This is a genomic window from Kaistia defluvii, from assembly GCF_026343955.1.
GTDB classification, from domain to species: Bacteria; Pseudomonadota; Alphaproteobacteria; order Rhizobiales; family Kaistiaceae; genus Kaistia; species Kaistia defluvii.
The window spans coordinates 1-49,192 of record NZ_JAPKNI010000013.1; the positions used below are offsets into that span (position 1 = coordinate 1).

The following is a 49,192-nucleotide window of genomic DNA, read 5'->3' on the forward strand; positions in this document are numbered from 1 at the left end:
ATTTTGTTCCGCAGTTGAAGATATGCGTCTGCCGGCCGGCAATTTTTACGCCGGCAACTGAAGTCGGGCGGGCAGGGCAGGCCCGCGTGCAGCCTCTTGGCGTGCGAAAGCCGAGGCCGCCATCCCCCGTCTCCGGGCTTTCGCTCCGACGCCGCTTTGCAGCATCGGATATTGCATTGCGGGACTGGAGAATTTTCCCTGCCGTCGATAGTGTATCCTCTCGTTCGAAAGCATCGGCATCGTCGCGTTTGTTTCGTTGTGGCCCTGGTTTGAAATTAGTTCGAATGTAGTTTCGTTTCAGCGAAGAGATGTTACATGGAAGAGCTGTTCTCCGGTCAGTCCTATCGGGTGTGGGCGGAACTGAAGGACGATGGTCCGGCGGTCGTCTGCTTTGATCCCTGGTACAACCGGCAGGATCCGGATCGTGCGGCGTTCGGCCTGCGCCATTTCTCGAACAACAACATCAATGTCGTGGCCGTGAAATCCCATGGCAACCACTGGTACCAGCATTCCGAGATGGATCCGGTCGTCGACCGGATCAACCAGCGCCTGGGCAGCCGGCGGCGGGTCGGTTACGGCTCGAGCATGGGCGGCTATGGCGCGCTCAATTTTTCCGAGCGCCTGTCGCTGGAGCGCGTGCTGCTGTTCGCGCCGCAGTTTTCGGCCGATATCCGCACCGTGCCGTGGGAGCGGCGCTGGCAGAGCGAGCAGGACATGCTGGCCTGCCGCTATGATGCGGTGGCGCGGATCGCTCCGGTCGGCGGCTACATCTTCTTCGATCCCTACAATCGCAACGACTTGCGGCACGCCGATCTGATCCGGCAGCGCCATCCTCTGACGGCCATCCAGATGCCGTTCTCGGGCCATCATGCGCTCGACTGGTTCAGCCAGAACGGGACCATCAGCGCGCTGATCCGGTCGCTGGTTTTCGACGGGACGCGCGAGCGCGAGGCGATTCGCGCCCGGCGGCAGGATCGGGCCAAGGTCGCGACCTACTGGCTCAATCTGTCGGCGCATCTGCGGGCCAAGGGCCGGATGGGGCCGGCGCTGCAGGCGGCCCGGCAGGGCGCGGCCTGCGAGAAGGGCGATCTGATCTTCGCGCGCCACACCTATGCCATGTGCCTCTATGCCCATGGCGAGGCCGAGGCGGCCGGCGCCATCTGGCAGGCGGCGCTCGCCAATCCCGAGGAAGCGAACCGGCAGCGCTGGCTGCTGCGCCAGTCGATTGCCGACCATGGCTGGGAGGAACTGCGTAGTGCCTTCCTGGAGCCCGTGACGCCGGCCTAGGCTGGCCACGCGTCGCCGCGACGGGCCGCGGAGTTGCACGGCCGGGGCAGGGCGGGTCTCGCCGTTCTACGCGGTTTCGCGACACGATTTTGCACAACTGCGTTCGGCGTTGTGCAATTCCCCTATCCAGCACGCCGCCAAGATGGCAGAAAGCCGCCGCTGCGGGCGTGGCGAAACTGGTAGACGCAAGGGACTTAAAATCCCTCGACCTCGGTCATGCGGGTTCGACCCCCGCCGCCCGCACCACCGCACCAGCGCCGAAGACTCTAGATGTCGATGCCCTCTTCGGGGGGCTCGGCGCGGATCTCCGCGACGGCGCGCATCAGGATTTCGACGACGCGGTACTGCTCGATCGATGTCGCGCTGATCTTCGAGGCGATCGCCGCCTTCAGCGCCCGCCTCGCGTCGTTCATCTCCGGAATGACGCCGGGAATGTCGCGATCGGGCCGGTCGTCGCGCAAGGCGGCCTCGCCGCGCCCGAACCATTCCCGTGCCTGGGCGATGCGGCGGCCGATCCGGTCGAGATGGTCGAGGATCACGTCGACCGCGAGGCGGTTCTCAGCCAGATAGGCGGTGCCCATCGCGGAAATCGAATAGACCTTCTTGTTGCCCTGGCTGCTCGCCGTCGCGTGCCCGGCATCCTCGAGATAGTTGAGGGTCGGATAGATGACGCCCGGGCTCGGGCTGTAGCTGCCGCTGGTCAATTCCTCGATGGCCTTGATGATATCGTAGCCATGGCGAGGCAGGTTCGCGAGCAGGGAGAGCACCACCAGACGAAGGTCGCCATCCGCGACCATGCGGCCGACACGGAATCCGTCGCCCCCCCGTCCGCCCAGGGGCGCGCGCCCGGATACCGGGCTTTCGGGGCTGTCGCCGCGCCGGGCCATCGACAACAGAGCGCGGCCATGATCGCCGCGTGGGTTTCCCGGGGGACTGTCAGGCACGATCGCTCCGATATATCGTAAGATACAAATTGGCTAAATCCATCGCGGGGTCGCGTCAAGATATATCTTACGACATGTCGCAGTGCGGGCGACTGGCGGCGCGGCGCTCACGCTGAACTCGCTTCTGTGTCGCGCGTCATTGTATGGTGATGGGCCGTTCGGAAGATGCGCGGCCCTCCTGACCCCGTAGCAGAGCGAACCAGCGCCTATGGACATGCCGACTGCCATTCCCAGCCCCGCCACCCAGGCGATTCCGCTCGACGAGAAGCGCTGGCGAAAGACACTGTTCGGCATGCTGCTCGATTCGCGCGCCCGCTTCGGCGGCAAGCGCGAGGTGATCGAAGACAACCAGCGCAAGCCCATGACCTTCGATCGCGTCGTCATCGGCGCCCAGGTCCTGGGTCGGGTCTTCGCCGCACGCACCCGGCGCGGCGAGCGGGTCGGCCTGCTTCTCCCCAACGTGGCCACCGTGGCGCCGGCCTTTTTTGGCCTCGTGGCGTTCGGCCGGGTGCCGGCCATGCTCAATTTCTCCGCCGGGCCGAAGAACCTGCTCGTCGCCTGCAAGGCGGCCGACATCAAGCATGTGATCACATCGCGCCGCTTCATCGCCGAGGGCAAGCTGGAGGAACTGGTCGCGGCGCTGCAGGCGCATGTCGAGATCCTGTGGCTGGAAGACATCGGCAAGACCGTCAGCAAATTCGACAAGCTGCGCGGCGTGGTCTCGTCCTGGCTGGCTCGGCCGCTGCACGCGCTTTCCCGAGTCGGGCCGGACGACATCGCCGTCCTGCTCTTTACCTCCGGCTCGGAAGGCGCGCCCAAGGGCGTGGCCCTGACGCATGCCAATGTGCTCGCCAATGTCGAGCAGTTCCTGCGGACGCTGGAGCTGAAATCGGACGATTCGCTGTTCAATCCGCTGCCGGTGTTCCATTCCTTCGGCATGACGGTCGGCCTGATCGCGCCCTTCGCGATCGGCATGCGCGTGTTCTTCTATCCGACGCCGCTGCACTACAAGCAGATCCCGGCGCTGGTGCGCGACAGCGGCTCGACCATCCTGATCGGCACCGATACCTTCGCGGCCGGCTGGGCGCGCATGGCCGAGCCCGAGGATTTCGCCAAGCTGCGGCTTGTGGTGCTGGGCGCGGAGAAGATCAAGCCGGCGACCCGCGCGCTCTGGCGCGACCGCTTCGGCATCGAACTGTTCGAGGGCTATGGCGCGACCGAGGCGGCTCCCGTCGTCTCGGCCAATACGCCGCTCTATCACCGCGACGGCACGGTTGGCCGGCTGCTGCCGGGCATGTCCTACCGGATCGAGCCGGTGCCGGGCCTCGAGGAAGGCGGTCGCTTCTGGATCAAGGGGCCCAACGTCATGCTCGGCTACATGCGCGAGGGCGCGCCGGGCGTGCTGGAACAGACGCCGGATGGCTGGCACGACACCGGCGATATCGTCACGCTCGACGCGGACGGCTACATCACCATTCGCGGCCGCGCCAAGCGCTTCGCCAAGATCGGCGGCGAGATGATCTCGCTGGCGGCGGTCGAAGCCTATGCGGCGCAGGTCTGGCCGGACAATATCCACGCCGCCGTCTCGGTGCCGGACGAACGCAAGGGTGAGCAGATCGTGCTGGTGACCGATCGGGTCGCGGCGGACCGCAATGCGTTGATCGCTTCCGCCAAGGTGCATGGCGTGCCGGAAATCATGGTGCCGAAGCGGATCGTCACGATCGAAGCCTTGCCGATGCTGGCGACGGGCAAGACGGACTATCCGGCGATCGCGGCGTTGGCGCGGGGTTAGGATTTTCGTGCGCGATGTCGGACGCCCATTGCGCAGGGTGGCGAGGACGGCTTTCGTGGCTTCCGAGACTGCGTCCTGCCCCAGTGGATCGGGCCGATCCGCCATGTGGCGACCCAAGCGGGGATGATGAACAGCACCGAGCGCATCCGGGTCATGGCCGACGGGATCCTATCGCGCCTGGGCCCGATAGTCTGGGTCGCGCTCGTCGTTTTCTGCGCCGCCATGCTCGGCATTGTTACCCGGCCGCTCGGCTTCGTCGCCGCGTTCTGGCCGGCCAATGCGATCCTGCTCGGCCTCTTTGTCATCCGTCCCGCCTTGGCGGACCTGTATGGCTGGATCGCGGCGGTGGCGGCGTTCCTCTTTGCGGGCTATCTGAGCGGCGATCCGATCGTCACCAGCCTGTGGCTGACGGGCGCCAACATACTGGGCGTCGCCTGTGGCGTTGCCCTGTCTCGCGGTCTCCATGCGGAGGACCGGGCGCTCCGGCATCCCTTGTCCGTGCTCCGCATGCTGCTGATCTGCGTCGCCGCCGCCGGGACCTCGGCCGTGGTGGGGTGCCTGATCGCGCCTGTTCTATCGAACTTTCCGCTCCGGGCGGGAATTGCGTTCTGGTTCACCACCGAACTCAGCAATTACGTCGTCATCCTGCCGGTGCTGCTCACCTTGCCGGCCGTGTGGTCTCTCGGGACGGTTGCGGACTCCCTCGTCAATTTCGAGCCCGATGCCAAGACGACGATGCCCGTCGCGGCGCTCTGCCTGTCGGTGGTGGGGTCGGTGGCCATTGGCGGGCCCGGCGCGATCGCGTTTCCGGTGCCGGCGCTGCTCTGGTGTTCACTGACCTACGGATTGTGCGCGACGTCCCTGCTCGTGATGATCACGAGCCTTGCCATGCTGGGGGCGGAATCGGCCGATCTCTACGCCCTGCCTCCCTCCGATGATCTGCTCGACAGCAAGACCTCCTTCCGTCTCGGCCTGACATTGCTGGCGATGGGGCCCCTGACCGTCGCGACCATCTCGGTCATGCAGAGGAAGCTGCTGGCACGGCTCGATCGCGCTGTCAGCATGGACGGCCTGACCGACATCCTGGCGCGCCGCGCCTATCTCGAGCGCAGCGCGGAACTGCTTGCCAGGCCGCGCGCCAATCTCTTTTCCGGCGTCGCCGTGCTGATGATCGACATCGACCAGTTCAAGCGGGTCAATGACCAGCACGGCCACGCGGCGGGCGACGCGGTCCTGATCGCGGTGACCGATGCGATCGCCGGCGAGCTTCGGCGCCATGATCTGTTCGGCCGGGTCGGCGGCGAGGAGTTCGCCATTACCCTGCCGGACATTTCCTGCGACGACGCCCTCGCCATGGCCGAGCGGCTGCGCCACACGGTCGAGCGCCTGTCTGTCAAGGCCGCTCTCGGGCTCGAAATCCGGGTCAGCATCTCGATCGGTATCGTGCATAGGGTGCGCCACCCGGCAGGCGGCGTGATCGAGATGCTGCCGCTCGCCGACGCGGCGCTCTATCAGGCGAAAGAGACGGGGCGGAACCGGATTGTGCTGTACGCGGCGCCGAGCCGTACCGACGCGGCAGGGCCCTAGGACGACTGCCAGCCATAGATCCAGTCATAGCGCTGGAGAAGTCTTTCGCCGCCCAGCGCCGTCATGGTGAGGTCGCGCGCGACCGCCATCGGCCCGCCCAGATGATAGATCTGCCCGGCCTGGCGGGCCGTCTTCCAGACTCGCATCACCCGGGGACGCCGCAGCGCCTGATAGCGTTGCAGGGCGTCGGCGACGGGCCCATTGGACAGTTCGCGCGCCAGCACGTCCGCATCCTCGATCGCCATCGCCGCGCCTTGCGCCAGGAAGGGCAGCATGGCGTGCGCGGCATCGCCGATGAGAGCGACGCGGCCCTCGACCCAGACGCCGCTCGGTTCGACTTCCGCCAGGCACCAGCGCGTCCATTGCAGGTCGAGCTTGGTCAAACGGCTGATATACCGGGTGCTGTCCTGATCAAAACGCTGCCGAAGAACCTCGGCGGCGCCCGGGCCGCTCCAGGTATCGTCGCCCCAGTCTTCCTCGATCACGACGATGATGTTGATCAGGCGGGCGCCGCGCAGCGGATAGATGACGACATGTGCGTCGCGGCACAGCAGCACCGTGGTGCGCTCATGCGGCAGGTCGCGCGGCGCGACCCCGACGGGAATGGTCGAGCGCCAGGCCGTGCGGCCGCTTGGCCGGGACGGCAGGGCGCCATCGACAGCCTGCTTCAGTTTCGAGCGCACCCCGTCGGCCACGATCATGGCGTCGAAATCGAGTGTCTCGTCGCCCACCGACAGCGTGACGTTCTCGTGGGTCTGGCGCACCGCCGTCGCTTCCGCGCCGAGCCTCAGCTCGATCCGCGGATCCGCCTGGACGGCTTCGAGCAGGATGGATTGAAGGTCGGCGCGATGCAGCAGCCGGTAGGGCGCGCCATAGGCCCGGCGCGCGCTCTCGCCCAGCGGCAGGCTGACGATCGGCTCGCCGGTGCGGCCGGAGCGCATGTCGATCGCTTCCGGCATCACCGCGGCGCGATCCAGTCCCTCGGTGAGGTCCAGCGATTCCAGGATGCGGCCGGCATTGGGCGAGATCTGCAACCCCGCGCCGACTTCCGACAATTGCGGCGCGCGCTCGACCACGGTCGAGGCGATTCCCCGCCGTGCCAGCGAGAGGGCGGTGGTCAGGCCCGCAATGCCCGCGCCTGCAATTCCGACGCGGTTCGCCGTCATGCCCCGGGACCGCTACGCCGCGATCGGATCGATGAACAGATGGCCGGGCGGCGACGTCTCCGTGCCGTGCAGGCGGGGATTGTAGCGATAGAGGGTCGAGCAGTAGGAGCAGACCTTCTCGTTGTCGTCGCCCATGTCGATGAAGATATGCGGGTGGTCGAAAGGCGGCCTGGCGCCGACGCACATGAATTCCTTGACGCCGATCTCGATCGTCACGACACCGGAATCATTGTGGAAATGTGGAATCACATGTGCGGCCATGGCGTGGGTCCGTCGGTTCGAAGCAACAATTTCACGGACCATAGCGTTGTGATGGCGCGATGAACAGGCCGGGCTCCCGTCCGGCGCGGCGACACCTTGGCGCGGCCGCAAGCATCCTTCATAAGTGCGCCGCAGTCATTCTCGGGTTCCCCACATGCAAACCTTCCTTTCGAACGGCTACTCCATCGCTTATCTCGATGAGGGCGAGGGGCCGCCGATCCTGCTTATCCACGGTTTCGGATCGAGCGCGCGGGTCAACTGGGTCAATCCCGGCTGGGTCGATACGCTGGTCAAGGCGGGGCGCCGGGTCATCGCCTTCGACAATCGCGGCCACGGCCACAGCGACAAGCCGCATGACGTGGGCGCCTATCGGGTCGCCGCGATGGCGGAGGATGCGCGCAACCTGCTCCAGCATCTGGGCATCGCCCGCGCCGACGTGATGGGCTATTCGATGGGTGCGCGGATCGCCGCCTTCCTCGCGCTCGGCCATCCCGAGATGGTGAAGTCGATGATCCTCGGCGGCCTCGGATACGGCATCGTCACCGGCATCGGCCCCTGGGGCCCGGTCGTCGATGCGCTTGAGACGGAGGAGCCGGACGGCATCACCGATCCGATCGGGCAGATGTTCCGCAAGTTCGCCGACCAGACCAGAAGCGACCGCGTGGCTCTCGCTGCCTGCATGAAGGCGACGCGTCAGCCGATCTCGGCCGACGACCTGGCCACGCTGCGCCTGCCGGTGATGATCGCGGTCGGCGAGCGCGACGAACTGGCCGGTTCCGCCGCCGACCTCGCCGCCATCATTCCGAATGCCGAGGTGCTCGATATTCCGAAGCGCGACCACATGCTGGCCGTCGGCGACAAGGTCTACAAGGCCGGCGTGCTGGCATTCCTCGAAAAGAACGGCCTGCGGGGCGCCTGAGGCAAAGGCCTGTTCGGACAGAGGGTTGGCGGCTTCGGCGAAGACGCCGATTCAAGCGGAACGACCGGCGGCCGGACGCGTCAGAGCGGCGGAGGGCGCCGAATTGGCTGTGCCGATAATCTGATTTCCGTTGCATTTTCGCCTCCGGCCGATATGTCTCTCCCCTCGTCCGGAGCGCGCATCGCGGGCACGGACGGCGTAATTTTCAGGCGCGGATGTCTGTTTTGCGGCATCTGGCCCCCATGTTAGGGTGCCGCCTGGAAGAAGGCTGCAGATGGATGGCAGCAAGGAGACGTCAATGTCGGCCGTCAATTCCCGCCTCGTCGGCGAGGGTCTCGCCAGCTTCGATCCGCTCTGGTCCGCGATGCGGGCGCAGGCCGAGGAAATCATGCGGGCCGAACCGGCCCTCGCGAGCTTCATCTACGCGACGGTTTTGAATCATGATCGGCTGGAAGATGCGGTCGCGCATCGCATCGCCGAACGGCTGCATCACCGCGATCTCTCGGCCGAGTTCATCCGTCAGGCCTTTGCCGAGGCGTTCATTTCCGAGCCGGACATCACCAAGGCGATCCGCGTCGATATCCAGGCCGTGTTCGACCGGGATCCGGCCTGCAACCGCGCCATCGAGCCGATCCTCTATTTCAAGGGCTTTCACGCGATCGAGACCCATCGCCTGGCCAACTGGCTGTGGCGGCAGGGGCGCCGCGATTTCGCCTATTACCTGCAGAGCCGGTCCTCTTCCGTGTTCCAGGTCGACATCAATCCGGCCGTGCCGATGGGCAAGGGGATCTTCCTCGACCACGCCACCGGCCTCGTGGTCGGCGAGACCGCGGTGATCGAGGACGATGTCTCGATTCTGCAAGGCGTGACGCTGGGCGGCACCGGCAAGGAGACGGGCAACCGCCATCCCAAGGTTCGCCACGGCGTCCTGATCGGCGCGGGCGCCAAGATCCTCGGCAATATCGAGATCGGCCATTGCTCGAGGGTTGCCGCCGGATCCGTCGTGCTGCACGCTGTGCCGCCCAATACGACGGTTGCCGGCGTTCCGGCCAAGGTGGTCGGCAAGGCGCCCTGTGCGGAGCCGTCGCGAATGATGGACCAGATCCTGCCGGATCAGGCATAATCGACATAGTTTCAAGGGTTGTAGCGGCGCCGCTCGGGGCGGTGGTCGCGACGGGCCCCGGCGTTTTCCGCGTCGGGGCGACAGCCGGTCTTTTCCCCGAACCTGAGGAGATCAAATTGGATCGAAAAGAGATCCAGAAGCTCGAGAGCTTCTTTCACCGCCGCTTCAACATGAAGGGCATCACCGTTCGTCCGCGCCCCCGCAAGGACGACACCGCGGAAGTCTATTTCGGCGATGAATTCGTCGGCGTCCTGTTCCGGGACGACGAGGAGGGCGAGCTCTCCTACAACTTCACGATGGCCATCCTCGACATCGACCTCGAGGAAGCCTGAGACGCGGCGCCCGAGGCGCCTCGACGATCGATACGGAGGTTCCATGATTGGCGCTGGTTCAAGCCAGGCGCCGGTCGTGGGTACCCCGAGAAGCGGCGACCCTTGCGTCCCCGCCCGCCGGTCCGGCGCGGAGCGCAACTCGCCCCGCAGCCTTGGATCGGAACCCGCTATGCCCCTGCACGCGCTCGACGGAATCTGGCCGGACGTTCCCGCCGCGGATCGATTCTGGGTCGCCCCGGACGCGCGCGTGATCGGCAAGGTCACGCTCGGCGACGAAGTCGGTATCTGGTTCGGCGCCGTGCTGCGCGGCGACAATGAGCGCATCACCCTCGGTGCGCGCTGCAATGTCCAGGAGCATTGCATCCTCCACACCGACATCGGCTATCCGCTGACGATCGGCGAGGGCTGTACCATCGGCCACCGCGCCATCCTGCATGGCTGCGTCATCGGCGGGAACTGTCTTGTCGGCATGGGCGCCACCATCATGAATGGCGCCAGGATCGGCGCGAATTGCGTGATCGGCGCCGGCGCGCTGGTGCCGGAAGGCAAGGAAATCCCGGATGGCTCGCTGGTCGTCGGCGTGCCGGCGAGGGTGATCCGCGCGCTGGACGAGGCGGCCATCGTCAAGCTGCGGGGCGCCGCCGCGCATTATGTCGCCAACTGGCGTCGCTATGCGGCCGGCTTCGAATAGCGGCCTCGGGAATCCGGCCGAAAGACAAGCCCGCCCATCCGGCCGGCTTCGTCTTGGAGCCGATGCGGCTACTCGCACTCCTGCCCTGGCTGCAGAGGCCTGTGGACCTGCTGTCGCAGGACGAAAGGATCCGACGCATTGAAGTTGCCGGCCGGCCGATAGCGGCAGACCCATTGCGTTCCCTGCACGCCGCCGATCTCGCAGGTGGCACGGCCGCAGCCGAGAAAGCCCGAGTCCTTCCAGACGACCTGGGTGAAATGGCCGTTCACGCGCTGGCAGTTCTGCGTGAAGCCGCCGACGATGGCCGGATCGTCGAAATCATAATTGGCGATCTCGCAGTACCAGGTCTGCTCGAACGCGTCGCGGTCGGAAAGGGCAGGCAGCACGGGACTGCCATTCTCGATATAGGTCGCGTTTGCGATGTTCTCGCCGGTGTTGGGCGCGATGTTGGGGTCGTGCGAGCCGACGATGCATTGGCTGGCATAGACCTGCGCGGATTTGGCGAGTGACTCGCACCATTTGAGCTTGGGCGCACAATGCTCCGCCCGCCGCTCATTGTGTGCCTTGAGCATGTCGCTCCATTCCGACGGCACTTCGTCGCCGCCGTCCGGACAATCGACCACGACCACCTCCGGCGGCGGCTGGATCGTGATCTGCTTGAAGGTGTCGCAGATCAGGCCGAGCGCGTTCACATGACGTCCGTGACGGATACGGATTCCAACCGCCGCCTCGCCGGCCGGGCAGGACTGGACGATGTTGGGGAAGACGGGCGCGTTGTTGCCGAGGTCAAGATTGTGCCGGTCGGCGCTGGTGGTGGAAACGCAGTTGAAGATCATCAGCCGCACCTGGCGATCGCCGGGCGTCATGAGCATGCCGACGCCGTGGATGATGAAGCCGGGCAGGCAGGTGCCACTGGATTCGCCGCCGCCCGATCCGCCGCGCGGCGGCAGGACATCCTTGCTGGCCCCGGTCGCGCCCGTCATATTGTCGACCGGTGCGCAGGTCAGCGCCATCTGGTCGAGCCAGGCGCCGGAGCGGATCTTAGCCCCGATGAGGTAGGAGCCGTTCGGGCACATGTCGGTGTCGTCATGGTCGCCGACGCCGCCAAAGGGCGGAATTGTCGTGAGAGCGTTGGCGGTCTCGACAGGGGCGAGCAGGCCCAGGACCGCGATCAGGCAAAGCGCAGCGATGGCGCTGCCGTTCCATCTCGGGCGAGCGTTCGACATAAACCGCGCTTCCTCTGCTGAAAGGACACGACCGGAATTATGAGGCACAGAGAATAGCGTGGAATTGACGTAAGGGAAAGCGATCGCCGGCTAGCTGGACAAGCGGGCTTCCGCACCGATCTGGGCGGCGTGGATTTCGGCCCCGGCGTGAGACGCGCCGTGGCGCAAGCCGGGAGAGCAGGCCGCCCGTGCGGCCCGCTGGCGCGGTCAGCGCTGGATGCTGCCGACCAGGGTCGGCCGGTCGTCGTCGATGGAAACCCAGCGACCGCTGTTCTGGTCGGACTGGCGCTTGACGAACTGGTATTCGGTGTCGCCCCAGAGCTTGATCTTCGGCTCGAGATTGTCGAGCACCAGGTCGCCGCGGTCGGAGCGGACCGTCAGCACGGCATGGCCTTCGCCATTGGTCTGGCGCACCACGGTGATCAGCAGGGCGCCCGCCGGCCAGCCCTTCTCGATCAGTTCGCGGCGCTTCAGCAGAGCGAAGTCTTCGCAGTCGCCCTTACCGTCTTCCGGATAGTTCCAGTATTCCTGGCGACCATAGAGTTCTTCGTCGGTTACCGGCTCGATGGCAGTATTGACGTTGTCGTTGACGGCGATCAGCTCGTTCCAGCGCGTGACCGTCAGATGAACGGGCGCGGCATTGCGCGTGATCTCGTTGCATTCGACCGGCATCCGAGAGCAGAGCTCGTAATGGCCGACCGGCTGGCTCGTCTTGCCCGTCACCCGCATGAATGCGGCGTGTTCCTGTGCGGAAGCCCCGGCGATCAGGCCGAAGAACAACGCAAGCCCGACAATGCAACTCGATACGCGTACAAACGACATAGAACCCGTCCTCTTGTCCGAGGAAGACTATGCCATATATGCTTTTACTGGGATCTAAGCCAAGCCCGATGATTCTAATCGACTTCTCTTCAAATTCGCGACGAAGTTTAAGCTTTGGTTTAATGAACGATTAACCAATTACTCTCGCGGCATTGTCTCTGCTGAGTGGACAATGCGAAGCGCACCGGCAAGCGTTTGTGGCGGAATCGCTGGGTTCCCGAGCTCGCTGTGATGCGGCGGACACATCATGGTAAGGAAATTGTGAATAGCGCCGCGAGCCGGGCCGAAACCGGGCTCCAGACCCTCATCCGGACGACCGGCTCGGGCGAAATCTGACAGCGGGTGATCGGAGCCTCAGCGCGAGGGGCACCAAGCCTGATCGGCGCGGGTACCTTCCGCCGCCGGAAGAAGTCAGTCGCGACCGCCATCCAGCACGACGAGATGCTGCCGGCGACGTCCGGCAGGCTGGGTCGCGACGGCCGGCGAGGTCTCGCGCTGTGTGGGCCGCGGGGTGGCGGGCAGGGGGCGGGCCGGCACGGGCTGACTCTCTTCGACCGGCAGCCATCGAAGGCCGGTGATCTCCAGCCGGGGGATCGGATGCAGGCCGAGCCAGTAGGGCCGCTCCAGCGGCGCCAGCAGGCCCAGTACGCGGTCGGGGTTGCGACCGTCCTGGCTGAGCGGCAGCAGCAGCATCTCCATCGCCAGCGTGCTGCCCCGCCCGGTCCGTCCGGCGAGGTCGAGCACGAGCGTCGCGGCGTCGCGCGTCACGCCGTTCAGGGCCGCCCGGATGGCGTCGCGATCCGCGCCCTGCCACAGCGCCAGGAAGCTCTCGCCCGTCAGCTCCCGACCCACGCCCGCGCAAAGGCGGGTGCCGGCGAGGCGGAACGGGAAACTCTCCGTCCGCGACGCATCGAGGATGAAGACATCGCCCAGCAGACCCGCAATGTGCGCCGGCTCGATGGCGCTGCGCAGCGGGGCGGGCCTGCCGTCGCGCTGGCGCTGCCAATAGGTGTGGAGCTGTCGGGTCGAGGAATGCCGCATCGGGATCGAAACTCACGGGCGCCCAGGCTGTCCGATGGCATCCGGAAGCGCCGCGCCCCTGCAGTCCGCGCTCCGGAGGAAGCGATGCCGCCACCGATGACGGCGCTCATAGCAGATGGCGGACCCGCCGGGGCAAAAGCCGCCGGATAGGGTTACGCACAGGTTGAGGGTAGTTCGATATTGATCTTAAATTTGAAGCATGACAGGTTACGTTGCGTTCACGGGGCGTCTTATGCCGGGGGGCTAGACGGGGCGTGACGAAGGCCGTCCGCGCGTGCCCGTCTGAGAAGCGCGCCGGACGGCCGATCCATTTTTACGCCCCCGTTCTCACCACGCTTGCGCTGAATTCGTGGGCCGACTATGCCGGATCGATGAGCCCGAGAAGCGAACGCGCCGAGCGCGAACCGATATTCAACCTCCCTACCGTCATCATTGCCTCTCTGGCCGTGCTGGCGCTTGTGCATGTCCTGCGCGTCTATGTGCTGGACGAGGAGCAGGCGAGCTGGCTGATCGCCACCTTCGCCTTCTTCCCGATCCGCCTGACCGGGCCGGCAATCCAGGGCTTCTATTGGCCGGGCGGGGTCGCGGGCGATGTCTGGACCTTCTTCAGCTATGCCTTCCTGCATGCCGACTGGATGCATTATGGCGTCAACGCGCTGTGGCTCGCCGCCTTCGGCACCCCGCTGGCGCGCCGTTTCGGCGCCTGGCGTTTCCTGGCCTTCTCGCTGGGCGGCGCAGCGGCCGGCGCGGCGGCGCACCTGCTGCTCTATCCCTCCGGACAGGCGCCGCTGATCGGCGCTTCGGCGGCGATCTCGGCCCAGATGGCGGCATCGGCGCGGTTTGCCTTTTCGGCCGGTGGCCGGCTTGGCGGCGGCATGCCGCGCAGCGATGCCGATTTCCGGCCGGCGCTTTCCTTCATGCAGATGGTGCGCGACCGGCGCATCGTCGCTTTCCTCGGCGTGTGGTTCGTCTTCAACCTGGTCTTCGGCCTGCTGTTCACGCCGCCCGGCGTAACCAACAGCACCATTGCCTGGGAGGCCCATCTCGGCGGCTTCCTCTTCGGAGTCCTGCTGTTTCCCTGGTTCGACCCGATCGGGCGCCACCGCTCCTGATCGCGATTACCTTGCTTTCGCCCGCGCGCGGTCCCATCATCTCGGCACGGGCACGATGATCGGGGCGCAGAGCCTGGCGTCGTGCCCGGTGGATGATCGCAAGGCGATCGTGCCTCCGATCATGGTTGGGGTCCGGACCGGTCCAGGTGAGAGAGCGGCCGGCCCTGTCTGGAACAGGGAGCCGACGCCAATGACGGTTGCAGCCATTCTTTCCAAGAAGGGACGGGAGGTGGTCACCGTCCCCGTCGATCGCAGCATCGCCGATGTGGTCCAGATCCTGGCCACGCGCCGGATTGGCGCGGTCGTCGTCACCGACAGCGCGCAGCGCATCCTGGGCATCGTCTCCGAGCGGGACGTGGTCCGCGCCCTGGCGCGCGGCGCCGATGCGCTCGCGGGCTCGGTGTCGTCGATCATGACGGCGAAGGTCGTGACCTGCACCGACGGCCACACGATCAACGACGTCATGACCCGCATGACCGAGGGGCGTTTCCGCCATCTCCCGGTGGTCGAGGGCGACCGGCTTGCCGGCATCGTCTCGATCGGCGACGTGGTGAAGGCGCGGATCGAGCAGGTCGAGCGCGAAGCCGACGAGATGCGCGCCTATATCGCGATGGCCTGAGCGGCCGGCGCAGGGCGGCGGCGACGCTGCCCTCAGCCGTCGCCGTAGACGGCCTTGGGGTCGAAGAGCGGCGCGTCGCCGGTGAAGGCCAGCTTCAGGTCGGGCGAGAGCGGCTGGCCGACGGGAACCGTGCGGTAGAAGCAGCCCTTGCGGCCGGTATGGCAATTCGCGCCCGTGCCGGCGGTGCTGACCTTGATCCAGATGGCGTCCTGGTCGCAGTCGACCCGCATCTCGCGGACCGTCTGGGCGTGGCCGCTGGTGGCGCCCTTGTGCCAGAGCTCCTTGCGCGAGCGGCTCCAGTACCAGCCTTCGCCGGTCTCGATCGTCCTGGCGAGCGCCTCGGCATTCATCCAGGCGAGCATCACGACGTCGCCCGTGTCGAAGTCGGTGACGACGGCCGCCACCAGACCATCGGCGCCGAAGCGGGGCGTGAGCATGTTGCCTTCCTCGACTTCGGCATGGCTGCCGGGCTTGGCGAAACGGGGCTGGTCGGCGGCAAGGGTCGTCATGGTCTACTCCGGCGGTTTGCGACCGCCATAGCGCCGGAAAGGCGGCGAAGGAAGAAAAAAGGGGTGATGCGCCTGAAACGCTAGCGGTGCTGGACCAGCGACAGGAAGCGGGCGCGCTCGGCCGGGTCCTTGTGGAAGATGCCGGTAAAGCTCGTGGTGATGGTCGAGACGCCGGATTTGTGGGCGCCGCGCATCGACACGCAATGATGCTCGGCTTCCAGCATGACGGCGACGCCGCGCGGATCGAGGCCGCTATCGACGGCTTGGGCGATCTGGTTGGTCAGCCGTTCCTGCATCTGCAGGCGGCGGGCGAAGATGTCGACGACACGGGCCAGCTTCGACAGGCCGACCACGCCGCTCCTCGGATAATAGGCGATATGCGCCTTGCCGATGAACGGCACCATGTGGTGCTCGCAATGCGAAAAGAAGGGGATATCGCGCACCAGGACGATGTCGTCATAGCCGCCGGCCTCGTCGAACACCCGATCCAGCGTTTCGGCGGCGTCTTCGTGATATCCTTTGTAGAACTCGCCGAAGGCCTTGGCGACGCGCTTCGGCGTGTCGATCAGGCCCTCGCGCGACGGGTCGTCGCCGGCCCAGGCGATCAGCGTGCGGACGGCCGCTTCGGCTTCCTCGCGGCTCGGACGATGGTTCGCCTTTGAAACAGGCTGCGTCTCGGGCTTCGCCGGGGGGCTCTTGGCGTCCATGGGGGTACTCCGACTGGGCCGGACTCGGGCGGAGGATCCCGAATGGGCCGATGGTGCGACTGCGTGGCCGCAGTCCTACTATCTGGTCCCTCGGTTGGCGAGTTTCTATATTGGCGTGAGGAGGTCGCAATGATCGACGACATCTACAATGCGAGGATCCTGGAATTCGCCGCCAATATCTCGCGGCTCGGCCGGCTCGACCAGCCGGACGCCAGCGCCACCGCGCATTCCAGGCTCTGCGGCTCGACCGTGACCGTGCATCTCAAGATGGATGGCGACGTCGTCAGCGATTTCAGCCATGAGGTGCGCGCCTGCGCGCTGGGCCAGGCTTCGTCCTCGGTTATGGCGCGGCATGTCGTCGGCACCGACGCGCCGACCTTGCGGGCGCTGCGTGAAACCATGCGGAAGATGCTACAGGAGAATGGCGCGCCGCCGGAGGGTCGCTTCGGCGATCTCAAATTCCTGGAACCGGTGCGCGACTACAGGGCCCGCCACGCCTCGACCCTCTTGACCTTCGACGCGGTCGTCGATGCGATCGGCCAGATCGAGGCGAAGCGGCAAGCGCTTGAAATGACGAGCGGTTAGTCGAGCCGCCGGAGGGTGGCAGGGAGATGCGCCATGCGGATGCAGGATTCTTTTCGGATTGCACGGGGGGCGGCGGTTTGCTTCCTCGCCCTGGCGGCAGGCACCAGCGCGGCCTTCGCTCTTTCCAACGATGCCCAGGCCATCGTCGACCGGGTCAAGGCGACGACGCCCCAATTGCATCCGGTCTGTTCCGACCGGGGCAAGCTCACCCAGGTGGTGACGGCGGCGACGATCGCGCTGGCCGAGGCCAAGAAGATCAATGGCGACCACACGGTCGCCCGGGCTGCGGGCCAGGAGGCCGGACGCTATCTGTACTTCCACTGCCCATCGTGACGGCTGCCGGCATGAAGCGGCACCTCTCGAGTCCTCCGCCGGCCGGGCAGGGGGCGATTTTTCGCCCGCGCGCTGGCCGGGGTTGTTCGGCATCGGGCTGATCCGCGTCTACAAGCTGACGCTCTCGCCCTTCATCGGCCAGAACTGTCGCTATCTGCCAACCTGCTCCAGCTATGGCGAGGAATGCATCCGCCGCTACGGGCTCTGGGCCGGAGGCTGGATGACGCTGGCGCGCTTCCAGCGCTGCGGTCCTTTCGGCGCCTCCGGCTACGACCCGGTGCCGGAACAATTGCCGCCCGGGGGCCGCTGGTACCGGCCCTGGGCCTATGGCCGATGGACGGGCAAGCACATCGACCCAAAGACGCGGCTCGACCTCTAGCCGCCGAAATAGCTCGGCCGGTCGAGATCGGCGCATTTTGGCTGGACACGCCAGCTGGACTATCCATCAATGAGTGGGCCTCAAGTTTTACGGGTCGTCCAGATGGATCCTCTCAGCGACATCATCACGCTTCTGCGCCCTACCACCGCAATCTCCAAGCCGATTACGGGGCGCGGCCGGTGGGGCGTTCGATACGCGGCCCATGACGCTCCCGGCTTCACGATCGTTCTCGAGGGCGATTGCTGGATCACCTTCGAAGGGAGCGAGCCCCTCCGGCTGGCGAAGGGCGACTTCATACTCATTCCCACCACGCCAGCCTTCTCCCTCAGCAGCGATGTGGGCATCCAGGGTGATCTGCGTGATCCTACGGACGTGGCCGTCCGCCATGGTGATCCGGATGGTGATCCTGATTTTGTCTCCCTCGGCGGAACGTTCTGCGTCGAGCCTGTCAATTCCGCTCTGTTGCTGATGCTGCTTCCAAGACTTGTACATATTCCTGCAAGAGAGGGGCGAACGGGTCGCATCGGCACGGTCATCCACTTGATCCAGGAGGAATGCCTGCGGGATGATCCTGGCAAGGAAATGATGCTGCAACGCCTGCTTGAGGTCCTGCTGCTGGAGGCGCTGCGTCGGCACGGCGTCGCCTCCGATGCCGCAGGCTTGCTGAGCGGAATGCGGGATCCGTTCCTCTCGCGCGTCCTGCGCGCCATGCATGCGGATGTCCGGGCCAACTGGACGGTTGAGGGTCTGGCGAGGCTCGCGGGACTGTCCCGGTCAGCGTTCGCGGCCCGCTTTGCGATGATCCTCGGATGTGGCCCGATCGAATATCTGGCGCGATGGCGGATGTCGCTTGCCAAGGATGCCCTGATCCACGGCGCCAAGACGCTCGACACGATAGCCGACGAGATCGGCTACGAGTCGGCAAGCGCTTTCAGCACTGCCTTCCGAAAGCGCGTCGGCTGTGCGCCGGGCCGGTTTTCTCGAACTGCCGGAGCCCTCGCGCCGCCGGGCGATTTGGACAGTTGGTAATAAAAATCGGACTTAATATTATGTTTCGTCCGGATGGGCTGGGCTAAAAGACGACCTGCAGACGCGATGGAGGTTGTCATGAAGACCATTTTGATTACGGGCAGTTCGTCCGGCTACGGCCTGGAAACGGCACGCCATTTTCTTGCCAGAGGCTGGCACGTCATCGCCACGATGCGGAAGCCGCGCTCCGATATTCTTCCGCCTTCCAGCGCCCTGCGGATCCTGCCGCTCGATGTTACGAGCGAGCAGAGCATTCGCGTGGCGGTCGAAGCGGCGGGGCCGATCGATGTCCTCGTGAACAATGCCGGCATCGGGGTGGTGGGCGCCTTCGAGGCAACGCCGATGTCTCACATCCGCGATGTATTCGAAACCAATACGCTGGGCACGATGGCGACGGCACAGGCCGTCATTCCGCAAATGCGCGAGCGCCGATCTGGGGCGATCATCAACGTAACCTCAAGCGTCACGCTGGCCGCGATGCCGCTCGCGGCGGCCTACACCGCCAGCAAGCAGGCAATCGAGGGGTTCACCGGTTCGCTGGCGCATGAACTCGCCTATTTCGGCGTTCGTGCCAAGCTGGTCGAGCCTGGCTATGCGCCGACGACGCGCTTTGCCGCGAACAGTTCGCTCCGCATCGCCGACCTGATCCCCGAAGACTATGCCGGCTTCGCGGGTCCGATCTTCGAGGGCTTTGCCAAGCCGGCTCTGACGACGCGGGAAAGCGACGTCGCCGAGGCCGTCTGGGCGGCAGTGCATGACATGACGGGCCGGCTCCATTTTCCGGCAGGCGCCGATGCGGTCGCCCTCGCGGGCGCCGCCTAGCGTCGGTGACAAATCCGATCGGCGATCAACTGGCCTCGGCAGATTCGGAATAGGGCAGCGAGGCGGCCAGGATCCAGGCCTGGAACGCCCGCATCGCGGGCGTGGGCGCGGAGGATTTCAGCCAGGTCAGCCAGTAGCAGCCATGGGTGACAAAGGTCTGGAACGGTTGCTGGATGGCGCCTGCGGCCAACTGGCGCTGGAACATCAGCGGCGGCGCCAGCGCCACGCCGGCGCCGAGGATGGCGGCCTCCACCATCGTGCGCGACGAGTCGAAGATCGGCCCCTTCACGGTCGGCGCCGCGATGCCGGCGGCGGCGAACCAGCTTGGCCATTCGTCGGCCCGGTAGGAGCGGAGCAGCGTTTCGCCATGCAGATCCTGCGGCTGCGCCAGCCGCTCGGCGATCTCGGGGATGCAGAGGACCGACAGAGGAGCGGCGAACAACCGCTCGGCCTCTGTGCTGTGCCAGGCTCCGTCGCCAAAGCGGATGGCGAAATCGAGCCCCTCGGCGGCGATATCGACGCGGTTGTTGTTGGTGGAAAGGCGAAGGTCGATGAACGGGTGCGCGCGCTGGAACGCGGGCAGCCGCTCGATCAGCCACCCCACCGCGAAGGTGCCGACCACGCCGACATTGAGCACCTCGCGGACATGGCCGCCTTCGAACTGCTCCAGCACGCCCGCGATGCGGTCGAAGGAATCCCGCAGCGCCGGCAGAAGTGCCTGACCTTCATCGGTCAGCGCCAGTCCGCGCGGCAGGCGGCGGAACAAAGTCGAGCCGAGGCGTTCTTCCAGCGACTTGACCTGGTGACTGACGGCGGCCTGCGTCACCGCCAGTTCGATCGCCGCGCGTGTGAAGCTCAGGTGGCGGGCGGAGGCCTCGAAGGCCCTGAGCGCGTTCAGAGGCAAATGCGGGCGAACCATTTGATCCCCTAGATATTCTCATGGCTTTCCAGAGTTATCATCGTTTGTCGTGCTTTGGCGAGTGACCTACCAAGGGGCATCCCAAGCAACGGAGATGGTGCGAATGATCGACAGGCGGCAGTTTTCCAAGGGTTTTGCGCTGGCGGCGGGAGCAGCCCTTTTGGGCGGTCCCGGCTTCGCCACCGCGGCGCTGGCATCAGAGAAATTCGTGTCCACGGTGTTGGTCGACGTCGAGAGCGGCGCCGCGATCCATCGCGAAGGCTCGGCGGAACGTCGTTTCGCGCCCTGTTCGACCTTCAAATTCCCGCTGGCGGTGATGGGCTTCGATTCCGGCGTGCTGACCGATCCGCACCATCCGAGATGGGAGTACCGGCCAGAATTCCAGACCACGATGGAACAGCAGAAGAAGGCGACCGACCCGACGATCTGGCTTCGGGATTCGATCGTCTGGTATTCGCAGGAACTGACCCGCAAGCTCGGCGAGGCGCGCTTCCGCGACTACGTCGCCCGCTTCGGCTATGGCAATGAGGACGTTTCCGGCAATCCCGGCAAGAAGGATGGCTTGACCCAGTCCTGGCTGATGTCGTCGCTGGCGATCTCGCCGGACGAGCAGGTCGCCTTCGTGCGCCGCTTCCTCGATCGCAAGCTCGGCGTCTCCGACCATGCCTATGAGGCGACGCTGGCAAGCCTGGCGCAGTATCCGGCCGAAGGTGGCTGGACGCTGCATGGCAAGACGGGCAGTGGCTTCCTGCGCGACGCGAAGGGCGCGATCGATCGCAGCAAGCCGCTCGGCTGGTTCGTCGGCTGGGGAGAGAAGGACGGCCGCAGGATCGCCTTCGCGCGCTTCAATCTCGGCAATGAACGGTCCAAGACCTATGGCGGCATGATCGCCCGCGACGCGATGGTGAAGGATTTCGCCAGGCTGGCCGCGGGCTGAAGAGGGCCAGGATCGGCGGGAAGCGGAATAGCCGCTGGATTTCCGGCGGTTTCCGTCACATTTGGGCAGGGCGTCTTGAATGGCGTCCTGCCATCGTATAGCCGTCTCGCACCGGCATTGTCGGCCGGTGGCGGGGTTCCGGATCTCGCCTTCTTTCAGCCCAACCGCTTACCCGCGTTCGTCTGCGGGAGTGAGCAGGAGACAGATATGATCAATCTGACATTTCCCGATGGTTCCGTTCGCCAGTTCGAAGCCGGTGTGACCGGCAAGGCGATCGCCGAAGGCATTTCCAAGTCGCTCGCCAAGAAGTCGGTCGCCATGACCCTCGACGGCGTGCTCTCCGACCTCTCCGACCCGATCACCCGCGACGCCAGGCTTGAGATCGTGACGCGCGATGACCCGCGCGCGCTCGAGCTGATCCGCCATGACGCGGCGCATGTGATGGCCGAGGCCGTGCAGGAGCTGTTCCCCGGCACCCAGTGCACCATCGGCCCGGTTATCGAGAACGGCTTCTTCTACGATTTCGCCCGCAACGAGCCCTTCACGACCGAGGACCTGCCGAAGATCGAGCAGAAGATGCGCGAAATCATTTCGCGAAATGCTCACTTCACCAAGCAGGTCTGGTCGCGCGATTACGCCAAGAAGGTCTTTTCCGACAAGGGCGAGGCCTACAAGGTCGAACTGATCGACGCGATCCCCGAAGGGCAGGATCTCAAGATCTACAACCAGGGCGACTGGTTCGATCTCTGCCGCGGCCCGCACATGGCCTCGACGGGCCAGATCGGCTCCGCCTTCAAGCTGATGAAGGTGGCCGGCGCCTATTGGCGCGGCGACAGCAACAACCCGATGCTGACGCGCATCTATGGCACCGCCTGGCATGACCAGGTCCAGCTCGACGCCTATCTCCACATGCTGGAAGAGGCGGAGAAGCGCGACCACCGCAAGCTCGGCCGCGAGATGGATCTGTTCCATTTCCAGGAAGAGGGCCCGGGCGTCGTCTTCTGGCACGCCAAGGGCTGGACCATGTTCCAGGAGCTGATCTCCTACATGCGCCGCCGGCTGCGCCCGCTTGGTTACCAGGAGGTTAACGCGCCGCAGCTGCTCGACAAGTCACTCTGGGAAACGTCGGGCCACTGGGGCTGGTACAAGGAGAACATGTTCGCGGCGACCTCGGCAGGCGACGACACCGAGGACGAGCGCGTCTTCGCGTTGAAGCCGATGAACTGCCCCGGCCATGTGCAGATCTTCAAGCACGGCCTGAAGTCCTATCGCGACCTGCCGCTGCGCCTTGCCGAGTTCGGCGCGGTGCATCGCTACGAGCCCTCCGGCGCGCTGCATGGACTGATGCGGGTTCGCGGGTTTACGCAGGACGACGCGCATATCTTCTGCACCGAAGAGCAGATGGCCGAAGAGTGCCTGAAGATCAACGACCTGATCCTCTCGACCTATGCCGATTTCGGCTTCGACGAGATCGTCGTGAAGCTTTCGACGCGTCCGGAAAAGCGCGTCGGCTCGGATGAGAACTGGGATCATGCCGAAGAGGTCATGACCAAGGTTCTGAAGACGATCGAGGAACAGTCGGGCGGCAAGATCAAGACCGGCATCCTCGAGGGCGAGGGCGCGTTCTACGGTCCGAAGTTCGAATATACGCTTCGCGACGCGATCGGCCGGGAATGGCAGTGCGGCACGACGCAGGTCGACTTCAACCTGCCGGAACGCTTCGGCGCCTTCTATGTCGATTCCGACAGCAACAAGAAGACGCCGGTGATGATCCACCGCGCCATCTGCGGCTCGATGGAACGCTTCCTCGGCATCCTGATCGAGAATTTCGCCGGTCACTTCCCGCTCTGGTTCGCGCCGCAGCAGGTCGTCGTCACGACGATTACCTCGGATTCGGATGCCTATGCGGAGGAGGTCTGCGCCAAGCTTCGCAAGGCAGGTCTTCGCGCCGAGGTTGATCTTCGCAATGAGAAGATCAACTACAAGGTCCGCGAGCATTCGGTCGCCAAGATCCCGGTGATCCTGGTCTGCGGCAAGCGCGAGGCGGAAGAGCAGACGGTGAACGTGCGTCGCATCGGTTCGCGCGACCAGGTGTCGATGTCGCTGGACGAGGCGATCGCGTCGCTGGTGGCGGAGGCGACGGCGCCGGATCTGGTGCGGGCTCGCGCCGAGGCCTGACCGGTCTTCGCCTTGTTGTCGATATAGAAGAACGGCCGGGGTTTCCCCCGGCCGTTTTTGCTTGCCGTCCCTGATCCAGGTCTGCAAGCGCGCAGGAACCTGTTACGGGCCCCAAGAGAAGCTGAGACCGCCGGTGCCGGCCGTGCTGCCCTGCGACGAGCCGCCCGAGGTTCCGCCGCCGCCATGGCCACCGAAGAAGCCGGAGCCGCCGCCACCGCCATGATAGTCGCTGCCAGCGCTGCCCGACGAGCCGCCAATGCCGCCGGCGACGCCGAGCGAACCCCAGCTGTTGCTCGAGGATGCGGTCGTGGTGGTGGAGTAGCTGTCGGACGAGCTCGTGCTGGCACCGGTGCCGCCGCCGCCGCCGCTGACGAGACCACCCGAGCCGCTGCCGCTGCCAGTCGACGACGTCGAGGACGTGCCGCCTGCCGTCTGCGTGGCGGAGCTGGATGCCTGCCCGGCCATGGCCGAAGCGGACGCAATTACGAACAATGCGGAAGTAGCAACACCGATGAGAATATTACGGTATGAGGACATAGTGTAACTCCCTTGGTTTAATGCAACATTTCACTTCTTGTTCTGGCTTCCCGCGCACTAAGCGCAAGTCGCACTTCCTATTATAATGAATAATCAGGTTATTGAAAATAAAGTCTGTTGATATTTCCGTGATGCGCAATTCATGTGTCGATTTATATTTATGCAGAGATCTATTTTCTGAACTCGCAATAGTATTGCCATTGCTTTCTTTGATTCCAGGTCCTGGGTTTGAAATTCGCGCAATTGATGTCGGAGGACCCGCCACCGCCGCCAAACAGGCGTGCAAGAAAGCCGTTGGGATTGGGCGTCGGCCCGGGTCCTGGGTCAGGCCCCGGGCCCGGACCGGGGTCGCCTCCCGGGCCTTGCGTATAGGCCCATGCGAATGTCCCGACCTTGGCCGTTTGCGTCGCTGTCGCCGAGCCACCGTCCCAGCCATTTCCGGTCGAGTTGGAGCCGCCATAGGCGAGGCCCTGGGCGGTGCCGGTGCCGGAGGTGGAGGCGTTCGCGTTGCTGGTTGAATTGCCGTTGGCGCCGGCGCTGGCCGATCCGCTGCCACCGCCGCCATTCGAGCTGCCGCTCGAGGTGTTGGAGGCACTGGCCGAGCCGGACGGACCGGATGAGGAAGCGCTCGAATGGCTACCGCTGCTGCTGGAAGCAGAGCCGGCTGCAATCGAAACATCGCTGAAGGCGAACAACGAAAGAAGGGCAGCAGAGCTTACGAGCGATAGTCTGGTGATGGAACCGGAACGCATGATCAAAACTCCCCTAATCGTTCCCATCGAGGAACGGCAATGAATTTGGACGATCGTGTGCAGGTCAGCCGAACCGTTGCCTGGAACGGACGGATGTCAGGGCTGGGCGGTATCGCAGCGGTACTGCCACTGCCTGAGGTCGCCATTCTCCCGCCTCCACTCGACGACCATGCAGCTTGTAATGTCGCCGGATCGAGTGGTCGTGATGGTCATGCCGTGGTCGCCATTGCTCTGGGTCCAGGCCGAGGCGCTGCTCTGAGTGGTCGACCCCGCTCCCGGAGGCAGCGTCTCCGCGCCGTGCAGCCAGGACGTCGGATCGTCGGCAAGGCCTCGGTTGCTGGCGCCGGCGCTTGCGACGCCGAGGGCCAGAAGGCCGGTGGCGAGACCGATCGAGAGGCGGGAGATCGAGCGCTTATTGACGATGCTACTCATGATGGAACTCCATCCGTTTTCTTGTTCTTGGCGGTGCGCCCTAGCGGTTGCGGAAGGATTGGCAGAAGAGGGTCTTCTGCTTCTGGCTCCACACGCAGTTGGCAACGCCCTTGTCTCCGCCGAGGCTCGCGATGCGGACGCTCTTCAGGCCGCTCGTGCTCTTTCCGAAATTGGCGCTGGCGTAGGAACTGCTCTGGGCGCTCGACACGCCATTGGGGGTCTTGCCCTTGGCGGACGCGGTTGCCCGGGCCCATGCCGTCGCACTCGTCTTGTTGGCCTGGGCGAAGGCCGTGGCCGCCGCCTTGGCCGCCGAATAGACGTCCTTGGCGGTGAACGCGCTGCCCGAGGCGAAGGTGCTCGACATCGCGGTGGCGCTGACCCGGTTCGAGATGGCGATCGAATAGGTGCCAGTGTCGGTATAGGCGATCGACATCGACCCGCCGCCGCGCAGCTTCCGGTTCACGACCGTGCCGCCGTTCGCCGACGTCTTGTTGTTCTTGCCGCCAATGGCGGTGGCGCTGGTTTCCGTGCCCGCGGCGGTATAGGCCGTCGGGGTTTCACCGGCGGTCGCGACAGCGGTGACGGTTGTTCCGGCCGTCGCCGAGGTGTCGTCCGTGGGGGTCGTTGCCGTGGCGCCTGCCGAACCGGTCGCGGAGGACCAAGCCTGCATCGTGCCGCCTTCATTGGAGACGCCAGCGGTGGCGCTGGTGCCGGCCCCGGCACTCGTGGCGGAGCCGCCTTCCGACTGGGAGGTCTGGGCGCCGCTGCTGCTGGTGCTGGAGGAGGAACCGCCTCCACCGTCATCGGAAGTTCCGGTGCTGGCGGCACTTGGGGAACTGCTGTGGCCGCTGTGACCGGAACGTGGGCCCGCGAAAGCTAGCGATGGGGCGACGACCAGCAGAACCGTTGCGAGGGCAATAAACCGCGATGTCTGCCCAACAATATGGGCAAACGCGTCCATTCGCCGAAACATGATATGAACCCCTTAGCCAAAATTCAAAATACAAAAGCGATCGAGCGAAGTTCCCTGCCAGATACTCGCTCTACAGCCCGCAAAGTTACTGCATATCTATCTCGTATTGAAGGGCATGGCGGCTGCGACAATGCTCAAGTATTCATTGAAAACTGGTGCATCTCGCTGGGTCAGGTAAAGAACTGGTCTGGATGGATGGGTGAAGAATCCCGGGCCGGGTACTGGATTAGTTATGCGCCTTGACCGGATTCTCCATTCGGCGGCGGGCAGACGGCGGGACGGAAACTATCGATTGTTTCAAATTTCGTTGGTTCGCCAAATCGGCGGGCGGTCGGCTCTGAAAAGAATTATGTCTAGATTGTGGCGGCTTATTCGTCTGACGAAATGACACCCGATAGAGCGCTATGGTTGCGCTGGTGTGTAACGAAGTTGTGAGGAGGTGAGAGACCGCCGGCAAATTCGACGGTCGCTTTACTTCCAGGATCGGAACAACTGGCGTCTCAGGCGCTTGCCGGAATCCCGGTGCACAGAAAACGCGTGTTTCGCTGGCGATAAGATTGTGAACGAGATCACAGCATGGTGACGCTACGGCATGTCGGGCGAAAGTAAATCCGAAGACTTGAAGGTAAAGCGAGGCGATGAAGGTCCGGGATCGCCGGGGGATGCGCAAGCCGATGGCGGCCGCTCTGTGAAGCCGAGTCGCTCCAGACCAGCGGACCCAATCCCGAAGCGAGCCGCCGGCCTATTTTGCCAGGACTTCGATTTCGCGGTTGAGACCGGGCTCGACCTTGAAATTCCGCTCGTGGATCTGGTTGTCGTGCTTGGCGATCGCCGTATAGTCGCCGATGGCCAGGATCACGTTGGGGAAGGCGCCGGCGCTGTCGAATACGGTCTCTCCGGCAGGGGTCATCACCGTCCAGGAGGTGTTGGCGAGAGCCTCGCCGCCACTCTCCGATACCAGCTTCAGCGTGATGCGCGCAGCCTGGTGGAACATACGCACTTCGGTCAGCTTGCCGGCCTCGACAACGATATCTGCGCGGGCAATCGCGTTGGCGTCGCCATAGCGGCTGACGATGTGGTAGGTGCCGGCATTGAGGCGGACGATCTGGTCGTCGCGCAAGGCGGGCACGAGCGGGCTGCGCTCCTCGCCCCCGGCACCATCACCCGGAAAGATGTCGAACTTGACCAGATTGGGTAGGGGCGCCAGGTCCTTGCCGACCAAGGCGTCGAGCTTGAGCCCCCCCGCATTGAGGACGAGAGTCTCGTATTCGTCACCGCCGGCGACGTTGATCTGCTTCATGCCGCCGGCGCGCCCATAGGCGGCGTGCACGACATAGTTGCCAGGCTTCAGCGGCATGGTGACCGCGCCGCCCTCGACCTCGCGGATGAGCGGCAGCTTGCCGTCCTTGCCGGGCGTCTTCGAGAAGACGCGCCAGACCACACCCTTCGGAATGGTGGGGCCGCCATCGAGCAGCTTGGCTTCCAGCATCAGGCCGGGCTGTGGCCGGCTCTCGGTCGCGCGCTGGTTGGTCAGGTCGCCCTTGCCGGTCTTGAGCAGCGCGGCGGGATCGATCCTGTCGGGCAGCAAGGGCGCCAGCAGCAGCGGATCCGCGGGCGCGGCGCCATCGGGAATGTCGGCGGGCGGAATCGGCGGCGCATCCTGGGCCAAGGCGGATGTGGCGGACAGCGCAAGGGCGAACGCGGCCGCGGTGCCAGCCATCCGGGCCTGCCGCAGCATCCAGTGTGAAGCGTTCGCGCGCAAATCCAGATCCCCGTCTCGAACGATCGTGTCGGTGGATCGTTAGAGCCCGATCAGCATGGCGATTTCAAGACCGGGGGCGGCGAAAGCTGCGCCACGGCAGGGGAAACCGGGCCGTCACGCCGCGGGGGCGGGGGTTGTATTGAGGGCGGATTCATCCGATGTCTGGGGCAGCCAGACGCGCCTTGCCCGCGGCAAGCCGCCCGCCATTCCCTGTCCTTCCTGTTCGCGGTCCCCATGACAGATACCCTCTCGCTTCTGAAGACTCGTCGCTCGTTCCCGTCCATGAACCTCGTCGAGCCCGGCCCGACGCCGGAGCAACTGACCGAACTGCTGACCATTGCCAGCCGCGTCCCCGATCACGGCAAGCTGGCGCCTTGGCGCTTCATCCTGTTCCGCGGCGATGCGCGCGCCGAGGCAGGCGAGGCGACGGCGGCGGTTCTAAAAAACAATCGGCCCGACATCGACGACAAGTCGCTGGCGCATGAGAAGAACCGCTTCCTGCGTTCGCCGCTTGTGGTCGCCGTGGTCAGCCGCGCCGCGCCGCATGCCAAGATTCCCGAATGGGAACAGCTGATGTCGGCCGGCGCCGTGGCGATGAACCTGATCGTCGCCGCCAATGCGATGGGATTCGCCACCCAGTGGCTGACCGAATGGGTCACCTATGACGCCGAAGCGCGCCGCGTGATGGGGCTTGCCGAGACCGAGAAGCTGGTTGGGCTCGTCTATGTCGGCACGCCGAACACCGAGCCCTTCGAACGCCCGCGCCCGGCGCTCGCCGATATCGTCAGCGAGTGGACGCCTCCGGCAGTCTGATCCCAGGCAAGACCCTCACCCAACCCTCTCCCGCCTGCGGGCAAGGGCTTTTCCGCCGAGGTGGCGTCGATGGCGAGGCGGAGCTCGATTCGCCTGTCTCGCGCCGGCGGGAGAGGCTGGGGTGAGGGCGCAGACCAAGGCTTCGGCCTCAGTACCGGAACTGCTCCGCCAGGATGCGGTCGTCCCAGCTATGGCCGGGGTCGAACAGGATCAGGCTCTTGGCGCGGCGGTCCTGCTTGATGGCGATCTTGAGGACGGACTTGATCTCGGTGTGGTCGGCGACGGCATTTACCGGTCGCTTCTCCGGCTCCAGCACTTCGATCGAGACGGTGACGCGGTCGGGAATCAACGCGCCGCGCCAGTGGCGGGGGCGGAATGCGCTGATCGGCGTCAACGCCAGCAGCGGCGCATGGATCGGCAGGATCGGCCCGTGCGCCGACAGGTTGTAGGCGGTCGAGCCGGCCGGGGTCGAAACCAGCACGCCGTCGCCGATCAACTCCTCGAGCCGGACCTGCTGGTCGATCGAGATGCGCAATTTCGCGGTCTGGTAGGACTGGCGAAACAGCGAGACCTCGTTGATGGCGTAGGCGCGGTGCTCGTTGCCACTGGCGTCCTGCGCATCCATGCGTAGCGGATGCAGTTCCGAGGGAACGGCGGCGGCGATCCGTTCGCGGAGGTGATCCTCGCGAAACTCGTTCATCAGGAAACCGACCGAGCCGCGATTCATGCCGTAGATCGGCTTGCCGGAATTCATGAAGCGGTGCAGCGTCTGCAGCATGAAGCCGTCGCCGCCCAGCGCCACGATGATATCGGCCGCCTCCGGGTCGACCGCGTCATAGCGGGTCGACAGCCGCGCATGCGCTTCGGTCGCGTCCGGGGTCGGGCTGGCGATGAAGGCGATCGCCCCTTGCCGCGCTGGTTCGATCGCCATGATTTCCTCCCGGGTGCGACGAGGGTCGCGCCCGCACTGCCTGTTGGACGGGCCCTACCATGCAGCCCGCATCTTGCCAAACCGTTGAGGCGGCGGCTGCGTCAGACGATGCTGACTTCCAGCTCGCCGAGCCCCTCGATCGCGCCGACGACGACATCGCCGCGCTTCAGCTCGCCGACGCCGGCCGGCGTGCCGGTGAAGATCAGGTCGCCCGGCGCGAGCACGAACCAGCGCGACAGATGGGCGATGATTTCCGGCACGGACCAGATCATGTCGGCGAGGTCGCCATCCTGGCGCGGCGCGCCGCTGACCGTGGCTGTCAACCGGCCGGATTTCGGATGGCCGAGGATGGAGGCCGGCACGATGGCGCCGATCGGCGCGGAGTGCGCGAACGCCTTGGCGGTGGCCCAGGGGCGGGCTGCCTTCTTGGCTTCCGCCTGCACGTCGCGGCGGGTCAGGTCGAGGCCGATCGCATAGCCATAGACATGCGAGAGCGCGTCCTCGGCCGCGATGTTGCTGCCGCCTTCGGCGAGCGCCACCACCAGTTCCACCTCGTGATGCAGGTCGCTGGTCTCGGGCGGGTAGGGCACCGGCGTGCCCGGCGCGACGAGATCGTCAGGGTTTTTCTGGAAGAAGAAGGGCGGCTCGCGGTCGTCATGGCCCATCTCGCGTGCGTGCGCCGCATAGTTGCGGCCGACGCAATAGACCCGGTGGACCGGGAAGCGGGCGGTCGAATCGCGCACCTCGACGGACACACGCGGCGGCGGGGGGGCGACATAGCTCGGTTCGGTCATGACGATTTCCTGCGGGCGAGGGGCGCACTGTGTCCCGAGCCCGTGGCGCGGCGCAAGGGTTTCGGGGTTTTCCTTCATGCGACGCAGTTGTCAGTTGCAGCGCGGCGGCTCGGACGCTAGTGCTGCCGGCCTGCGGAGCCCGGCGCCGCTGCATCCAGATGAGGCCAGTACACCATGTCCGTTGATCCCGCGCGTTTCGTGCTCACCCTGTCGTGCGGCGACCGTCGAGGTATTGTCGCGGCCGTGGCCAACTGCATCGCGTCGCAGGGCTGCAACATCGTAGAGAGCGCCCAGTATGGCGACCCGGACAGCGGCCGCTTCTTCATGCGCGTCTCCTTCTCCGGCCTGGCCGATACCTCGGTCGAGAGCTTTTCGCGCGGCTTCGAGCCGGTGGCGACGGCCTATGACCTGGACTGGAAGCTGCATGACCTCCTGGTCAAGCCGCGTGTCATGATCCTCGTCTCCAAGATGGGGCACTGCCTGAACGATCTGCTCTATCGCAACTCGATCGGCCAGATCCCGATGGATCTCGTCTCCGTGGTGTCGAACCACGAGACCATGCGTCGCCGGGTCGAGGGCGAGGGCCTGCCCTATCACTACATTCCGATGGACGGCCGCACCAAGGCCGAGCAGGAAGGCGAGATCCTCGCCCTGATCGACGAGCAGAAGATCGATCTCGTCGTGCTCGCGCGCTACATGCAGGTTTTGTCCGACGACATGTCGGCCCGTCTCGCCGGCCGCGTCATCAACATCCATCACTCCTTCCTGCCGAGCTTCAAGGGCGCCAAGCCTTATCACCGCGCGCATGAGCGCGGCGTCAAGCTGATCGGCGCGACGGCGCATTACGTCACCGCCGAACTCGACGAAGGCCCGATCATCGAACAGGATGTCGGCCGCGTCGATCATTCCATGTCGGCGGAGGCGATGGTCGCCATCGGCCGCGATATCGAGAACACAGTGCTGGCCCGCGCGGTCAAGTTCCACATCGAGCATCGGGTCCTTCTCAATGACACACGGACAGTCGTCTTCCGCTGAGGCGAAAGCCACCGTCATAGATGGCAAGGCGGTTGCCGCCGAGATCATCGCCAAGGTCGCGGTCGAGACCGGTCGCCTGATTGCGGCCGGCGGCGTGGCGCCGGGCCTCGCCGTCGTGCTGGTCGGCGACGATGCCGCCAGCCAGGTCTATGTCGGCGCCAAGGGGCGCAAGGCGACCGAGCTGGGCTTCCATTCGGTCCAGCACACGCTGCCGCTCTCGACCAGCGAGGCCGAGGTGCTGGCGATCGTCGGTGAGCTGAATCGCGATCCGGCAATCCACGGCATCCTCGTCCAACTGCCGCTGCCCCGTCACATCGATACGACCAAGGTCATCGAGGCGATCGACCCGGCCAAGGATGTCGACGGCTTCCACCCGATCAATGTCGGCCGGCTCGCGATTGGCGAACGCGACCGCGCGCTGGTCTCCTGCACGCCGGCGGGGTGCCTGCTTCTGATCCAGCGCGTGCTGGGCGATCTCGCCGGCAAGAACGCGCTGGTGATCGGCCGCTCCAACATCGTAGGCAAGCCGATGGCGCAATTGCTGCTGCAGGAAAGCTGCACGGTGACGGTCGCGCATTCGCGCAGTCGGGACCTGCCCGGCCTCGCGCGCCAGGCGGATATCATCGTCGCCGCCGTCGGTCGGCCGGAGATGGTGCGCGGCGACTGGATCAAGCCGGGCGCCGTGATCATCGATGTCGGCATGAACCGCATCCCGGCGCCAGAGCGCGGCCAAGGCAAGACGCGCCTCGTCGGCGACGTCGCCTATGCCGAAGCGGCAGCTGTCGCTTCCGCGATCACGCCGGTGCCGGGCGGCGTCGGCCCGATGACCATCGCGATGCTGATGGCCAACACGCTGACGGCGGCCTGCCGCGCAGCCGGCAAGCCCGAGCCGACGTTTTAGGACTCTTCACCTCTCTCTGAGGGAGAGGTGAAGGGGTACATGCCCCGACCTACCGACCCTGCCGCGCGCGGCGGCGTTCGCGGTGCATGATGTAGAGGCCGCTGGCGATCACGATCGTCGCGCCGAATACCATGATCGGATCGACATGGGTGCCGAACAGCAGCGCGCCATAGAGGATCGCCCACAGGATCATCGAATACTGCATCGGCGCGATCACCGAGGCCGGCGCCAGGGACAGCGATTTCGCCACGAAGAACTGCGCGCTGCCCATCAGCAGGCCGGTGCAGGCGAACAGAGCCATGTCCGGCAGGGTCGGCATGCGGAAGGTGGCGATCATGCCGGGCAGGCCCACCGTGATCAGGCCCGTGACCACCGCCAGCACCATGACGGCATGCTGCTCCTCGCGTGCGATCCGGCGCATCACCAGCACGGTGAAGGAGCCGAGGAACGCGCCCGCCAGCGCGGCCGCATGGCCGGCATTCAGCGTCTCGAAGCCCGGGCGCACCATGATCAGGATGCCGAGGAAGCCGACCAGGACCGCACCCCAGCGATGCAGTCCGACCTTTTCGCCAAGGATCGGGATCGACAGCAGCGTGACGAAGAGCGGCGTGCAGAAGGCGATCGAGTAGCTCTCGGCCAGGGGCAGCCGGGAGAAACTGTAGAATCCGAATACCGTGGCGCTGCCGGCAAGCAGCGCGCGCAGTAGCACCAGCCGCGGATGGCGGACGCGGAGCGCGCGAAACCGGGTCGTGCGCAGGATCATCACCGTCAGCGGGATCAGCGCAAAAAGCGCCTGGGTGACGATGATCTGGAAGACGGAGTAGCGCGCGGTAAGCAGTTTCACCAGCGCGTCGCTGGTGGCGAACATGATGTTGCCCGACAGCGCCATCAGGATGCCGGCGACAACGCGCTCGGCCTGATCATTGGTTGTCTGCAGGACGACGGTCATCGACGCCCGCTCCTGCGAAGCGGGGTAGTCCAGCGTGCGTCGGCGGCGACGCAGCGCTTCTCGGCAAGGATCGACACGACGGCCTCGGGTGCTGTGCGGTGACAGACCGGCTGGCAAGACTCACCAGCCATGGTTGCACCCCGATGCAAGACCTGCCCGGTGACGGAATCAAGGCGTATTCGCGCCGATTCAGGGCCGGTATGATGATGTTATGATGTTGTCGGTCGCCTGTGGCGGAAAAGCCCCGCCGAGGGGGCCGCGCCGCATTGGCGGGGGCCTCGCGAGGGGTCAGTATGGCCGCGCACGAATCGAAGGGGCACCCATGCATTCGAACAAGCGAATTCTCGTCACCGGCGGCGCTGGCTTCCTCGGCTCGCATCTTTGCGAACGGCTTCTGGCGCGCGGCGACGAGGTGCTCTGCGCCGACAATTTCTTCACCGGCTCGCGCCGCAATGTCGAGCATCTGATCGGCCACAAGCGCTTCGAGCTGATGCGCCACGACGTGACCTTTCCCCTCTATGTCGAAGTCGACGAGATCTACAATCTCGCCTGTCCGGCCTCGCCGGTGCACTACCAGCACGATCCCGTCGCCACCACCAAGGTCAGCGTCCATGGCGCGATCAACATGCTGGGCCTTGCGAAGCGGGTGAAGGCGAAGATCCTGCAGGCCTCGACCTCCGAGGTCTATGGCGATCCCTCCGTGCATCCGCAGACCGAGGACTATTGGGGCAATGTCAATCCGATCGGCATCCGCTCCTGCTATGACGAGGGCAAGCGCTGCGCCGAGACGCTGTTCTTCGACTATTGGCGCCAGCACCAGCTGCGCATCAAGGTGATGCGGATCTTCAATACCTATGGACCGCGCATGCATCCGAATGACGGGCGCGTGGTATCGAACTTCATCGTCCAGGCGCTGCGCGGCGACGACATCACCATTTATGGCGAGGGCGGGCAGACGCGCTCCTTCTGCTATGTCGACGATCTGATCGACGGCATGATCCGCCTGATGGATACGCCGGACGATGTGACGGGGCCGATCAACATCGGCAACCCCAACGAGTTCACCATCCGCCAACTGGCCGAGCGCGTCATTGCGCTGACCGGTTCGACGTCGAAGCTCGTCTTCAAGCCGCTTCCCTCCGACGACCCGCGCCAGCGCAAGCCGGATATCGGTCTGGCGCAGCGCACGCTGGGCTGGCAGCCGACGATCGAGCTGGATGAGGGCCTGCGCCACACGATCGGCTATTTCGATCAGCTGATGAAGGACGACGCGGCATGAGCGCCGCCTTCGAGGTCGCCGAGCGCATCGAGGCCGACAGCGTCTGGATTGCCGAGCTGGCGCTTTGCCAGGTGCGGCTGATGGACGATCGCCGCTTTCCCTGGCTGCTGCTCCTGCCGCGCAAGCCGGGGCTGGAGGAATGGACCGAGCTCGACGACGCCGAACTGGCCACGCTCTCGGTCGAGATCAAGCAGGCCGGCGCGGCGCTTGGCGCCGTTTCCACCTTCGACAAGCTGAATGTCGGGGCGCTCGGCAATATCGTCCGGCAAATGCATGTGCATGTCATCGGCCGCTCGGTGGGCGACGCTGCCTGGCCCGGCCCGGTCTGGGGGCAGGGGACGCGCGAGCCCTATGGCGCGGCGGAGCGCGACGCACTCGCGTTAGGGTTGCAAGCGCGCTTCGCCGGTTCGCGTTAACCGTGATTTCCGGCCTCGTGGTGTGGCGGCCTTCGGCCGCAAGCCCAGCGTGCGCCTGCGCTTTTCTCTGTTGATCCCATACCGCAGTGCAAGATTAACGCCCCTTAACGATCCCTTGGTAACGCGTTGTTAACCATGCTCGACCGAGGTTGAGCATGGAGGCCCAAGGCTGTTCGCAGTCGGGCTGATCGGCTGTCGCAGTCGGCTGGGTTCCGTTCAGGCCGGACATTGCAATTGCTGGCGCACAGGGGACGATCGATGCGGCGAATTCTGATCAACCGGGTCAACCAGCGGCGCTCCGCGGCGTCCGGGTTCGCTCGGGGATATGCCGCACCATGACCCCGGCCGTCGCTCGCTCCCCCTTCCAGTGGATCGGCTGCGCCCTGGCGCTGGTGAGCCTCGCGGCTTGCGGCAGCCTTGGCGGCCGTCCCATCGAATCGGGCTCGATCGCCACCAGCGTGCCGATCGAGAAGGCCTATATCGACATGCCGCCCGGCGGCCCCGGCGTGGTTGGTGTGATCGAGCGCCGCTTCGCCAATTCGACCACCCAGGAAATCATCCTCTCCAACCGCTCGCACACGCCCGGCCAGAACATGGTGACGGCGACGCTGTTCGGGCCGGTGAAGTCGGTCACGGGGCCGGAGAACGTCCAGGCCAATCCGGCCATCAGCCTCAGTGCGATCGGGGCCGAGATGCGCCAGGTGCTTCCCGGCGTGCCGATGCGCGTGTCGCCCTATTTCGCCCAGAGCCGCTACGGTTCCTTCGGCTATGCCATGGGCGGTTCGGCGCAGGGCGATACCTGCATCTACGCCTGGCAGCGCATCCGCACCCCCGACCTCGATTCGAACTTCACGATCGGGCAGGGCACGATCACGCTGCGCCTGCGCCTCTGCGAGCCGAACACCACCGAGGCCAACCTCCTCGCCGTGATGACGGGCATGACGATCAGTTCCTACTTCATGGCCGCGAACTGGAATCCCTATGGCGGCGCGCCGCCGATCCCCGCCGATCTCGGCAAGCTCGGAACGACCGTGCTGCCGACCGCGCAGGTGACGCCGCAACTGGCGCCGCAGCCGGCTCCGGTGGCCGTACAGGCCGCCCCGGTCCGTCGCGTCGTGCGGAAGGCGCCTCCCGTCGAGGCTGCCCCCGTGGCGGCCGACGTGCCGGCGCCCGATACCGCCGGTCGATTCGAAGACTACGCCGCCGTCCCGCCCCCCCAACTCTGAGCGCATGACATGACGTGCCGCGCCAAGGCGCTTTTCGGTGACAGAGCAGGCCCCCGGGCCCGCGAGACGGCAAGGGCGGTCCGGTCGGCAACGGCAGGCCGCCTTTTGCAATCCCCGTCGCAGCCTATGCATCGGGTCGAGTTTTCCGGGTCCAGGCCCGAGCATGAAGCAAGGAACGCTTGATGGGACGCATCGGCATCGCGCTGCTCTGGGCCGTCGCGGCGGTCGTGATGGCCTTCCTCATCACGCTTCCGATCAGCCTGCAGGCTCACCTGATCGCCGGCACCGCGGTGCTGGGCGCCATGGTCGTGCTGAAGACTTTCACCAGCGGCGGCGTCTGGCGCCAGATCGCGCTCGCGCTCGGCACCTCGATCGTGCTCCGCTACGCCTATTGGCGCACGACCAGCACGCTGCCGCCGATCAACGAGCTCCAGAACTTCATCCCCGGCTTCCTGGTCTACATCTGTGAAATGTACAGCATTTTCATGCTGTTCCTGAGCTTGTTCGTCGTGATGCTTCCGCATCCGTCGCGCAACCTGAAGATCTCGTCCTCGGACCCGGATCTGCCGACGGTCGACGTGTTCGTACCGACCTATAACGAGGAGCCCGAGCTGCTGGCGACGACGCTCGCCGCCGCCAAGGCGATGGACTATCCGGCCGACAAGCTCACGGTCTGGCTGCTCGATGATGGCGGCACGGTGCAGAAGCGCAACGCCGAGAACATGCAGGCGGCCCAGGAGGCCGAGGAGCGCTACATCACGCTGCAGAAGCTGGCCGAGGACATGGGCTGCCGCTACCTGACGCGCGAGCGCAACGTCCACGCCAAGGCCGGCAACATGAACAACGGCCTGCAGGTCGCCACCGGCGAGCTCGTCGTGGTGTTCGACGCCGACCATGCGCCGGCGCGCGACTTCCTGCTCTATACGGTCGGCTATTTCAAGGAAGACCCCAAGCTCTTCCTCGTCCAGTCGCCGCACTTCTTCCTCAACCCCGATCCGGTCGAGCGCAATCTGCGCACCTTCGAGACGATGCCTTCCGAGAACGAGATGTTCTACGGCATCATCCAGCGCGGCCTCGACAAGTGGGACGCCTCTTTCTTCTGCGGTTCGGCCGCTGTGCTGCGCCGCGCGGCGCTTGACCAGACCGGCGGCTTTTCCGGCGTCTCGATCACCGAGGACGCCGAGACGGCCCTGGAGCTGCATGCGAGCGGCTGGCACAGCGTCTATGTCGACCGGCCGCTGATCGCCGGCCTGCAGCCCGCGACCTTCGCTTCCTTCATCGGCCAGCGCAGCCGCTGGGGGCAGGGCATGTACCAGATCCTGAGGTTCCGCTTCCCGCCCGGCAAGCGCGGCCTCTCGATCCCGCAGCGCCTCTGCTACATGTCCAGCACGCTGTTCTGGTTCTTCCCGATCACGCGCTGGATCTTCCTGCTCGCGCCGCTCTGCTACCTGTTCTTCAATCTTGAGATCTTCACGGCCTCGGCCGGCGAGTTCGTCGCCTACAGCGCGACTTACATGATCGTGAACCTGATGATGCAGAACTACCTCTATGGCCGCTTCCGCTGGCCATGGATCTCGGAACTGTACGAGTATGTGCAGTCCGTCTATCTGCTGCCGGCGCTGGTCTCGGTCATCCTCAATCCCAGCAAGCCGACCTTCAAGGTGACTTCGAAGAGCGAGTCGCTCGAGACCGCCCGCGTCTCGGAATTGTCGCGCCCGTTCTTCATCATCTTCGCCGTGCTGGTGGTCGCCGTGTTCATGACGGCCTGGCGCGTCATCAACGAGCCCTGGAAGGCCGACGTCGCCCTGGTGGTGGGCGGCTGGAACCTGCTCAACCTGGTCATCGCCGGCTGCGCGCTCGGCGTGGTTTCGGAGCGCCGGGAAAACCGGGGCAGCCGCCGCGTCGACGTGAAGCGCCGTTGCGAGATCCTCGTCGGCGACAAGGTGTTTCCGGCGACCATCGAGGATGCCTCGGTCGGCGGCGCGCGGATCAACATGGGCAATGTGAAGGTGCCGGAGATCAGCCGCGACCTCAATTGCGACGTCCGCTTCAAGACCAACGTCCCGATCGCGACGGAAGCGATGCCGATCAGCGTGCGCAGCATGACCCGGACGCCGGATGGCGTGATGCTCGGCGTGCGCTATGAGCCGACCATCGCCGACCACTACAGGCTGATCTCCGACCTGGTGTTCGCGAGTTCGGATCTCTGGACCAAATTCCAGTGGTCGCGCCGCACCAATATCGGAATCCTGCGCGGCACCGTCTGGTTCCTCAGCCTGTCGATCTACCAGACAGGGCGCGGGCTCGCCTATTTCATGAAGTCTTTCCGCCGTCCGACGCCGGAGAAGGCCGCTATCGTCGCGACCGCTGGAAAGCCGAACCCATGAAAGCGCTGATCCGCACCGGCCTCGCCGTTTCCCTGCTCGGCACGGGCGCGCTCTGGGCCATCGCGCAGAGCCCGGCGCCCTTCGACATGTCCGGAGAGCGGGCCGCGGATCCGGCGCCGGCAGCGATCGCGCCGACTCCGGCCCCCAGCAACCGGCCCGTGGCGCCCTTTCAGTTTGAATCTGCGCCACCCGCGCCCGCTCCAGTCGCCGTGCCGGCACGACCGCCGGCAGCGGCGCCGGTCCAGGCGCCGATCGCCGATCCCGTGCAGCCGCCCGTGGCGGCCCAGCCTGTGGCCCCAGCTCCCGCACCTGCAGCGATGCGGCAGATTCCGCTCGCCCCCGCCGCCGAGCCCCAGCCGGTCGAGCCTATCGTCACGGTGCCGCCGGCGCCGTCGCCCGTCGCCTCGCCGGCAACGGCCCCCGAGTCGATCGCCGCGCCGCAGACCGAGCCGGCTCTGCCAGCCAATCTCGACCGGCGCTATATCGTGCCGTTCTCGACAATGCGGCTCGAAGGCGAGATGGACCAGCGTGCCTGGGCCATCTATCTGACGGCGGACCAGGCAAGCCAGGCCGCACGCCTCGACGTCTCGTTCAAGAGCGCCATCGTGGTGATGCCGGAGGCTTCGCGCCTGCGTGTCTCGATCAATAACGAGCCGGTGCTGGAAACGGCGCTGTCGTCCTCGGAATCGTTCCGCGACGCGATCGCCATGGTGCCGCCCGGCCTGCTGCAGGCGGGCGCCAACACGATCCGCTTCCAGGTCGCGCAGCGGCATAGGACGGATTGCAGCGTTCCCTCGACCTACGAGCTTTGGACCGAGATCGACCCCGCGGCCACATCGCTCACTTTTGCACGTGGCGACGCGCCGCGCAGCCTGCGCAGCATGGACGATCTGCCCACGGTCGGCTTCAACGGCAAGGGCGTGACCTCGATCCACGTTATCGCCCCGGCCAGCAACCAGGTGGCGATCGCCCCGCCTCTGCTGAAGCTGGTTCAGGCCATCATCCTGGCCGGCAACTACCCGAACCCGGTGGTCACGGTGTCGGACAGCGTCACGGCGCCGGATGGCGACGGATCCCTCACCGTCGTGCTCGGCGTCGCCAGCGAGATCAATACGATCCTGGCCAACGCCCCCGCCGATGCCGGCACGCGGCCGATCGTCGGCTTCGTCGACGACGAAAAGCTCGGGTCGTCCGTTCTTGTCGTTTCCGGCGCGAACTGGAGCCAGATCGGCACGGCCATCGATTCGATGGCCTCGGGCGTCGATCGTCCGACCAACGTTTCCCGCGCGACGTTGAATACCGCGCCCTGGCTCTCGCCGGATGTCCGCTTCGTCACGGGCCGGGACAGCTTCCGCATTGCGGATGCGGGCGCTGCGACGCAGGAATTCTCCGGTCGCCGCTTCCGGGCCGAATTCGCGGTCGGCGTTCCCTCCGACTTCTACGCCCAGGCTTACGGCGAGGCGACGCTGCTGCTCGATGCCGCCTACACTTCCGCGGTGCGGCCAGCCAGCCATATCGACATCTATGTGAACGACCAGATCGCGGCGACGACCCGCATCACCCGACAGCAGGGTGGCATCTACCGCGAATTCCCCATCCAGGTGCCGCTCCGCCACTTCAAGCCGGGCGTCAACCGGATCTCGATCAATGCGATGCTCGATACCGCCGAGGACGCGGCTTGCGCGCCGGGCGGCTCGACGGCCGGCGGCCAGCGTTTCGTGCTGTTCGACACCACCACGTTCGCGATGCCCGCCTTCGCCCGGATCGGCCGTCGCCCCAACCTGGCGGCATTTGCCGGCACGGGTTTTCCCTACAACCGCCCGGTGGAGCCGAGCGCCCTGGTGATGGGCCGCGCCGATCCGCAGATCTATTCCGCCGCTGCCAGCCTGCTGGCGCGCATGGCGCAGCAGGCTGGCCGTATCATCCCCCTGGTGCCGACGCCCGCAACCGGGGTTGGCGACCGCTCCGCCATTTTCGTGGGAACGGCGGCGCAGATTCCGGCGAATGTTCTCAGCCAGGTACGCGTGGCCGAGGGTATTCGCACCAGCTGGCGTGACGAGACGGGAGCCGGCAATCGCGTGCTTCCGGCGGCGACGGCGGCCGGTTTCGAGGCGCTGGACGGCGCGCTGCGTCGACCGGGCGCCGAGGTCAGCCAGGCGCCCCTGGCGACGGCAGAAACGGAGAACACCGACGCGACCTTCAATCGCTGGCGCAACGAGATCGGCGGTGGTGGATTGCAGGGGCAGATGGCCGGTCTGGAAGGCTGGCTGCAGCGCAATTTCGACATCTCGTTCTCGACCTTCCGCCTGCGCAACACCGAAATGTCCGCCTATGAGCCGCATCCGAAGACCACGCTGATTGTCGCCCAGCAGGCCAGCCCCAATGGCGGCGGCACCTGGACCGTTGTGACGGCGCCTTCGGAGGATCGGCTGATCTCGGGTATTCACACGATCACCGGTATCCAGCGCTGGCCGGAACTGAGCGGTCCGCTCACCACGTATTCGGCGACGACCGACACGATCGAGAGCCGTCCCCTCTCCAGTTTCGAGTTTGTCTGGACCCAGCCGTTCTCGCTGGTCAACCTGCGCCTGATCGCCGCCAACTGGCTGTCCAGCAATATCGTGTTCTATGCGCTTGCCCTGGTGGGGCTGTGCGTCCTGCTGGGCATCGTCACGACAGCGCTGCTGCGTCGCTTCGGGAGGCGCTCTTGATCGTCTCCTTTCTCCGGTCCGCAGGATTCGCCATCCTGGTTGCCGGTGGCCTGGCATCGACGACAGCTTTGGCCGATGCGGAGCTGCTGACCATGCGTGGAACCGTCTCCGCAGCTGACTGGCGTGCCTATAGCGACCGCTTCGTCGCCCCCACGGGCCGGGTCATCGACGATGGCAATGGCGGCATCAGCCATAGCGAAGGGCAGGGCTACGGTCTGCTTCTGGCGTTCGCGGCGGACGACCGGGCTGCCTTCGAGCGGATCTGGAGCTTCACCCGCACCGAACTGATGCTGCGCGACGACGGCCTGGCCGTCTGGAGCTGGCAGCCGACCGCGCCGCATGTGCGCGACATCAACAATGCCAGCGATGGCGACCTGCTGATCGCCTATGCGCTTGCCGAGGCCGGCTGGGCCTGGAACGTGCCGGCCTATGTCGAGGCGGCGACGGCGATCGCCACGGTGCTGGGCAAGAAGACGGTGGTCGACGATCTCGGCCGCGTGCTGATCCTGCCGGGCGTCGATGGCTTCGGCCGCACGGCGCGGCCCGACGGGCCGGTGATCAATCTTTCCTACTGGATCTTCGAGGCGCTTCCCGCGATGGCGCAGCTGGCGCCGGCAACCGATTGGCAGGGCTTGGCGAAATCCGGCATGACGCTGGCGCAGCAGGCGCAGTTCGGCGTCGAGAAGCTGCCGACCGACTGGATCTCGGTCAAGGGCGCGCAGGTCGAGCCGGCCGCCGGCTTCGACCCGGTATTCGGCTATAATGCGATCCGCATTCCGCTCTATCTGATGCGCGCTGGCATCACCAATCCGGCGCTGCTCGATCCCTACGCGAAGGCCTGGCTCGGGACCGGCAAGCTCGGCCCCGCCATCATCAATGTGAAAACTAATGCGATCGAGAACCCGCTGAACGAGCCCGGCTATCGCATCCTCGGCGCGGCGCTGGCCTGCGTGCGCGACGGGACGCCGGTACCGGCCGACCTCAAGAGCTTCGCGCCGACGCTCTACTTCCCGTCGACGCTCCATCTTCTCTCTCTGTCCTTTCTGACGGAAAGGCACGCGGAATGCCTGTGAAGCAGCAGCTCCTCATCCTCGGTACGCTCGCCGTCATCGGACTCGAGGGTGCGTATATCCTCGATCAGGCGCTTTCGCCGGCGGAAGCCGGAGTCGAGGTCCGGCAGGCTCCAGCCCAGCGTCCGGCCGTCTTCGGCAATTTTCTGAACTCGGACAGCGCGAGCCGGCCCGTTTCGGAACGCCGCTTCGCCCAGGGCGAGGCTGCTCCCGCCGCTCCGGCGCCTGCGCCCGCAGCGACACCGGCGCCCGCGGCCGCCGCCCCAGCGCCGCCAGTCGGACCCGTCGTCGACGAGACCGCGCTCCGCTATTTCGCCCGCCAGGGCGACGACCGCCGGCTGCAGGCGGAAATCGCCCGGTTGCGCGCGCTCTATCCCGACTGGAACCCGCCGGATGACTTCTCCGCGCCGGCGCCGATCGCCGATGCGGCGCTCGACCAGATGTGGAAGCTCTATGGCGACGGGCAGTATGCCGCCGTGCGCGCGGCCATCGCCGCCCGGCTGGCGCGCGAGCCGCAGTGGCAGGCACCGCCCGATCTGCTGGCGCGGCTCGAGATCGGCGAACAGCGCGAAAGGCTGGTCAACGCCTCGAACGCGCAGCAGTGGAACACGGTCGTCTCGATCGCCGCGGCGACGCCGACGCTGCTGACCTGCGCCGATGTCGACGTGCTCTGGCGCGTTGCCGAGGCGTTCGGCAAATCGTCCCGCACGGGCCGCGCCCGCGATGTCGGCACCTATATCCTGACCAACTGCCAGGATCCGAAGGAACGGCTCGCCACCATCCAGAAGGCCATGGGCTATCTGGACGATTCGGAACTGGCCGATCTGCTGAAGCTGGAGCGCATCGGCGCGGACGGGCAGGGCGAGTTCGCGCCGGTCAAGAACGATCTGGCCCGCCGCCGCGTCGCTGCCGGCGCCAAGGATCCGAGCCTCGCGGTCGCGCCGGAGGATATCGCGCTCGTCGAGCGGCTGGTGCGCGAAGGCACGGGCCCGGATGACGCCGTGCTGCTCGGCTCGTACTGGTTCCAGCACAACGACCCGACCCGCGCCGCCCAATGGTTCGAGCTCGCCAAGGGGCGCGCCGACAATGCCGAGATCGCGCGTGGCTATGCCTATGTGCTGAACGCGCTGAAGCGTCCGGCCGAGGCCGAAGAGGCCGCCTACAAGTGGCGTGATGCCAGCAAGGAGAACACCGACGCCTATCTCGTCGTCGCCACCGCCATGCTGGCGGTCGATCCGCCGGTGAAGATGGATCGCGAGGTCCTCACCCGCACCGCCAAGGCGATCAGCGACGCGAAATATGCGCCCGGCGCGCAGGAATTCGGATGGTACGCCTACAAGATCGGCCAGACGGCGATCGCGGCCCGCTGGTTCGAGACGGCGCTGTCGCTGATGCCGGAGGACGAGCCGTCCGCCTATGGCCTGGCGCTCTCAAACCAGAAGCTCAAGGACAAGGCCGGGTTCGACAAGGTCGTTCGGGAGTGGAGCGCGCGTTCGCCGCGCATTGCCGCGCTCGCCGATCCCAAGGCCCGGCGCAACCTCGTGCCGGCCGCCGAATCGCTTCCAGGACCTGATGGCGAAACCGTGGCCCCGGCACCCCGCGCCGCCCGCGTCGAGGCGGCGGATGACGAAGAACTGGAGCCCGAGCCCGTGGCTCGACCGGTCCGCCGCCAGGCGGCGCCCCGCGCCGCCGAGCCTTCCGTTGCCCGCGCGCCGCAGCGCAGCGCCGCCAGGGGTGGGGGGCGCTCGTGCACCGGCGCGGCGCGACCGGCTCTGCTGTCGGCGATGAGCGCGCTCACACGGGGCTGGTGCCTGATGGAGCTGAACCGTCCGATCGAGGCGGCGGACGCCTTCGACGTGGCCCTTCGCACCAGCTATGGCCAGGTCGCGCAGGACGCCGCCTATGGCAAGACGCTCGCCTATCTGCGGGCCGGCCTGACCGACCAGGCGGCCGCTTCGGCCGCCCAGACTTCCCAGGCCGTGCCCCGCGCGATCGAGCTGAAGACGGAGATCCTGACGCAGCGCGCCATCGGTTCCTACAATGACGGCCGCTATGTCGAGACCCTGCTGATGCTCGACGAACGGTCGCGGATCGCGCCGGAACAGAACGACCTGATGATGATGCGCGGCTGGTCCTATTTCCACCTGCGCCGCTGGAACGACGCCAAGACGATCTTTGTCGCCGTCGCCGGCACGGGTTCGCGCGAGGCGCAGCGCGCGCTGGCCACGCTGGCCCAGGAAATGAAGCCGAAATGAGTTTCGCGCGTCGCCCAGGCGTCGCGTGAATCACGGCGCTCAGCGCATCACGCACCCCTTGGGATATCCGACGCGCTTGCAATAGACGACGCGCGGCGCCGGCCGCGCGACGCAGCCTTTCACATACACGCCGTTCTGGCAGTAGACGACCGTCCCGGGCCGCACGACGGGGGCCGGCCGGACAACGCAGCCGACCGGATAGCCGACCCGCTTGCAATAAACCACGGCCTCACTGGGTGTCGTGGCGGCGAGGAGCAGCCCGATGCCGGCCGTGCCAGCCAGCACCGCTGCGGACAAAACCAGTTTCAACGGCTTGAAGGCCGGAAATTTCACGCGCATGGTTCCCTCCCTATGGTGAGGGAGAGCGGGCGCTCGATCCCTCTTCCTCGACTTGATTACCTTGCGGAAGCTTGAGCAAGCCATTTCCGCGTGATCGGCATCCCGGTCCCGCGCGGGGGATCAGGTGGCGCCGTGATGAAAGAGGCGGATGACCGATCGGTTTCTCTTCGACGGGGCGGAAGACGCGCGGGCGACGATCCTGCTGGCGCATGGCGCCGGCGCGCCGATGGATTCGGCCTCGATGACGGCGGTGGCCGGCGCGCTGGCGGCGGCCGGCCTGCGCGTCGCGCGTTTCGAATTCGCCTATATGGACGCAAGGCGTGACGGGACCGGGCGGAAGCCGCCCCCGCGCGCCGACAGGCTGATGCCGGAGTACCGCGCGGCCATCGCGTCGCTCAGCGCCACCACGCCGCTGGTGATCGGCGGCAAGTCCATGGGCGGCCGCGTCGCCAGAATGATCGCCGATGAATGCTTCGCCAGGGGCGAGATCGTGGGGCTGCTGTGCCTCGGCTACCCCTTTCATCCGCCGGCGAAGCCGGACCAGTTGCGCACGGCCCATCTGCTCGAACTCTGCACGCCGACTTTGATCTGCCAGGGCACGCGCGACCCGTTCGGGACCAGCGAGGAAGTCGCCGGCTATGCGCTGTCGCCCGCCATCGAGATCCGCTGGCTTGAGGATGGCGACCACGACCTGAAGCCGCGCAAGAGCGTGACGGGCGTGTCGGCCGCCGATGCGCTGAAGGCGATGGCGGAGGACGTCGGCCGTTGGGTCGACCGGCTGCTGGCGGGCTCGCCGGCGGCCTGAGTCCGTCGCCCATTGCCTCGCCATGCCAATGTCTTCCAAGGTGGGCCGCTTGAGTCCCCGCATCCGACAAAGGTTCTTCAGATGGCGCTGAACATTCTCTTCATCGGCGGTACCGGCCAGATATCCTATCCCTGTGTCGAGCGTGCCGTGGCGCAGGGGCACCATGTCAGCGTCTTCAATCGCGGCAAGCGCGAAAGCGCGCTGCCGCAGGGCGTTCAATCGATCGTCGGCGACCTGGCCGGGCCGGAATATGCCGGGCTCGCCGAAAGGAACTTCGACGTCGTGTGCCAGTTCATCGCGTTCACGCCCGATCAGGTGGAGCGGGATATCGCGATTTTCACCGGCCATTGCGGACAATACGTCTTCATCTCGTCGGCCTCGGTCTATGAAAAGCCGGCCCGGCATTATGTGATCACCGAGGCGACGCCGGCGATCAATCCCTACTGGCCCTACAGCCAGGCCAAGATCGAGTGCGAAAAGCGGCTGCAGGATTCGCGGGGACTGGCCTGGACCATCGTGCGCCCCAGCCATACGGTTCGCACCGGGCTGCCGATCATGATCGGCGACAGCGATGTCATGGCGCGGCGCATGCTGGATGGCGAACCGACGATTGTGGCCGGTGATGGTCATACGCCCTGGACGCTGACCCGCTCCGTCGATTTCGCGGTGCCGTTTGTCGGCCTGTTCGGCAAGGAAGCGGCGCTCCACGATATCTTCCACATCACCAGCGACCGCGCCCATATCTGGGACGATATCCAGAAGACCATCGCCCGCATGCTCGGGGTCGAGGCCAGGATCGTGCACGTCCCGACCGATACGCTGGTCCGCTACAACCCCGAATGGATAGGCCCGCTGACCGGGGACAAGGCCTGGACGGCGATCTTCGATAATTCGAAGGTCAAGCGCGTGGCCGGCGATTTCCGGTGCGCCGAAAGCCTGGAGGAAATCCTGGCCGAGCCGATCCGGCACCTGCAGCAGCGGCTGGCGAAGCAGCGCCCGCCCAAGGGTGACTTCGACGCCCTGGTCGATCGCATCTGCCGCGAGCAGTCGGCGCTGGGCTAGGTCCGCAGCCGGCCCTGTCGCCGCGTCGGCGCATCGCTGTGCCATTCGCCGGGATGCCGTCTCGGGCGGAGCCTCGCAGGAGGGGCCGGAGGCCGACGGGCGGGTATTTCAGGGGGGATGGTGCCGGATGAGGGGATTGAACCCCCGACCTTCGGTTTACAAAACCGCTGCTCTACCGCTGAGCTAATCCGGCACGGAGACGGGTGTAGTGAGGACCGCACCCGCCGGTCAAGCGCGGATCGTGCAGTTTTCCGCAATCCGCTGTATTTCGCGTTTCGGCTTCCGCGACGGTGCCCCCGGGTGCGGGCAGGGCGGGACGGGCGAATCACGCGGGACGAGGTGCCGCGTGATTCGGTTGGTCAGGCCGTGGCCGTTTCGAGATGGCGGTGCGCGAGATAGAGCGACAGCACCGCGGCATTCGAGACGTTGAGGCTCTTGATCGCGCCGGGCATGTCGAGCCGGGCGACGACGTCGCAGCGATCGCGGGTCAGCCGGCGCAGGCCCTTGCCCTCGGCGCCGAGGACCAGGGCGATCTTCTCGCCGCGAATGCCTTCTTCCAGCGGAACCGTGCCCTCGCTGTCGAGGCCGACGCAGGAATATCCCATGTCGCGCAGGTCGGTGAGGGCGGTGGCGAGATTCGGCACCTCGATCATCGCGATGTTCTCGAGCGCGCCCGACGCCGATTTGGCGAGCACACCGGTCTCGGCCGGTGCGTGGCGGCCGGTGGTGATCAGCGCATCGGCCCCGAAAGCCACGGCGGAGCGCAGGATGGCGCCGACATTGTGGGGATCCGTGACCTGGTCGAGCACGACGACGAGGCGGGCATCGCCCAACGCGTCGAGGTCGAGCGGTTCGAGCGGCGCGACTTCGACCGCGGCGCCCTGGTGCACGGCGTCCGAGCCGAGCAGCCGGTCGAGATCGCGCGGCGAGGTGTCCTTGAGGTCGCCGGGGAGAGTCGCCCCTTCCTCGACCAGGCGGGCGGCCGCGTTTTGCGTCGCCAGCAGCTGCAGCACCTTGCGTCGCGGATTGCCAAGCACGGCGGCGACGGCATGGATGCCATATATCCACAGCTGATCCGGGCGACGTTCGGCCGGGGCGTTGGAGGCGAAGCGGCGGGGTCCATTGTGGCCGGGCTTGCCCTTGCCACCGCGGAAATGCCCGGGTTGCCGCCGCGATTTGCTCTGTTTGTTTTCGTCGGTCATGCCCCGCTTATACGAGGGGCGAGCCAAACCGGCAATCGAACTGCGCGGCCGTTTTCCAGCCATGCACCGAACGCGGGATAGTTGGTTGGTTAGGCGTTGACAGGGCAAGGTCTCCCCGTCATAAGAGCCCCCATCGGCGGGGCAGCAACGGCTGCTTCCGACGGTAAAGCCTGAACGATGACGCTCTGCCGAAGTGATTTGGAGGAGTGCCCGAGTGGTTAAAGGGGACGGACTGTAAATCCGTTGACTTAGTCTACGTTGGTTCGAATCCAACCTCCTCCACCATTTCGACGGAACGTTAGCGTGCGGGTGTAGCTCAATGGTAGAGCAGCAGCCTTCCAAGCTGAATACGAGGGTTCGATTCCCTTCACCCGCTCCATCAACTGAGCCTTGCGCCGTCGCTTGGTTTCTATGCGGTGCGCAGCGGTTGATGGTGCAGTTCGAGCCGTCCGGCTCGTAGGAACGAGACGACAGGAAGCGACGTCGATGGCAAAAGAAAAATTCCAGCGCAACAAGCCGCACTGCAACATTGGCACGATCGGCCACGTGGATCACGGCAAGACGTCGTTGACCGCGGCCATCACCAAGGTCCTTGCGAAGACCGGTGGCGCTACGTTCAAGGCTTATGATCAGATCGACGCGGCTCCCGAAGAGCGCGCTCGCGGCATCACGATCTCGACGGCACACGTCGAGTACGAGACGCAGAACCGCCACTACGCCCACGTCGACTGCCCCGGCCACGCCGATTATGTGAAGAACATGATCACCGGCGCGGCCCAGATGGACGGCGCGATCCTGGTTGTGTCGGCCGCCGACGGCCCGATGCCCCAGACCCGCGAGCACATCCTGCTCGCCCGTCAGGTCGGCGTTCCCGCCCTCGTCGTGTTCCTGAACAAGTGCGACCTGGTCGACGATCCGGAGCTGCTCGAGCTGGTCGAGCTCGAGGTTCGCGAGCTGCTGTCGTCCTACGACTTCCCGGGCGACGACATTCCGATCATCAAGGGTTCGGCCGTCGTGGCCCTGCAGGATGGCGACGCCAAGCTCGGCGAAGACGCGATCCTCGAGCTGATGACCGCCGTCGACGCCTATATCCCGCAGCCGGAGCGTCCGGTTGACCTGCCGTTCCTGATGCCGATCGAAGACGTGTTCTCGATCTCGGGCCGCGGCACGGTCGTGACCGGCCGCGTCGAGCGCGGCATCGTCAAGGTCGGCGAGGAAGTTGAGATCGTCGGCATCCGCCC

49 protein-coding genes and 4 tRNA genes are annotated in these 49,192 nt (G+C 65.8%); 34 read left to right on the forward strand and 19 right to left on the reverse strand.

Annotated features, from left to right (window positions below):
- Positions 1-315: 315 nt before the first annotated feature.
- Both OSH10_RS21885 and OSH10_RS21890 read left to right on the forward strand, forming a co-directional pair.
- On the forward strand, positions 316-1,287 hold the full coding sequence (locus OSH10_RS21885; protein WP_266334715.1) for a hypothetical protein: 972 nt from the start codon (positions 316-318) through the stop codon (positions 1,285-1,287).
- Between the two features lie 161 nt (positions 1,288-1,448).
- A tRNA-Leu gene (locus OSH10_RS21890) sits at positions 1,449-1,533 on the forward strand.
- A gap of 20 nt (positions 1,534-1,553) precedes the next feature.
- On the opposite strand, the gene OSH10_RS21895 is transcribed toward OSH10_RS21890, so the two are convergent.
- Positions 1,554-2,231, reverse strand: coding sequence for a PadR family transcriptional regulator (locus OSH10_RS21895; protein WP_323181655.1), 678 nt, complete (start codon positions 2,229-2,231; stop codon positions 1,554-1,556).
- 208 nt (positions 2,232-2,439) lie between these two features.
- Here OSH10_RS21895 and OSH10_RS21900 point away from each other — a divergent pair, with 208 nt between their 5' ends.
- Entirely contained in the window at positions 2,440-4,023 is a 1,584-nt protein-coding gene (locus OSH10_RS21900) for an AMP-binding protein (RefSeq protein WP_266334717.1), read from the forward strand.
- A 123-nt stretch (positions 4,024-4,146) separates the two neighbouring features.
- Positions 4,147-5,610, forward strand: a complete 1,464-nt coding sequence (locus OSH10_RS21905) for a GGDEF domain-containing protein (protein ID WP_266334719.1) — start codon at positions 4,147-4,149, stop codon at positions 5,608-5,610.
- Here OSH10_RS21905 and OSH10_RS21910 read toward each other — a convergent pair.
- Together OSH10_RS21910 and OSH10_RS21915 are read right to left on the reverse strand one after the other, a co-directional pair.
- The gene (locus OSH10_RS21910) at positions 5,607-6,776 is read right to left on the reverse strand and encodes an FAD-dependent monooxygenase (RefSeq protein WP_266334721.1); all 1,170 of its coding nucleotides are present in this window, start codon (positions 6,774-6,776) and stop codon (positions 5,607-5,609) included. The genes OSH10_RS21905 and OSH10_RS21910 overlap by 4 nt on opposite strands.
- Before the next feature lie 12 nt (positions 6,777-6,788).
- Positions 6,789-7,037, reverse strand: a complete 249-nt coding sequence (locus tag OSH10_RS21915) for a zinc-finger domain-containing protein (RefSeq protein ID WP_266334723.1) — start codon at positions 7,035-7,037, stop codon at positions 6,789-6,791.
- 154 nt (positions 7,038-7,191) lie between these two features.
- Here OSH10_RS21915 and OSH10_RS21920 point away from each other — a divergent pair, with 154 nt between their 5' ends.
- The 4 genes from OSH10_RS21920 to OSH10_RS21935 all read left to right on the forward strand — a co-directional run bounded on the left by OSH10_RS21920 (position 7,192) and on the right by OSH10_RS21935 (position 10,102).
- A complete protein-coding gene (locus tag OSH10_RS21920; RefSeq protein WP_266334725.1) occupies positions 7,192-7,956 on the forward strand; it encodes an alpha/beta fold hydrolase in 765 nt (254 codons plus the stop codon).
- A gap of 298 nt (positions 7,957-8,254) precedes the next feature.
- Entirely contained in the window at positions 8,255-9,079 is an 825-nt protein-coding gene (gene cysE / locus OSH10_RS21925) for a serine O-acetyltransferase (RefSeq protein ID WP_266334727.1), read from the forward strand.
- Positions 9,080-9,195: 116 nt separating this feature from the next.
- Positions 9,196-9,411, forward strand: a complete 216-nt coding sequence (locus OSH10_RS21930) for a DUF3126 family protein (protein ID WP_266334729.1) — start codon at positions 9,196-9,198, stop codon at positions 9,409-9,411.
- A gap of 169 nt (positions 9,412-9,580) precedes the next feature.
- Positions 9,581-10,102: a gamma carbonic anhydrase family protein gene (locus tag OSH10_RS21935; RefSeq protein ID WP_266334731.1), complete on the forward strand. Its 522-nt coding sequence runs from the start codon at positions 9,581-9,583 to the stop codon at positions 10,100-10,102.
- Positions 10,103-10,170: 68 nt separating this feature from the next.
- Here OSH10_RS21935 and OSH10_RS21940 read toward each other — a convergent pair whose 3' ends face one another.
- The 3 genes from OSH10_RS21940 to OSH10_RS21950 all read right to left on the reverse strand — a co-directional run bounded on the left by OSH10_RS21940 (position 10,171) and on the right by OSH10_RS21950 (position 13,191).
- Positions 10,171-11,328 carry a CAP family protein gene (locus OSH10_RS21940; RefSeq protein WP_266334733.1) on the reverse strand — a complete coding sequence of 386 codons (1,158 nt, stop codon included), beginning with the start codon at positions 11,326-11,328 and terminating at the stop codon, positions 10,171-10,173.
- Positions 11,329-11,535: 207 nt separating this feature from the next.
- Positions 11,536-12,150: a transglutaminase-like cysteine peptidase gene (locus OSH10_RS21945; protein ID WP_266334735.1), complete on the reverse strand. Its 615-nt coding sequence runs from the start codon at positions 12,148-12,150 to the stop codon at positions 11,536-11,538.
- 411 nt (positions 12,151-12,561) lie between these two features.
- Entirely contained in the window at positions 12,562-13,191 is a 630-nt protein-coding gene (locus tag OSH10_RS21950) for a PAS domain-containing protein (protein ID WP_266334737.1), read from the reverse strand.
- 254 nt (positions 13,192-13,445) lie between these two features.
- Between OSH10_RS21950 and OSH10_RS21955 the strand changes: the two genes are divergently transcribed.
- A complete protein-coding gene (locus OSH10_RS21955) occupies positions 13,446-14,303 on the forward strand; it encodes a rhomboid family intramembrane serine protease (protein ID WP_266334738.1) in 858 nt (285 codons plus the stop codon).
- A 190-nt stretch (positions 14,304-14,493) separates the two neighbouring features.
- Positions 14,494-14,922, forward strand: a complete 429-nt coding sequence (locus tag OSH10_RS21960) for a CBS domain-containing protein (protein ID WP_266334739.1) — start codon at positions 14,494-14,496, stop codon at positions 14,920-14,922.
- Positions 14,923-14,954: 32 nt separating this feature from the next.
- On the opposite strand, the gene hisI is transcribed toward OSH10_RS21960, so the two are convergent.
- Both hisI and folE read right to left on the reverse strand, forming a co-directional pair.
- The gene (gene hisI, locus OSH10_RS21965) at positions 14,955-15,431 is read right to left on the reverse strand and encodes a phosphoribosyl-AMP cyclohydrolase (RefSeq protein ID WP_266334741.1); all 477 of its coding nucleotides are present in this window, start codon (positions 15,429-15,431) and stop codon (positions 14,955-14,957) included.
- A gap of 80 nt (positions 15,432-15,511) precedes the next feature.
- Positions 15,512-16,138 (reverse strand): GTP cyclohydrolase I FolE, encoded by a 627-nt coding sequence (gene folE, locus OSH10_RS21970; RefSeq protein WP_266334743.1) that lies wholly within the window; start codon positions 16,136-16,138, stop codon positions 15,512-15,514.
- Between the two features lie 129 nt (positions 16,139-16,267).
- Between folE and OSH10_RS21975 the strand changes: the two genes are divergently transcribed.
- The 5 genes from OSH10_RS21975 (at position 16,268) to OSH10_RS21995 (ending at position 19,286) form a co-directional block, all read left to right on the forward strand.
- A complete protein-coding gene (locus OSH10_RS21975) occupies positions 16,268-16,723 on the forward strand; it encodes an iron-sulfur cluster assembly scaffold protein (protein WP_266334745.1) in 456 nt (151 codons plus the stop codon).
- Positions 16,724-16,762: 39 nt separating this feature from the next.
- Positions 16,763-17,056: a hypothetical protein gene (locus tag OSH10_RS21980; RefSeq protein ID WP_266334747.1), complete on the forward strand. Its 294-nt coding sequence runs from the start codon at positions 16,763-16,765 to the stop codon at positions 17,054-17,056.
- On the forward strand, positions 16,983-17,435 hold the full coding sequence (gene yidD, locus OSH10_RS21985) for a membrane protein insertion efficiency factor YidD (RefSeq protein ID WP_407660748.1): 453 nt from the start codon (positions 16,983-16,985) through the stop codon (positions 17,433-17,435). Before OSH10_RS21980 ends, yidD begins: the two co-directional genes overlap by 74 nt.
- Positions 17,436-17,537: 102 nt before the next feature.
- Entirely contained in the window at positions 17,538-18,464 is a 927-nt protein-coding gene (locus OSH10_RS21990; RefSeq protein WP_266334751.1) for an AraC family transcriptional regulator, read from the forward strand.
- A 78-nt stretch (positions 18,465-18,542) separates the two neighbouring features.
- The gene (locus tag OSH10_RS21995) at positions 18,543-19,286 is read left to right on the forward strand and encodes an SDR family oxidoreductase (protein ID WP_266334753.1); all 744 of its coding nucleotides are present in this window, start codon (positions 18,543-18,545) and stop codon (positions 19,284-19,286) included.
- A 25-nt stretch (positions 19,287-19,311) separates the two neighbouring features.
- Here OSH10_RS21995 and OSH10_RS22000 read toward each other — a convergent pair whose 3' ends face one another.
- Entirely contained in the window at positions 19,312-20,205 is an 894-nt protein-coding gene (locus OSH10_RS22000) for a LysR family transcriptional regulator (protein WP_266334755.1), read from the reverse strand.
- 103 nt (positions 20,206-20,308) lie between these two features.
- Between OSH10_RS22000 and blaOXA the strand changes: the two genes are divergently transcribed.
- Positions 20,309-21,142 (forward strand): class D beta-lactamase, encoded by an 834-nt coding sequence (gene blaOXA / locus OSH10_RS22005; RefSeq protein ID WP_266334757.1) that lies wholly within the window; start codon positions 20,309-20,311, stop codon positions 21,140-21,142.
- A 207-nt stretch (positions 21,143-21,349) separates the two neighbouring features.
- Positions 21,350-23,320, forward strand: coding sequence for a threonine--tRNA ligase (gene thrS, locus OSH10_RS22010; RefSeq protein WP_266334759.1), 1,971 nt, complete (start codon positions 21,350-21,352; stop codon positions 23,318-23,320).
- Positions 23,321-23,422: 102 nt separating this feature from the next.
- Here thrS and OSH10_RS22015 read toward each other — a convergent pair whose 3' ends face one another.
- Entirely contained in the window at positions 23,423-23,785 is a 363-nt protein-coding gene (locus OSH10_RS22015; protein ID WP_266334761.1) for a hypothetical protein, read from the reverse strand.
- Between the two features lie 549 nt (positions 23,786-24,334).
- Between OSH10_RS22015 and OSH10_RS22020 the strand changes: the two genes are divergently transcribed.
- Entirely contained in the window at positions 24,335-24,652 is a 318-nt protein-coding gene (locus OSH10_RS22020; RefSeq protein WP_266334763.1) for a hypothetical protein, read from the forward strand.
- 53 nt (positions 24,653-24,705) lie between these two features.
- Here the strand turns inward: OSH10_RS22020 and OSH10_RS22025 are convergent, their stop codons facing one another.
- Positions 24,706-25,041 carry a hypothetical protein gene (locus OSH10_RS22025; protein ID WP_266334765.1) on the reverse strand — a complete coding sequence of 112 codons (336 nt, stop codon included), beginning with the start codon at positions 25,039-25,041 and terminating at the stop codon, positions 24,706-24,708.
- A 40-nt stretch (positions 25,042-25,081) separates the two neighbouring features.
- Positions 25,082-25,711: a hypothetical protein gene (locus tag OSH10_RS22030; protein WP_266334767.1), complete on the reverse strand. Its 630-nt coding sequence runs from the start codon at positions 25,709-25,711 to the stop codon at positions 25,082-25,084.
- A 1-nt stretch (position 25,712) separates the two neighbouring features.
- Between OSH10_RS22030 and OSH10_RS22035 the strand changes: the two genes are divergently transcribed.
- Positions 25,713-25,895 carry a hypothetical protein gene (locus OSH10_RS22035; RefSeq protein ID WP_266334769.1) on the forward strand — a complete coding sequence of 61 codons (183 nt, stop codon included), beginning with the start codon at positions 25,713-25,715 and terminating at the stop codon, positions 25,893-25,895.
- Positions 25,896-26,756: 861 nt separating this feature from the next.
- Here OSH10_RS22035 and OSH10_RS22040 read toward each other — a convergent pair.
- Positions 26,757-27,734, reverse strand: coding sequence for a hypothetical protein (locus tag OSH10_RS22040; protein WP_266334771.1), 978 nt, complete (start codon positions 27,732-27,734; stop codon positions 26,757-26,759).
- Between the two features lie 276 nt (positions 27,735-28,010).
- Between OSH10_RS22040 and OSH10_RS22045 the strand changes: the two genes are divergently transcribed.
- Entirely contained in the window at positions 28,011-28,589 is a 579-nt protein-coding gene (locus tag OSH10_RS22045) for a nitroreductase family protein (RefSeq protein ID WP_266334773.1), read from the forward strand.
- 148 nt (positions 28,590-28,737) lie between these two features.
- On the opposite strand, the gene OSH10_RS22050 is transcribed toward OSH10_RS22045, so the two are convergent.
- Positions 28,738-29,520: an NAD kinase gene (locus tag OSH10_RS22050; RefSeq protein WP_266334775.1), complete on the reverse strand. Its 783-nt coding sequence runs from the start codon at positions 29,518-29,520 to the stop codon at positions 28,738-28,740.
- Between the two features lie 101 nt (positions 29,521-29,621).
- Positions 29,622-30,314 carry a fumarylacetoacetate hydrolase family protein gene (locus OSH10_RS22055; protein WP_266334777.1) on the reverse strand — a complete coding sequence of 231 codons (693 nt, stop codon included), beginning with the start codon at positions 30,312-30,314 and terminating at the stop codon, positions 29,622-29,624.
- A gap of 174 nt (positions 30,315-30,488) precedes the next feature.
- Between OSH10_RS22055 and purU the strand changes: the two genes are divergently transcribed.
- On the forward strand, positions 30,489-31,349 hold the full coding sequence (gene purU / locus OSH10_RS22060) for a formyltetrahydrofolate deformylase (protein WP_266334779.1): 861 nt from the start codon (positions 30,489-30,491) through the stop codon (positions 31,347-31,349).
- Positions 31,321-32,250, forward strand: a complete 930-nt coding sequence (gene folD / locus OSH10_RS22065) for a bifunctional methylenetetrahydrofolate dehydrogenase/methenyltetrahydrofolate cyclohydrolase FolD (protein ID WP_266334781.1) — start codon at positions 31,321-31,323, stop codon at positions 32,248-32,250. The genes purU and folD overlap by 29 nt, the downstream gene beginning before the upstream one ends.
- A 49-nt stretch (positions 32,251-32,299) precedes the next feature.
- On the opposite strand, the gene OSH10_RS22070 is transcribed toward folD, so the two are convergent.
- On the reverse strand, positions 32,300-33,199 hold the full coding sequence (locus OSH10_RS22070; protein WP_266334783.1) for a DMT family transporter: 900 nt from the start codon (positions 33,197-33,199) through the stop codon (positions 32,300-32,302).
- A 322-nt stretch (positions 33,200-33,521) separates the two neighbouring features.
- Between OSH10_RS22070 and OSH10_RS22075 the strand changes: the two genes are divergently transcribed.
- The 7 genes from OSH10_RS22075 (at position 33,522) to OSH10_RS22105 (ending at position 44,543) form a co-directional block, all read left to right on the forward strand.
- Positions 33,522-34,478 carry a UDP-glucuronic acid decarboxylase family protein gene (locus tag OSH10_RS22075; RefSeq protein ID WP_266334785.1) on the forward strand — a complete coding sequence of 319 codons (957 nt, stop codon included), beginning with the start codon at positions 33,522-33,524 and terminating at the stop codon, positions 34,476-34,478.
- Positions 34,475-34,894: an HIT domain-containing protein gene (locus OSH10_RS22080; protein ID WP_266334787.1), complete on the forward strand. Its 420-nt coding sequence runs from the start codon at positions 34,475-34,477 to the stop codon at positions 34,892-34,894. Before OSH10_RS22075 ends, OSH10_RS22080 begins: the two co-directional genes overlap by 4 nt.
- Positions 34,895-35,229: 335 nt before the next feature.
- Positions 35,230-36,120: a cellulose biosynthesis protein BcsN gene (gene bcsN, locus OSH10_RS22085; protein WP_266334789.1), complete on the forward strand. Its 891-nt coding sequence runs from the start codon at positions 35,230-35,232 to the stop codon at positions 36,118-36,120.
- A gap of 182 nt (positions 36,121-36,302) precedes the next feature.
- Entirely contained in the window at positions 36,303-38,507 is a 2,205-nt protein-coding gene (gene bcsA / locus OSH10_RS22090; RefSeq protein ID WP_266334791.1) for a UDP-forming cellulose synthase catalytic subunit, read from the forward strand.
- Positions 38,504-41,218, forward strand: coding sequence for a cellulose biosynthesis cyclic di-GMP-binding regulatory protein BcsB (locus OSH10_RS22095; RefSeq protein ID WP_266334793.1), 2,715 nt, complete (start codon positions 38,504-38,506; stop codon positions 41,216-41,218). Before bcsA ends, OSH10_RS22095 begins: the two co-directional genes overlap by 4 nt.
- Positions 41,215-42,291, forward strand: a complete 1,077-nt coding sequence (locus OSH10_RS22100) for a glycosyl hydrolase family 8 (RefSeq protein ID WP_266334795.1) — start codon at positions 41,215-41,217, stop codon at positions 42,289-42,291. The genes OSH10_RS22095 and OSH10_RS22100 overlap by 4 nt, the downstream gene beginning before the upstream one ends.
- The gene (locus OSH10_RS22105) at positions 42,282-44,543 is read left to right on the forward strand and encodes a tetratricopeptide repeat protein (RefSeq protein WP_266334797.1); all 2,262 of its coding nucleotides are present in this window, start codon (positions 42,282-42,284) and stop codon (positions 44,541-44,543) included. The genes OSH10_RS22100 and OSH10_RS22105 overlap by 10 nt, the downstream gene beginning before the upstream one ends.
- Before the next feature lie 39 nt (positions 44,544-44,582).
- On the opposite strand, the gene OSH10_RS22110 is transcribed toward OSH10_RS22105, so the two are convergent.
- Positions 44,583-44,882, reverse strand: a complete 300-nt coding sequence (locus OSH10_RS22110; RefSeq protein WP_266334799.1) for a hypothetical protein — start codon at positions 44,880-44,882, stop codon at positions 44,583-44,585.
- Positions 44,883-45,030: 148 nt separating this feature from the next.
- Between OSH10_RS22110 and OSH10_RS22115 the strand changes: the two genes are divergently transcribed.
- Together OSH10_RS22115 and OSH10_RS22120 are read left to right on the forward strand one after the other, a co-directional pair.
- Positions 45,031-45,687, forward strand: a complete 657-nt coding sequence (locus OSH10_RS22115) for an alpha/beta hydrolase family protein (protein WP_266334801.1) — start codon at positions 45,031-45,033, stop codon at positions 45,685-45,687.
- 81 nt (positions 45,688-45,768) lie between these two features.
- Positions 45,769-46,749: an SDR family oxidoreductase gene (locus OSH10_RS22120; RefSeq protein WP_266334803.1), complete on the forward strand. Its 981-nt coding sequence runs from the start codon at positions 45,769-45,771 to the stop codon at positions 46,747-46,749.
- A gap of 118 nt (positions 46,750-46,867) precedes the next feature.
- Here the strand turns inward: OSH10_RS22120 and OSH10_RS22125 are convergent.
- Together OSH10_RS22125 and OSH10_RS22130 are read right to left on the reverse strand one after the other, a co-directional pair.
- A tRNA-Thr gene (locus OSH10_RS22125) sits at positions 46,868-46,942 on the reverse strand.
- 166 nt (positions 46,943-47,108) lie between these two features.
- Positions 47,109-47,951 (reverse strand): TrmH family RNA methyltransferase, encoded by an 843-nt coding sequence (locus OSH10_RS22130; RefSeq protein WP_266334805.1) that lies wholly within the window; start codon positions 47,949-47,951, stop codon positions 47,109-47,111.
- Positions 47,952-48,151: 200 nt separating this feature from the next.
- On the opposite strand from OSH10_RS22130, the gene OSH10_RS22135 reads away from it, so the two are divergent.
- From OSH10_RS22135 to OSH10_RS22145, 3 genes are all read left to right on the forward strand, one after another.
- Positions 48,152-48,236, forward strand: a tRNA-Tyr gene (locus OSH10_RS22135).
- 20 nt (positions 48,237-48,256) lie between these two features.
- Positions 48,257-48,330, forward strand: a tRNA-Gly gene (locus OSH10_RS22140).
- Positions 48,331-48,437: 107 nt separating this feature from the next.
- On the forward strand, positions 48,438-49,192 hold a 755-nt coding region (locus tag OSH10_RS22145), incomplete at its 3' end, for an elongation factor Tu (protein ID WP_266334807.1).

Coding starts and splice junctions, on each gene's coding strand:
- OSH10_RS22055 (WP_266334777.1), bottom strand. CDS start 30,314: ATGACCGAACCGAGCTATGTCGCCCCCCCGCCGCCGCGTGTGTCCGTC.
- OSH10_RS21910 (WP_266334721.1), bottom strand. CDS start 6,776: ATGACGGCGAACCGCGTCGGAATTGCAGGCGCGGGCATTGCGGGCCTG.
- OSH10_RS22030 (WP_266334767.1), bottom strand. CDS start 25,711: ATGCAGGCTTGGTCCTCCGCGACCGGTTCGGCAGGCGCCACGGCAACG.
- bcsN (WP_266334789.1), top strand. CDS start 35,230: ATGACCCCGGCCGTCGCTCGCTCCCCCTTCCAGTGGATCGGCTGCGCC.
- OSH10_RS22095 (WP_266334793.1), top strand. CDS start 38,504: ATGAAAGCGCTGATCCGCACCGGCCTCGCCGTTTCCCTGCTCGGCACG.
- OSH10_RS22050 (WP_266334775.1), bottom strand. CDS start 29,520: ATGGCGATCGAACCAGCGCGGCAAGGGGCGATCGCCTTCATCGCCAGC.
- OSH10_RS21980 (WP_266334747.1), top strand. CDS start 16,763: ATGCAGGATTCTTTTCGGATTGCACGGGGGGCGGCGGTTTGCTTCCTC.
- yidD (WP_407660748.1), top strand. CDS start 16,983: ATGGCGACCACACGGTCGCCCGGGCTGCGGGCCAGGAGGCCGGACGCT.
- OSH10_RS21940 (WP_266334733.1), bottom strand. CDS start 11,328: ATGTCGAACGCTCGCCCGAGATGGAACGGCAGCGCCATCGCTGCGCTT.
- folE (WP_266334743.1), bottom strand. CDS start 16,138: ATGGACGCCAAGAGCCCCCCGGCGAAGCCCGAGACGCAGCCTGTTTCA.
- OSH10_RS21905 (WP_266334719.1), top strand. CDS start 4,147: ATGATGAACAGCACCGAGCGCATCCGGGTCATGGCCGACGGGATCCTA.
- OSH10_RS21995 (WP_266334753.1), top strand. CDS start 18,543: ATGAAGACCATTTTGATTACGGGCAGTTCGTCCGGCTACGGCCTGGAA.
- blaOXA (WP_266334757.1), top strand. CDS start 20,309: ATGATCGACAGGCGGCAGTTTTCCAAGGGTTTTGCGCTGGCGGCGGGA.
- OSH10_RS22045 (WP_266334773.1), top strand. CDS start 28,011: ATGACAGATACCCTCTCGCTTCTGAAGACTCGTCGCTCGTTCCCGTCC.
- folD (WP_266334781.1), top strand. CDS start 31,321: ATGACACACGGACAGTCGTCTTCCGCTGAGGCGAAAGCCACCGTCATA.
- OSH10_RS21935 (WP_266334731.1), top strand. CDS start 9,581: ATGCCCCTGCACGCGCTCGACGGAATCTGGCCGGACGTTCCCGCCGCG.
- OSH10_RS22105 (WP_266334797.1), top strand. CDS start 42,282: ATGCCTGTGAAGCAGCAGCTCCTCATCCTCGGTACGCTCGCCGTCATC.
- OSH10_RS22000 (WP_266334755.1), bottom strand. CDS start 20,205: ATGGTTCGCCCGCATTTGCCTCTGAACGCGCTCAGGGCCTTCGAGGCC.
- OSH10_RS21950 (WP_266334737.1), bottom strand. CDS start 13,191: ATGCGGCATTCCTCGACCCGACAGCTCCACACCTATTGGCAGCGCCAG.
- purU (WP_266334779.1), top strand. CDS start 30,489: ATGTCCGTTGATCCCGCGCGTTTCGTGCTCACCCTGTCGTGCGGCGAC.
- OSH10_RS22120 (WP_266334803.1), top strand. CDS start 45,769: ATGGCGCTGAACATTCTCTTCATCGGCGGTACCGGCCAGATATCCTAT.
- OSH10_RS21975 (WP_266334745.1), top strand. CDS start 16,268: ATGATCGACGACATCTACAATGCGAGGATCCTGGAATTCGCCGCCAAT.
- hisI (WP_266334741.1), bottom strand. CDS start 15,431: ATGACGACCCTTGCCGCCGACCAGCCCCGTTTCGCCAAGCCCGGCAGC.
- OSH10_RS21900 (WP_266334717.1), top strand. CDS start 2,440: ATGGACATGCCGACTGCCATTCCCAGCCCCGCCACCCAGGCGATTCCG.
- OSH10_RS22075 (WP_266334785.1), top strand. CDS start 33,522: ATGCATTCGAACAAGCGAATTCTCGTCACCGGCGGCGCTGGCTTCCTC.
- OSH10_RS21945 (WP_266334735.1), bottom strand. CDS start 12,150: ATGTCGTTTGTACGCGTATCGAGTTGCATTGTCGGGCTTGCGTTGTTC.
- OSH10_RS22025 (WP_266334765.1), bottom strand. CDS start 25,041: ATGAGTAGCATCGTCAATAAGCGCTCGATCTCCCGCCTCTCGATCGGT.
- cysE (WP_266334727.1), top strand. CDS start 8,255: ATGTCGGCCGTCAATTCCCGCCTCGTCGGCGAGGGTCTCGCCAGCTTC.
- OSH10_RS22080 (WP_266334787.1), top strand. CDS start 34,475: ATGAGCGCCGCCTTCGAGGTCGCCGAGCGCATCGAGGCCGACAGCGTC.
- thrS (WP_266334759.1), top strand. CDS start 21,350: ATGATCAATCTGACATTTCCCGATGGTTCCGTTCGCCAGTTCGAAGCC.
- OSH10_RS22110 (WP_266334799.1), bottom strand. CDS start 44,882: ATGCGCGTGAAATTTCCGGCCTTCAAGCCGTTGAAACTGGTTTTGTCC.
- OSH10_RS21990 (WP_266334751.1), top strand. CDS start 17,538: ATGGATCCTCTCAGCGACATCATCACGCTTCTGCGCCCTACCACCGCA.
- OSH10_RS22130 (WP_266334805.1), bottom strand. CDS start 47,951: ATGACCGACGAAAACAAACAGAGCAAATCGCGGCGGCAACCCGGGCAT.
- OSH10_RS22040 (WP_266334771.1), bottom strand. CDS start 27,734: ATGGCTGGCACCGCGGCCGCGTTCGCCCTTGCGCTGTCCGCCACATCC.
- OSH10_RS22015 (WP_266334761.1), bottom strand. CDS start 23,785: ATGGCCGGGCAGGCATCCAGCTCCGCCACGCAGACGGCAGGCGGCACG.
- OSH10_RS22070 (WP_266334783.1), bottom strand. CDS start 33,199: ATGACCGTCGTCCTGCAGACAACCAATGATCAGGCCGAGCGCGTTGTC.
- OSH10_RS21915 (WP_266334723.1), bottom strand. CDS start 7,037: ATGGCCGCACATGTGATTCCACATTTCCACAATGATTCCGGTGTCGTG.
- OSH10_RS21885 (WP_266334715.1), top strand. CDS start 316: ATGGAAGAGCTGTTCTCCGGTCAGTCCTATCGGGTGTGGGCGGAACTG.
- bcsA (WP_266334791.1), top strand. CDS start 36,303: ATGGGACGCATCGGCATCGCGCTGCTCTGGGCCGTCGCGGCGGTCGTG.
- OSH10_RS22115 (WP_266334801.1), top strand. CDS start 45,031: ATGACCGATCGGTTTCTCTTCGACGGGGCGGAAGACGCGCGGGCGACG.
- OSH10_RS21920 (WP_266334725.1), top strand. CDS start 7,192: ATGCAAACCTTCCTTTCGAACGGCTACTCCATCGCTTATCTCGATGAG.
- OSH10_RS21960 (WP_266334739.1), top strand. CDS start 14,494: ATGACGGTTGCAGCCATTCTTTCCAAGAAGGGACGGGAGGTGGTCACC.